This is a genomic window from Clostridium sp. UBA1056 (genome assembly GCA_002316385.1).
Lineage (GTDB): Bacteria > Bacillota > Clostridia > Clostridiales > Clostridiaceae > Clostridium_J.
In genome coordinates this window covers 39,144-91,671 of sequence record DCDL01000022.1, presented here as the reverse complement: position 1 = coordinate 91,671, position 52,528 = coordinate 39,144, and the positions used below count along the sequence as shown (strand labels likewise).

The following is a 52,528-nucleotide window of genomic DNA, read 5'->3' as shown; positions in this document are numbered from 1 at the left end:
ATTTTAACTCCTAGTCTTGTGACAAATATGTTTCAATCTTTGACTTGTTATTTCTTTTCAAGTGCCTATCTCAAAATATACTTCCCATCTTTGACTTATTATTTATTTTCAGATGCCTAAACAAAATATTAATTTTGCACATATTGTGCTTTTGAGGTGGAAAAGCTTATGGAGAATTTAGAAAGTATAATATCAATTAAAGATCTTAGAATGAACTTTGGAGATAAACGTGTCCTAAATGGAATAAATTTAGAGATACAGAGAGGACAAATAATAGGGTATATAGGAACTAATGGTGCTGGTAAAAGTACAACTATAAAAATAATGCTTGGTATAATAGAAGGCTATACAGGACAGGTAAAAATATTAGGACAAGATATAAGTAATGGAAGTGTGGAGTACAAGAAGAAAATTGGATATGTTCCAGAGCTTGCTGATATATATGAAAATTTAACTGCATTTGAATATATAAGCTTTTTAGGTGGAGTATATGGCATAGATCGAAATACCCTTATTGAAAAAGCAGAAAAGCTTATGAAGTTATTTACAATTGAAGGAGCTATGAACTCAAGAATATCTTCATATTCAAAAGGAATGAAGCAAAAGCTACTAATAATATGTAGTTTAATTCATAATCCAGATATATTATTTTTTGATGAGCCTTTAAGTGGACTAGATGCTAATAGTGTAATGATATTTAAAGAAGTTATGAGTAGACTTGCAAAGGAAGGAAAAACTATATTTTATTCTTCACACATAATGGATGTTGTAGAGAAGGTAAGTGATAGAATTGTACTTATTGATAATGGAACAATAGCTGCAGATGGAAGTTTTGAGGAGCTTAGAAATAGTGAAAAGGAAAGCTCTTTAGAAGAAATATTCAATCAATTAACAGGATTTAATGAACATGGACAGATTGCTAAAGAATTTGTTTCTTTAGTTCAAGAGGTATAGCTATGAAGGAATTTGCGATGTTAAGGCTATTAGATAAATTTAAAGGGTTGTATAAAAAAGCAGGTGTTAATTATGATATTATGCGAATGATTTTGCAAATAAAATTAACTATGGATGGACGCAGAGTAAGTACTGTTTTCACAAATAATAAATCCTTTGAAAATAAAGATAAGAATAGTTATACGTACCTACTTCTTTTTAATGGATTTTTAAGCATTTTTATTGGAATGTTAATGTTAATTGATATGCCAGCTTTAAAAAATATAAATATTATTATAGGTGTAAATTTATTTATGATGGTATCACTTATGATATCAGATTTCTCAGCTGTTTTATTAGATGTAAAGGAAAAAAACATACTATTACCAAAGCCTGTAGATAATAAAACCTTTAATGCTGCAAAGCTTACTCATATATGTATGTATCTACTTGGTATATCTTTGTCCCTTAATTTAATGCCTTTAATTTTTGGAACAGTAAAATATGGAGTTATATTTTTCCCAATATTTTTTATAGAAAATATACTAATAGCTTTATTAGTTATAGTAATAACGGCATTTTTATATACTTTAGTTTTAAAGTTCTTTGATGGAGAAAAGCTAAAGGATATTATAAACTATTTTCAAATATTATTAGCATTTGTATTTACTTTTGGGTACCAGTTATTTAATAGATTTTTTAATATTATAGATAGGACAGCTATTTATGTACCTAAGCTTTGGCATAGTTTAGTTCCATCTATGTGGTTTGCAGCCCCTTTTGGAATATTAATAGATGGAAATAGAAATCCTTTTTTAATATTTTTATCTGTAATGGCAATATTAGCTCCAGTAATACTAATTATCCTTTATGTTATGAAGGTAGTACCTTATTTTGAAAAGAACCTTCAAAAACTAAATGATAATGGGGGAACTATAAGAGGTGGAGATAAAATAAGAAAAGATTTTATAGCAGGAATAATTTGCAAAGATAAAACTGAAAAAAGTATGTTTATATTTACTAAGAATATGATATCTACAGAAAGAAACTTTAAGCTTAAGGTATATCCATCTCTTTCAATGGCTGTATTTCTGCCAGTTTTATTTATTTTTACAGATAGAGAGAAATCATTTATTGAAACTGTTCAAACAAGCTATGGTGGAAAAGTACATTTATTAATGTATTTAACTGTATTAATGCTATGCTTCTGCACTGCTTATATAAATAATAGTGATAATTATAAAGGTGCATTTATATATAAGGTATTACCAATAAAAGATCCGGGAGTAATATTAAAAGGAGCAATAAAAGGAACCTTATTTAAATTAGTTATACCAACTTATTTATTTACGGCTATAGTGTTTTTAATATTAAAGGGACCATCAATAATCTTAGACTTAATTGTAATGTTTTTAGTCCTTTTAATATCATCATTAGTTTATTTTAAACTGTCAAATAAGATGATGCCTTTTAGTGTGAAATTTGCTACAATTGATAGTGAGAAGCTTATAGTCCCAGGGGTGATTACATTAATACTTATTGGGATATTTGCTGCAATACACATAATAATTAGAAATGATATTACCTTTATAGGAGCATTTATGGCAATCCTTTTTGTAATTAATATAATTATTTGGAAGATAAGCTTTAAAATAAGCTGGAAAGATATAGGAATATAATATAGTGGAAGTAATACTAAGGAGAAGCACATTATGTTAGATGATGAGAGATTAGAAAAATATAAAAGTGAATTTACTAGAACTTTAATGGAGGTTTTAGGAAAACTAAATACTTTAGAGGGTGAGTATTACGAAAAAAATGAAGAATTTGATAACTCTTATGAGGGAAATACAATTCCTGAGCATTTAGTTGAAACACATAAAATTATATGGAAAGAATACAAGCTAAAATACAGAGATATACTTAGAGAATATTGTACTGAAAAAGTAAGTGAAGATCCATCCAGTACAGGCAGTATGGGGAAACCTTGTAAATATTATTTCATTGAGAAATATCATGAGTTAAATTTCATAATGAAAACTGAGAAAAAAGCAATTATTGAGATCAATTATGAAGAATGGAAGGGTTCATGTTTTGGAAAGCAATTTACTTTTCATCCAACAGAAAATGGATGGAAAATAAGTTGTGTCAAAGGCCGTTTCGCTAAGGAGGATAGTTGGTCAAGAGATTGGATGTAAAACTTTAATTTACAGGTAAAGAAAATAGCAAACTTTATTTTTGAAAGTTGCTATTTTCTTTATTAATTTATAAGGCATCTTCAAAAAATAAATAGGTCAGAATGCCCGTGTATTTACCATGATACGTCGTTGTCAAAACCCTTACAAAGCGGCATTATGAAAGGATTTTAACTTCTAGTCTCGTGACAAATATGCTNNTTTGACTTGTTATTTATTTTCAGATGCCTAACTTAAATCAAATCATCTAAGCCATTAACAGTAGTTTGTTCATTCTCATTAATAGGAATAACTATACATTTTTGACCATCAATTATTTGAGATTTTATTTGAGGTATTTTTTCAGGTTTTACTTGAAGTATAACGTCATAGTTAGGAGTAACCTTATTATCTTCTGAATTTGTATCTTGAACTTCTTCTAAATTAGTTTCTAAAATTTCTTCTAAATCAGCTTCTAAAGATTCTTCTAAGGTAGTTTCTATAGTCTCCTCTAGAACCACATTATCATCATTAACTTCTGTAGACATGTGAGTTTCATTATCTACAGAGGTTTCTTGTTTAATTTGCTCAAGTTTATTTTGAAGTACTTCTACCTGCTTCTGAAGGCTTTCTTCCCTTTTTCTTTGCTCGTTTACTTTAAGTGTCTTTGCATCAATTAAATTTTCTGCTAAAGGAAGATCATCACCAAAGTTTTCTACATAGGATTTTTCAATCTTAGTAGTAATTTCCTCGGGAACTCCACTTTCTATTAAAAGGTTTTGTATATCTTTCTTTGTTAAGCTTATAGGTTCACAATCTGTATCATCGTACATAGCATTGTATTCATCTATCATGTTATTTAGATTTTCTTGTATTTCCATAAAAGTTTTATCAGCCTTATCATCAGTACTAAAGGAATCTTTAATAATTGATTGGAATGTTTCTTTTTGCACAGTAGCGGTCTGCTTTGAGTAACAACCTAAAGCATTTTCCATTAATTCAGGATGGGTATTCTTTGCATTTTTGGTGTAATACATAATAGAGTTAACATCTGAACTACGATCAATAAAAGCAGGAAACACAAATCCATTAGTTGGGGCATCAACTACCCAGTCTCTAATACGTGCTTTTATCTTGTTTTCTTCTTCAAAGTGTCTAAGACCAGGCTCAGAAAGTGAAACAGGGCATATTGCACATAACACATATTCATATACTTCTTCAGATTCATCTAATTTTAAATTATCCTTGGTTTTAGTAATAACATCATAAGCATCATGAAAAACAAGTATTAAAAAATTACCAGTATAATCATAATTGTTTATAATCAATTCATAAAAATCATCAAGAAGAGCATCATCTTTTAAGTGACTGTTTTTAAGCTGCATAAGAGAAACTTGTCTTTCATTTATATAATCTTCATTAGTTGGAAAGTTAAGTTCTAAAATATTATTTCCAATAGTTCCAGACAGCACCTTTTTAGCAATTTCTAAGTATTTAAAGTATTCATCTTCATCTAAATTTAGAAAGGTTTCTCTAAATTTTAAAATAGTATGTTTTTCTCCATTAACATAGCAACCACATATTTTAGTGAAGGTACATTGATCTTTTTTAAAACGTCTTTTTAACTCAAGTATATCTTTTTTTCTCATATATAAACCTCTCAATTATTTAATAAGGAAACTCATTGTTATATTCATTCCAATGAATAAGTTCGTGTAAACCAAATCAAAGATTTGAACACTAACTTAAGTATAGTATTTTTTTTATATTAATTAAAGATTTTATTAGATTTAAAAGAAAAGCTTTAAATAATTGCTCATAATAGTATATAAAATAAGGGCAAGTTAGTGTTTAACTTGTCCTTATTAATAATTATTTCTTACAATACTTAAAGAATTGATAATTGCATATAACGCCATAAAGGTGGTGGTATTTTTTGCCATGCGAGAGTATCTCCATCAAGTAAATATTTGTAGTGAAATTAATTTAAAATTTAGATATTATATTTTTAGAAGGTAAGGAGTTAGAAAAAGTGAAGGAGTAGTTAAAATTGACTGGCTCACTTAACCTAATTGTTCTGATACCAATTCTGCAAGAGTTTTGATTGCATATTCTATTTCCTTAGGAGAGGCATAAGAATATGAAATTCTTATATGGTGATTGGAGTGAAATTCATACAAATATCCAGGAAAAACAAGTATTTTTTTACTTAAGGCTTTTACGAAAAACTCATGCATGGAGATACCTTCATTCAGCTTAAGCCAAATGAAATACCCTCCAGCTGGAATATTCCAGGTGGCCATGCCAATAAAATACTTTTTTAATGCTCCAATAGTAACATCTCTTCGAATCCTTACATTTTTTCTCATTATATCGTTATGCTGATAATACAGACCGCTTGAAAAAAGTTCTGCAGTTACATTTTGAGAAAGCGAGCTAGATCCATAATCCGTTTGCATTTTTATATCCGCTAGTCTTTCAATAACTTTTTCTGGTCCTACAATCCATCCAATCCTAAGACCAGGGCATAGATTCTTTGATATGCCTCCCGTATATAATACAAGCCCGTTTTTATCAAATGCCTTTAGTGGTGGTGGCGGCTGTTCATCAAACCAAAGCTCTCTGTATACGTCATCTTCGATAATAGGCAATCGTTCTATATCACAGGCATTTATAAGCATTTTTCTTCTCTCAAGTGACATTACGTTACCTGTAGGATTTTGAAAGGTAGGTATTGAAAACAGCATAGATCCTTTTCTTCGCTGATGACGGTTAATCAATTCTTTTACATCAATGCCTTCTTCATCAAGTTGTATTCCAGAGAGTTGTAATCCAAAGGATTGAAAAGTTCTCAGAGAATAGAGGTATGATGGCTTCTCTAAATAAACTACTGAGTTTGTGTTCAAAAGTCCAAGGGAAATAAGCTGAAGTGCCTGCAATACTCCGGAAGTAATCAAAACTGAGTCAGGCTCAGCCTCAATGCCCAATGTTTTAAGATATGCACATATCTCTCTTCTTAAATAAAGTGCTCCTTTTGGTTCTTCGTAACCTAAGGGTTTCATAGATTTAGATAGTTTTTCCAATGTTTTCTGAATCATTTCGTTAGGAATTAACTCAGGAGACGGTTCACAAGACCCCATTTTGATAATATCTGGTTGGAATTCAGCCACATTAATCTGTTGTATTATTCTTTGATTGGCCTGATGTACTCCTGAGGAGATATACGGATTCCAGTTGTGGGAATGATGAATAGACATTAATGTCCATGTATTGTTTATTACCCTCGTACCACCTCCTGCATTTCCATTTAAAAGACCCTCAGCAGTTAGTTCTTCTATTGCAGCTACAACGGTACTTCTATTAACGCCAAAGATTTCAGAAAGTGTCCTTTGACTGGGTAATTTAAAATCTACTGGCCATTCTCCACTGGCTATTTTATCCTTCATGTATCTAACGATTTGTATATGCAACTGAGTGGAATCATTTCTGTCAGGTTTCCAATTTATATTAAACATAATTATACCTCCAGATGATATTATTATTAATATATCATTTGGTTGGTTAAAAAACAACCAAGAATGGTTGGAGACTTTTCATTGCTTTTAAAATATAATTACGTTAATAAATTTATAATTTTAGAAGGAAGTGATAAGTGTTGATTCCAATAAGAGTTCTCGGTGACGATGATATTAGAAGGATTCTCGATATTAAGAATACGGTAGCATGCGTAGTAAATGATAAAGATGTTCTTTGAAAATTAAATAATGCGGTATTTACACTATATGTTATAATTTTAGGTAAAATAAATGTTAATTATATTTTTTATATAAGGAGGAATTAAAATGGAATATTTTCATGTTGATGTTTTTAGCAATGAAATTTTATCTGGCAATGGATTAACTGTTGTTTTTTGTAATGAGGAATTAGAAGATAATCTTATGTTGAAATTAACACAAGAGTTTAAGCAATTTGAAACAATTTTTGTGAGAAGAATAGATGATAGTATATTTAATGCAAGAATTTTTACAGTAGATGAAGAATTGGATTTTGCGGGGCATCCTATTTTGGGAGCAGCTGCTACTATTCATAGTCATATTTTTAGAAATGAAGAAGATATAGCAATTACATTTCAATTAAATCGAAAAACAATTGTAGTTAATTCAAAAAAGATAGAAGAGTATTATGAAGTACAAATGAATCAAGGAAAAGCGGAATTCCTCTGTGAAGTTTCAAAAGAGAAGAGAAATAAATATGTACATGCATTGAACTTGTCAGAAGAGAATTTAAGCGAAGAATTTCCTATGGAAGTTGTATCAACAGGATTACCATACTTATTAGTACCATTAACTTCAGGAATAGAGAATTCAAAAATAGTTAGTTCTAAATTTGAAGAAATGTTAAAAGAAGTAGGTGCTAAATTTGCTTATATATTTGATGTGAATTATATAGAAGGACGGACCTGGGATAATCAAGGAAACGTTGAGGATGTTGCAACAGGAAGTGCAGCTGGACCATTAGGTGCATATTTATATAAGCATAATATTTTTAATGTAGGTCATGAGATTATAATAAATCAAGGAAGATTTGTCGGCAGGCCTAGTAAAATTAAGGTTTCTATGAGCATTTCTAAAAAAGAAATATTAGTGTCTGGAGAGGTAGCTATTTTGGCAAAGGGAACTATTTTACTATAATAATAAACGTAAAAAATCGCATTATTTAAGAGATTGAATTTGCGATTTTTTATTGCGCAATCCAAACAAAATACTAAGAAATAACTTGTTAGACAATGGAAATAGTATAAAAAGAAAGGAAGTGAGGGTTTGGTACTTACAATACACTCTCTCACTAAAGATAAAATATGAAAATAAAAGCATTTACATTAAACTCATTTGCAAAATCTAATGAGGGAGGAAATCCAGCAGCAGTTGTTTTTGATGCTGATAATCTCTCAGAAAATGACATGAAAAAGATTGCAGGTATAATTGGTTTTAGTGAGACTGCCTATGTAATGAAGTCGGACTTGGCAGATTTCAAGGTAAGATTTTTTACCCCTGCGGAAGAAGTTGATCTTTGTGGACATGCTACAGTGGGAGTTTATTACTTACTATTGAGTCTAGGGCAAATAAAGCCAGGGATGTATACACAGGAAACTAAGGCAGGAATTTTACATGTAGAGGTAAAAGAAGACATGACAATCATAATGAATCAGGCTCTTCCAATTTTTTACGATACAATTTGTAAAGAAGAAATTGCAGATTCCTTGAATATTTCTGTAGCTCAAATGGATGCAAATTTCCCAGTACAAATTGTATCTACAGGTTTAAAAGACATTATTGTTCCTATTAAAGATTTAAGTATTCTAAGCAGCATTAAACCAGACTTTGAAAAGGTAGCAGAAATCAGCAGGAAATATAATACTGTTGGTTATCATATGTTCACTCTTCAATCACTTAATGGTTCAGATGCTCACTGTAGAAATTTGGCACCTCTTTACGGAATACCTGAAGAGTCTGCAACTGGTACATCCAATGGTGCTCTTGCCTGTTATCTGTTTAAATATGATAAAATCAACCTTGAGAATACTGAATGTATAGTTATTGAACAAGGGTACTCAATGGAAAAACCTTCAGAAATAATTGTTTCCTTAGCGGTTCAAGATAAAGAGGTTGTTGAAGTGATGGTAGGAGGAAAAGCATTAAACTTATCTGAAATTGAAGTTGAAATATAACTGCCACTAAGTGGATCTGTTACTAGCTCAAAATATTTTATACCTTTACTAATAGTACATATCCATCTTTATTTATTCTTATCGTTATTTTAAAAATGAATTAAGACCTATATGTTATCCAATTATAAAAAGGCGATAACATGTAGGTCTTAACTTTTACACAAGTTGCTATCTATGTCTTAATATTATCTATTGTTTTAATTTCAAATTAAAAATTATTTTTGAAAAATTAAATATATATATTTATAAAATATAGTGTTCCTCTAGGAGGTTTAATCATAGTTGTATCAAGGGTTTAAACGGGGTGGAATATTGGAAGTGTGGAAGTCAAGAAGTTAGGAATATGGGAAGGAGTATGGAGAAAAAATGCAAGACAAATAGTTGATAACCACTCATTATATTATAAATTATTAATGGCAATGGTTGCCTTTTACATAAAATTATCCTCTCTATTTTATAAAGGGGTAGTGCTAGCATTTCCGACAAAACCCACCTTAAGACATAAAATGGAAAAATATCTTATAATTCACCCACTTTTTAAAACAGTAATTTATAGCACATAATGGTATAATTTACTTATAAAGTATTGCAAAATAGTAGGAAAGTGTGAGTTAGTTACTTATTGAATTAACATATAAATAGGAATTTGACAATGATATTATTTTGAGTAAAGAACAGTTATATTATTTAACAATTCAGTTATAGAAGCAAAAATAAAAAGGGGGAAGAGATTGTGAAAATTAAAGCAGATATACTACATGACTATATAGAGGGTAAATCTATTAATAGGTATAAAGAAGAGTGGTTTTTTAAATATGATGGTCATATGTTTGTAGAACCATCATATGAAAGTGAGCATAGGGAATCAGTAAGACGAATTTTTGAACAAATTAAAAGAGGGTTAAAAGAATTTACTCCATGCAATGTTGAGATATGGGATAAGTTATTTCCTAACTGGAAAGAAATCATAAATGATGTTTCTATAAACCTTATAGTTGGATATCCAGAACCTTTCGATGCAACAGTCTTAAGAGCACCTGATGGTAAGCGTAATGTTGTTCTAGATTTAGGACAATGGAGTAAATATGAAGGGAAATGTGATATTGTAAGTGTGGTACATAACTTACTAACTCATGAACTATGTCATGTATGTATAGGCGAAGTTATAAAAGATATTGATGACGATACTGAAAGTAGTAATTACTTAACAAACTTAGATGCAAACACTTTTCACGAGGCATTTGCACACCTAATATCATTTGAAGATAAAGATATCAATGAAGTTGAGTGGGATAATGAAGAATGGCTGGAAGCAAAGGATAACTGCAGGAAAAGAATGAATGAAGCTTTGAGAGAAACAGATGTAAGCAAGCAAAGTGAGTTCTTGTATGATGCTATTTGTGGAAAATATAAAGAGAAATATGCAGCTATGGCTGGAATGTTCTATCTTGTAGATTGTTGGATGACAAAAAGTATATCAGGATTAGAAGAAGAATTTAGAAAAGGATATCATGGATTTGCACAAAAAACATTGAAGGGATATAATAGTAAAATCATTTCACAATTTTAAAATTTCACGAGCATGGTAAATTCCAATCTATTTAAGAATGTAATATGAACACATTAGATTATTGTTCATCAACAAGAGCTTAATGCTCTTGTTTTTATCTTGTGTAAAAGTACCAAAAACGGTCGTTTTTCAAATCAAAGATTTGGACACTAACTTAAGTATAGTATTTTTTTATATTAATTAAAGATTTCATTAGATGAACTTAAAGCATATGATATGCAAGTAATAATCATACATATAAAGGAAAAAAGATAATAAAGCTTTATAGAAATACGTTAGGATTATAAACATGAGAAGACGTAAAATATTAATTTTAGTTATTTTGAATTATAGAGATTAATAGTCATAGTAAAAATAATCCCGCCTAATTATTAGACAGGATAAAAGTTTGTTACTGTAGCTTTTAAGGTACTCTTTCCATTATTAGAATATACATGTTGATTAGAGGGAGAGAAGCATATAGAATCATTAGGATTTAATTTATAAATTTTATTGTTTACTTCTAGTGTTAATTCGCCTTCTAACACCATAATATACTCTTGTGATTTTTCAGAATGACCCAATGATGTATATGAGTGACCTTCATCAAGCTCAATTTGGAAAAGTTCAAAATTACGGTATGGTGTACTAGTGTAGTAACAATATACCCTATAATGACCTTCATCATTTAGCTGCACTTCAATATCACTCTTTTTTGTAATATAAGTTTCCTCCTCTTTTTGTTCTAGGAGCGAGGTATAAGGAACCTTTAGTCCATTTGCTATTTTCCATAAAGTATTTATAGTTGGATTAGTACTACCTTTTTCAATTTGAGATAGCATGACTTTACTTATATCAGATAATTCAGCAAGCTGACCTAAACTTAAATTTCGTTCAGTACGAAGCCTCTTTAAGTTTTCTGAAATGATAAGATTTATATTCATTTAAGGGGTAACCTCCTATAAGTGTATTGACAATTATAATTAACAAAAGTAAAATAAGATTAACATTAAATATATTTAACGTTCGTAAATTATTATATCTTAATTATTTAAAGTATACAAGAAGAATGAAAGAATCTTATTATCACATGGAAGGATAGCATGCTAAAGTATTTAGGCATCTTCAAAAAATNNTTATTTATTCTCAGATGCCTTAACTAAAAAATTATTCTAATATTATATGGTTTAATTCTTAAAGGAGGGTATTATTATGATAACAAGACAAGAAGCATTGAATTTGCTTAATGAATATAATAAAGAGGCATTTCATATACAACATGCCTTGACAGTTGAAGGAACGATGAAGTATTTTGCAGAAAAACTTGGATATGAAGACGAGGCTGAGTTTTGGGCTATGGTTGGATTACTTCATGATTTAGATTTTGAAATGTACCCAGAAGAGCACTGTACTAAAACTCAAGAAATTATGAGAGCAAGAGGAATTGATGAAAGATTAATAAGGGCTGCAGCTAGCCATGGATATGGTCTTTGCGTAGGAGATCAACCTAAGCCGGAGCATGACATGGAAAAAGTATTGTTTGCCGTAGATGAACTTACAGGACTGATTGGAGCAGCAGCACGAATGCGTCCATCTAAAAGTGTTATGGATATGGAGCTTTCGAGTCTTAAGAAAAAATTTAAGGATAAGAAGTTTGCAGCGGGATGTTCACGAGATGTAATTAGGCAAGGAGCAGATATGCTCCAATGGGAATTAGCTAAGTTATTTGAAGAAACAATTTTAGCTATGCGTTCATGCGAGGAATATGTTAATAATGAAATGGAGACCTATAATATCTAGAAAAGACTTATAGCTACTATTATATAAATATAAAATAACTTCATTTTAAAATAGTCCATATGTCAAGGACATTTTGAAAAAGACTATGTAGCTAAAAGCTGATTTCTATATTGGATAGGAGTCAGCTTTTTCAAATTCCACTGACATCTGAAATTATTATAGTAATACATATATTTATTTATCATAGGTTGTAATTCTTCAAATGTATCGCAACCTTTATAGTCAATTTAATCTTTCATATGATCAAAGAAAGACTCCTGCGGAACATTATCCCAACAGTTGCTATGTCTTGACATGGATTGACCTAATTTATATTTCTTCAGAAGTTTTTGAAAACGAGGACTAGTATAATGAACCCCTTGATCTGAGCGAATAAATGCTTGTGGATGCAATAAATTACTATTATTCTGCATTAATGTTTCAATTAGCTTGGATATTATATCATCTAACTGTTGAGACAACATATATACATCAAGCCTATAGAGCAGGAAATAAAATACTCTAATAGGCTATAAGCGATTTTTCCCACCCCAAGAACACATCATATCTAAAATAGGTATGAGTGATTTTCCACGCTCTGACAAGCTATATTCAACTTTTGGTGGAATTTGAGGATATTCTTTGCGTATTATTAATTGGTCATCTTCCATTTCTTTAAGTGTTTTACTTAAGGTTTTAAATGAGATTGTGCCAATAGAATGTTGAAGCTCATTAAATCTCATAACTGACTTATATTCAGCAAGCCAATACATGATAATCATTTTATATTTACCATTTATAAGTGATAATGTATATCCAAAATCAGTATCGATTACATTTATACCAGTTTCACTGCAGCTATCTATAGACATTTTACACTTCCCTTCTGGTTAGTATATAACCTAAATGTGCGTACTTTACTGATATTGTATTATAAATTATGCTTAAATTGTTGTCAACAATATCAATTTAAGAAAGGATGAATAAACTATGAAAAAAAATATTTTAGTATTAAATGGTAGCCCGAGAGTTGGAGGCAATAGTGATTTATTAGCTGATGCGTTTATAAAAGGAGCAACTAAAGCAGGACATGAAGTAGTTAAATGTGATGTTGGTAGAAAAAATATCAAGGGATGTATAGCTTGCAATACTTGCTACAGTAAAGGAACACCTTGCTCTTTCGATGATGACTTTAATAATATTGTTCCCCTTATAGAAAAAGCAGATGTGATTGTTTTCGCAACACCGCTGTATTGGTATTCGTTTTCGTCTCAACTTAAGGCAGCAATTGATAAAATGTATTCATTTATAATTGGAGAAAAGAAACTAAATATAAAAGAGAGTATGCTTCTGGTTTGTGGAGAAGAAAATAATGAATCTGCCTTTGAAGGTATTATTACCACATATAAGCTGATTTGCTCTTATCAAAAATGGACAGATAGAGGTCAGTTAGTTGTTCCAGGAGTACTCAATAAAGGAGATATATTATCTACTGACTATCTTGTTCGTGCAGAAAATATAGGCAGAAATATTTGATAAATAATAATAAAGGAAAATCCTCAGATAATGGTGGTTATCCTTCTTCTATTTTGTTTGCTATTAAAATATAGTAGATTAGGGTTATTACAGAAATAAACACAGATTGAAACGTATTAATTGGTGGTATATACTATAAATGTAAATTTAATATTGACTCTCACATGGTGTTAGGCATTATTCTAAAGATGTCATTCGAATGGCAGTAATTTATAGGAGTTGATTTTATGTTCAAGATTGGAGATTTCTCTAAGTTGACTAGGGTATCCGTACGTATGCTTAGATATTATGATGAAGTTGGGCTTTTTAAGCCTGCTAAAATTGATGACTTCACAGGCTATAGATATTATTCAGCAAAACAGATTTCAGATATTAACCTAATAGTATCATTGAGAGATATGAGCTTTAACGTAGCTGATATAGCAATATTTATGAAGGAAAAGTCTGATGAAAAGCTAGAAGATATTTTAAAAGTCAAAAGTGAAGAAATTAAGAATAATATAAGAGCTGAGGAAATAAGACTTGAAAAAATCAACTCCGCCATTAAGGATATGAAAAAGGAGAGGGTTAATATGAGTTACAATGTTACATTAAAATCAATACCTAGTTACAAGGTTATTTCTTTGAGAGATTCTATACCATCCTATAATGCAGAAGGCATGCTTTGGGAAAGGCTTGGCAAATACACTATATCAAAAAACGTTCCTTGCAACACCATTGCCTATGCTACTTATCACGATGAGGGCCATAAAGAAGGTGAAGTTGATGTAGAGGTAGTAATGGGTGTTGACAAACTTATGGAGAATGAAAATGAGTTTATATTTAAGGAAACTGAAGTAGTGGAGCAGGCTGCTAGTATATTAGTTCCAGGAGATTATTCTAATTTAGCGCCAGCATATAATTTTTTAGGAAATTGGATTGAGAAAAATGGATATAGTATAGTTGGAAATCCACGCCAAGTTGCTATAAAAGGACCTTGGAATGAAAGGAATACAGAGGATTATTTGAGTGAAATACAGATACCAGTAAAAAAATAATGGGCTTATAAAAATGGCTGTACATGATGACTTAGCTATCATTATGTGCAGCCATTTTATTTAGATTGGAAAAAACTTAGTAGTCTTTATACTTAGAAAAACACAGATAAATAAACCCAAAAGCTATAATGGTAACAATATACAAATTATGTTATAAATAGCTATCACGTTGGTATTTGTGATATAATTGTATCTATAAATTAGCATGAATGGAGAATTTATTCTATGAATAACTACAATATACTTATCATAGATGACCAACGAGAGACTGTTGAATTGATGGAAATGTATCTAAAGAATGAATGGTATAATGTTTTTAAGGCTCTTAATGGAGCTGATGGAATTAACTTGATTAAAAATCATAGGATTCATTTAATATTACTTGATATTATGATGCTGGAAATTGATGGCATGAAGATTTATAGAAAAATTAGAAATGCCTTAAGTATTCCGATAATTCGGACAAGTACTAAAGTACAGGGCATGGATAAAATACTTGACTTAAGTATTGGTGCTTATGATTACATGACAAAACCTTTTAATCCAATGGAATTAATTACAAGAGTTAAATCTCAATTACGTCGATCTTTCTATTTTAATGAAACCTTAAAGGCCCAGAAAGACGAAAAACATTTTGAGTCTAATAATACAGTAATGGTACATATGTGGAGATTGAGAGAAAAAATCGAAGAAGGCCCTAAAAATCCAAAATTCATTGAAATGGTTTGGGGGGGAGGATATAAAATTGAAAAATAAATTCAATACAACAAGTTTTAAATCTATACTTTCATTCTTCATAAGTATTTTGTTGTCTTGTCTGTGTATTTTCTTTCTAGGTATTTTATTTCTGGGTATTTCATTTTTAGTGGCTTCAAGTAATAAAACCTTTGCAAATTTTTTTCATGAAAATATTATCACTTTTATCATATTACTTTTTACATTATTTATTGCTCTTATTATTATATTCTTCCTTATAATTACAAGAGAAAAAGAGCATTATCTTGAAGATATTACAGACACTATAGAACATGTTTCAAAAGATAATCTTGATATAGATATTACTTGCCAATCCTATTCTCATCATAAGAATGGATGAATAGGAATTTGTAGTTGATTATTATGCTAAAAGCATTTTGATAAATAATTGAAGAAACGGTGATGTATGATGAAAAAAATATATTTAGATGTAACAAATCATAGAAGGGAAAAAATCAAATAATCCTTCGCAAATTATGGAGGTAACAAGTGGAAATTAAAGCGATTACATCACTTGATAGTGAATGGGAAAAGGTTATAAGTTATGCTGAGAATTGTTCTTGGAGTGCTGGAAAAAACTTGTCCCTATTAATGAAAAAAGAAATGTTTACAGAATGGGAAAGAGTGCTTATTGCAATTGAAAATGGTGAAATTGCAGGTTATTGTACTATTTCAAAAACAGATTGTATTCCTAATGTAGAATATACGCCTTATATTGGCTTTATGTTTGTAGGAGAGGCGTATAGAGGTCATAGGCTAAGTCAAAAACTTATCCAAAATGCTATGAAATATCTTAAAGGCTTGGGATTTGAGAAAACATATTTAGTAAGTGACTATATAAATCTATATGAAAAATATGGTTTTTATGTAATTGATAAAAAATTGGCTCCTTGGGGAGACGAAGAAAAAATATATATTCAGAGGTTATAGATAAAATTTGATTTATCTCAACCATAAATTCCATTTATAATAGAAATGTAATATCTGATTAGAATTTATTTAATTCAAGCTTTTAATTATTTTTATAGAAATGAGGAATTTAGTTGAATATACATAAAGATATAACAAGTCAGTTTTCTACACTCGTTGAATACACACAAAAAATAAATGATTTAAACGGTGGATCTGCAACTGCGTTAGTTGTTATACATAAAGATAGAATTATTACAGAATATTATAGCGGATTTCATTCTCATGATAGAACTGCTAGGCCTATTCAAGTAGATTCACAATTTAACATTGCATCTGCACGAAAGAGTTATATTGGATTTGCAGTTGCTCTTGCGGTATATCAAGGAAAAATTTCTTCTATAGATGACTTGGTTATAAATTATATACCTGAACTTGACTCAAAAGTGATGGAAAAAACTACGATACGCCATTTGCTCACTCATACTCATGGAATAGAGCGAAATGAGAAGGGCTATCTTTTTAGAGAATTTTCATGCGGAACAAATTGGGCTTATCGAGGAGAGAATATATTAATGCTTTGTGAAATTGTTAGGAGGACAACTAAGAAAACCGTTTCACAAATTATTAATGAATGTATATGTTGTCCTTTAGGCTTAAAGGAGACAGCGTGGAAAACTGATTGGAGTGAACAGTTAGTTTATTCAATAGTGGACAAGAATAAAGAATCTAAGAGTTATCTTGAACCAACAGCAAATGGCGACTTACATAATATGTTTGTTTCAGCAAGAGAATTTGCTTATTGGGGATATCTTCACTTGAAACAAGGAATGATTGAGGGAAAGCAAGTAGCCCCTAAGGAAGTTTTTAAAATGGCATCATCAGTACAAAGCCCAGAAATGGAAAATAAGGATTTTCCTCAAAATGGATTCCTTTGGTTTACAAAGAGTTTGCCTGCAAAATATACTGAAATAGGTGCTTCAGTACCTGTTGGATCATATCAAATTGTAGGAGTGAGAGGTGCTTTGCTACTTGTAATACCATCTCATGAACTAGTTATAGCACGTATGTATAACAAACAATATAATTTTAGTGGAACTGAAGGTTATTTATATTATTTGAGGGAGTTTGGTGACAAAGTTATGGAATGCCTAAATAAGTAAGTAACTTAAAATAAGAAAGGTGTGGTTTAATGGAAGTCAATAAGATTTTTAGAAGTTTCATAACTTGCTCCTGCAAAGACTACAATGAAACAAAACAGCAATGCTTTGTCAGGAGCCTAATTTAATGAATTGCATATAAATAAATGTTAAACAACTTAGGTTCTTGTAACACATTAAATGAGTTTTAGGGTAGTTTTTGCATCAAATCTATTAAAATAGAGGAGGGCAAGAATTTGAAATATATTAATGCAAATAATGTGTTACCAGAGGATATGATAAAAGTCATACAAGAATATGTTGATGGAGAATTTCTTTATATACCAAGAAAAGATGGTAAGCAGAAAGCTTGGGGAGAAAAAAGTGGTATAAAAGATGTGTTAAAAGATAGAAATAATGAAATTTTTCAAAAGTATAATGAGGGTGTGACTGTCAGAAAGTTATCACTAATTATTACTTATCAGAGCAGAGTATAAGACGTATAATAGGTGAACAGAACAGATTATGTTTATAATTAATACATAACTGTTTATGAAATTGAAGGTTTATTTAAAGTCATGATATGATTTATTTAGAGAGTTTTATAAGTAAACTTTATCTGATTTTAAATAGACATTATAAATTGAATTTTAAATTATATAATGTCCTATTTTGAATCAGCATGCTAGTTAAAGTAATAATTAGCATGCTATTTATTTTACAATTATATTATAAGATAGGGGATGAGGGGTATGGAAGTAAAGGTAGTTTTAGCAAATGAAGAAAATGCAAATATCATAAAAAATATTTATCCATTATATTTGCATGATTTATCAGAGGTTTATGGAAATTTACCTAATGAGTATGGAATCTATGAAGATGAGCCTATAAAAACATTAGCTGAACAATATGATGTTCAGAATGATTGGTTTCAGAAGCCAAATGAGCTTTTCCCATTTATTATAATGGTGGATGGAAAGCCTGCAGGGTTTGATTTAGTGTCAACTGGTAAATATGCACCTAAAGGAATGGATTATTATGTTTTTGAGTTTTTTTTATTAAGGCCATATAGGGGAAAAGATATTGCATCCATTGCAGCCAAGCAGGTATTCGATAAATTTAAAGGTAAATGGGGATTATATGTGGCAGCAAAAGAAATCGGGACAAATCTAAGGGCAGAAAAATTTTGGAGAAAAACTGTTAGTGATTATACAAAAGATAACTTTAAAGAAAAGCATGGATCAACCTTTGATGGATATAAACTAATATTTACATTTAATAATGCTTGATTGTTAAGGTATCCTTTTTGTATAAATAATAATAATAATAAGTGCTTCATAAAAATCTTTACATGCATTAATAAGAATTTTGAAATGGTTATTTAGATTCAGTTGTTAAATTAACTCATTGTGCTAGTTAATTTACTGGCACAACGAGTTAAATTATTAAAAGAATAATTAATTATTTATTCTTTTAATAATTATAGAAAGTTTTTTCAATCCCTCTTCCATATCTTGATTTGATGCATAAGAGTAAGAAAGACGGATACAATTATTTTTCTTAAAACTATATATATCACCAGGATTAATTAATACATTCTCTTTAAGTGCTTGATCAAAAACCTTTTCTATAGATAAAGGTTTATTTAATTTCAACCATATATAGAAACCGCCTTTAGGAATATTCCAAGTTGCAATATCAGAAAAATATAAATCAAGTAAATGAAGCATAAAAGAACATCTTTCTTTTAGTTGTTTTCTAAGTGTTTGAATATGCATATCGTATAGTCCACTATGAAACCATTCATTCATTATCCATTGGGATAATGAACTTGCACCATAGTCAGTTTGCATTTTTATGTCTCCAAGACGCTCTACAATAGATTCAGGACCTACTATCCATCCAATTCTAAAGCCTGGTGCTAGTGATTTAGATACGCTTCCCATGTAAAGAACATTTCCAGTATTATCTATTGCTTTAATTGGAAGGGGAGGAGCCTCATCAAAATATAATTCCCTATAAACATCATCCTCAATAATTGGAAGTTGATTTGATTTACACCATCTAAGCAATTCACTTCGTCTATTCTCACTCATAGTAATTCCTGTTGGATTATGAAATGTAGGAATTGTATATAATATAGATTTTCCCTTTTTCAATATAGTATCGTCTATCATCCAGGGCATTAGACCATCTTTATCCATAGGAACATTTCTCATTGTAATACCTGAAAAGTCAAAAACTCTCAATGATTTAATATATGATGGTTCTTCTACGAGGACAACAGAATTTGGTCCTAGTATACTAAGGGAAATAAGTTGCAGAGCTTGAAGTGATCCTGATACTATTAAAACTTGTGATGGTTCTACCTGTAAATTAAATTTTTTAAGATATTTACATAATTCAACTCTAAGTTCATATAGGCCAAGTGGACCTAAATAATTATAAGAAACATTTCGATCAGATACTCTTTTAAGAACATCAGCCATCATATTATGAGGAAAGTGGGCTGGTGACATTTCTCCTGTTCCAAGACGAATTATTGGTTCAATAAATTCGAATTTATACATAGCTTGTATTATTGGATTATTGGGTCTATGTATTCCATGTTCTATATAATTTTTCCAATCGGGTGTACTGCTGTCAATAAGAAGTGACCATGTATTATTTACTATAGTTGTACCTTTACCAAAGGATGAGTCAATAATGCCAAGTGATGCCAGTTCAGATAGAGCTTCAACTATTGTGCTTCTGTTTACTTCAAATAGCTCGGCCATTTTACGTTGAGAGGGCAGCTTTTGACCAACTAACCAATCACCTTTTGCAATCCGTTCTTTAAGATATCCAATTATTTGCCTTGTTAAAGTAATATCTGAGTTCTTATCGGGTTTCCAATTTATTATTACAGTTTCATTAAATTTGGTACTCATAATTTGCTCCTTTTGCTAACTTGGATGGATATTATATTTTCTTTGGTTGGATATTTTATAGTCATTATATTGTATTATTATAATAAATTCAAGAAAGGAATGATTATAGTATGAAATTAAGAGATTTTAAATTAGAAGTATTTTTTGGAAAGCATGAGTTTTCAGCACCATATTTACTTACGCAATCAGATTGTGCTTCTATGAGTATGAAAGAATTACTTGCTTATGAACCAGGTGCTGAAGAAGAATTTTTAAATGGAGGGCTTGGATATACTGAAGTGGCTGGAAGTCCATATCTTAGAGAGGTTATATCTAGTTTATATTCTACAATTACACCTGAAGAAATAGTTGTACATGCAGGAGCTCAAGAGCCAATATTCAATTTTGCGAACGTGCTATTGGAAAAAGGTGATCATGTAATATGTCAGTTCCCTATTTATCAGTCATCATTTGAAGTTCCAAATTCAATAGGTTGTGAAGTTTCAAAATGGTCATTGGAACAAGGTGAGAATGGTTGGACAATTGATATAGATAAATTAGAAGATATGATAAAACCAAACACTAAACTTATCTGCTTGAATAGCCCAAATAATCCAACTGGTTATACTTTGAAAAAAGAAGAAATAGAAAAGATAGTTGAGATAGCAAGAAGATATGATTTATATGTTTTCTGCGATGAAGTTTATAAAGGTGTAGAATTAGATGGAGAAAAGCGTCCATGGTTTGCAGACTGTTATGAAAAAGGAATTTCTCTTGGTGTTATGTCTAAGGCATATGGTTTAGCAGGATTAAGACTTGGCTGGATTGCCACAAAAGATCATGAAATTATTGAGAAAATGAAAAAAATGAAGCATTATACAAGTATTTGTACAAGTGCACCATCTGAATATCTTTCTATGGTCGCACTTAAACATAGTGATGAAATCCTTAACAAAAATAGAAGTGTAATCGAATCAAACCTTAAAATAGCTGATGAGTTCTTTAGTAAATATTCAGATCTTTTTGAATATAACAGACCAATGGCAGGACCAGTAGCTTTTCATAAGATGAATATAGAAATGCCAATTCATGATTTCTGTGAAACACTTGTTGCAGAAAAAGGTGTACTTTTATTACCATCAAGTATTTATGGATTTAAAGGACAATATTTCAGAATGGGATATGGTAGAGATAATTTTGAAGAAAGCCTTAAGAAGTTCGAAGAATATTTGATTGAAAAAAAATACGTGTAGGTGATTAAATGGAGACATTGCTTTTATCAAAACAAGATGTAGGCATGCTTATCAACATGAAAGATGCAATAGCTTCTGTTGAACAAGCGTATAAAGACTACTGTAGTAATATGGTTATTCAGCCACCTATTGTATCAATAGAAGATGAAGAAAACAATGGAGAACTTGATATAAAGACATGCTATTCGAAATCTAATCAATTCATAAGCATAAAAAGTGCATCTGGATATTGGGACAACCCAAAAGTTTATAATTTGCCAACTATGCTCGCAACAATTATGTTACTTGATGGGAAAACCGGTTATCCGTTATGTATAATGGATGGAAGTTTGATTACTGGATACAGGACAGGTGCTGCTGGTGGATTATCTGCTCGTCTTTTATCAAGAAAGAATTCTAAGAAAGTGGCTATTATTGGAGCTGGAAATCAAGCTCGTCTGCAACTCAAAGCTATATGCGAAGTTTTGAATATTGAATCTGTAAAAGTTTGGGACACTAATACTGAATTGCTAGCAGCATATAAAGAAGAAATCTCTAAATCACTTAATTTATTAGTTGAAACATGTGAAACTGCAAAAGATGCTGTTATTGATGCTGATATCATTGTAACGACGACACCAAGCAAAAATATGATTGTCAAAGATGAATGGATAAAGGAAGGTACTCATATTATTGCCATAGGTGCTGATATGGCTGGTAAACAGGAGTTAGATACAAAGATATTTAGACGTGCTAAAATTTATGTTGATTCAATATCTCAATGTGTAGAACGTGGTGAGACAAGAAATTCGATTATGTCTGGAGACATAAAAACCTCGGATATATACGCTGAGTTAGGAGAAGTTTTGCTTGAACGTAAGCAAGCAAGGGATAATGACACCCAGGTCACAATTTTTGATGCCACAGGAATGGGTATTCAGGATAATACTTTGGCAGATTTGATATATAACAAAGCATTATCTATGGGTATTGGATCTAAAATAGAGCTGTTGTAACAATAGTTATCCCCCACATCAGCTTTCCAATACCCGTATATGATATTTTTTATAAAATTTGTTATTAATAATATTAATATTTAAGAAAGGTAGGTTTGAGGAGAAGATGCTCCATGACATCTTCTCAGAAGAATGAAAATGAAAATTAAAGCTTTTACTTTAAACTCATTTGCAAAATCCATCGAGGGTGGAAATCCGGCAGCAGTTGTTTTTGATGCTGACCAACTATCCGAAGCTGATATGAAAAAAATTGCTGAAAAAATCGGTTTTAGCGAGACTGCCTTTATAATGAATTCAAATTTAGCGGATTTTAAAGTACGCTTTTTTACTCCAGCAGAAGAGGTAGACCTTTGCGGACATGCAACTGTAGGCGCATTTTACATGCTATTAAGTAAAAAACGTATTACGCCAGGACACTATAGACAGGAAACAAAGGCAGGCATTCTTAACGTATATGTTAAGGAAGATATGTCAATTATTATGAATCAGTCACTTCCGACTTTTTTTGAGACATTAGACAGAGAAGAAATTGCAGATTCATTGAATATCTCTGTAGCTCAAATGGATGCAAATTTCCCAGCACAAATCGTATCTACAGGTTTAAAAGACATTATTGTTCCTATTAAAGATTTAAGTATTCTAAGCAGCATTAAACCTGATTTTGAAAAGGTAGCCGCAATCAGCAAAAAATATGATGTTGTAGGGTATCATCTGTTTACACTTGAATCGTTACATAATTCCAATGCTCACACTAGAAATCTTGCACCTCTTTATGGCATACCTGAAGAGTCTGCGACTGGTACTTCAAATGGAGCACTAGCTTGCTATATGCTAAAATATGGTGCATTAAGTCAAGAAAATATGGATAATGTTATAATTGAACAAGGTTATTCTATGGATGAACCTTCAGAGATATTGGTATCACTATCAACTCTAGGAGATAAGATTGAAGAAGTCAGGGTAGGTGGAAAAGCATTAAATATTTCTGAAATAGAAGTTGAAATTTAGTTTCGCAAAAACTGATGGTTGCAACTGTTGTGATAAAACACAGAACCAAATTGATTTAGGCGATATTAAAATTTCAGACATGTAATGCCAAGCTATGAGAAGTGCTTTTAGGTAATAAAGAAGAAATAAGAAATCCTTCTGAAATTATTATCTTTAATTTAACTGGTATTAGCATTCAAGATAATACTTTGGCAGCTTTGATATATAACAAAGCATTATCTATGGGTATTGGATCTAAGATAAAGTTGCTGTAACAATAGCCATCCCCCACATCAGCTTTCCAATACCCGTACATAATATTTTTGATAAAATTTGTTATTAATAATATTAATTTTAAATAACATATTTAAGGGGCTTTCACAAAATAGATAACTATATTTTATGAAAGCTCAATCTAAAAAGCTGAAATCAATTTAAGATTTCAGCTTTTTAGATTGATCATATTTAAGAATATATAGTCTTTTTTAAAATAAAAAAGGGCTTTCACAAAATATATTACNNCTTATATAAAATATTGAAGATGCACTTTAATATTATTGTTAGCGAAGCCTATTTGTTTCTCTAGGAAATTATATCTTGTAATAATAAATATTATATAATTAGACATACACTTAAAATAATGATATAATCCAAAAGAATATTTAAGAGTTAAATAGCATATGGAATGATATGGAAGGAAGTGTAGTATGAAAATATCATTTAAATTATTGAGTTTATCAATTTGTATTGTAATAATGGCGGCATTATTTGTAGGATGTAGTAAAGATTCTTCTAAAGAAATAAGCTTTTTTAATTATGGCGAAAATATAGATGAAGAAACTGTAAAAGAATTTGAGAAGCAATATGGTATAAAAGTTAATATTGAAACTTTTGATGATATGGAAACAATGTATCAAAAGATTAGTAAAGGTGGAGTAAAATATGATGTTATTTTAGTATCTGATGCTTTAATGCCAAGGATGATTAAAAATAATCTTGTTCAAGAACTAAATAAAGATAATATACCTAATATATCTCAAATGGATGAAGATTACTTAAATCTAGAAATAGATCCAGATAATAAGTATTCAGTTCCTTATATGTTTGGAACAGTAGGACTTATTTATAATAAAGATGTAGTAACAGAAGAAGTAGATAGTTGGGATATATTATGGAATGAAAAATATAAAGATAAAATTTTTATGTTTGATACTTATAGAGATACAATAGGAGTAGCTTTAAAGAAGCTTGGATATTCTTTAAATTCAACTAATCCAAAGGAAGTTGAAGAAGCTAAAGAATTACTATTAAATCAAAGAAATTTAGTAAATCCGATATATGGTGTTGATAACGGAACTGTAATGATTCCAGCAGGAGAATCTGATATAAATATGATTTGGTCTGGAGAGGGATTAAATCTTCAAGATGAGTATCCTAATTTAGTTTATGTAGTACCTAAGGAAGGGGCAAACTTCTGGATTGACAGCTTATGCATACCTTATAATGCTGAAAATGTTGAAGGAGCTGAAAAGTTCATAAACTTTGTAAGTGATAAGGAAAGTGCATTAAGAATAGCTGATGAAATAGGATATACAACTCCAAATAGAGAAGCAAGACTCGAACAACCAGAGGAAATTAGAAATAATCCTAATGCATATATGCCTAAAGAAATAATGGACAGATGTGAAATCTATGCAGATTTCCCTAGTGATGTTAAAAAATTATATGATGAAGCTTGGATAAAAATAAAATCAAGTAATTAATATTATTCTATAAATATTATATACGATTATTAAAATTAAATTTTTAAAATAAAAAGGAGTGTCGCAAAATAACTGAATAAGTTATGTAGCGCTGCTCCTTTTTATTTAATAAATAAAGATAACCGAAGGTTTTAGTATTTTTCACATTCAAAACTTTCGGCTGTTTATTCTTAGATGCACTTTAAAAAGCCTGTAACTTTAAGGATTTTTCTAAATTTAAATTCAAAACCCCAAAAAACTTAAAATGCTATATCTCACCAAATATGAAAAGAATTAATATTGGGCACTTTAGTGAAAAAGATACAAAAGAGCAAAATTAATAAAGGAGTTTTAGAGGTAATTAGCTCCTTAATTGATTTAGATGAAGTGAGTTAATTTTCTTGTAAAGTGGTTTTATAAGTCATTAAAGTTGATTTTTTATTTTTAATTTATATACAAATATATAAGGAAAACTTAGGAAAATAGAGGCTAGTAAATCTTGAGTAAAATAATCATATTATATTTAATAAAAAAGTAGTTGAAAATAATTCTCAATTAGGTTATTATAAGAGAGCGATAAAGTTATCAATTGAATTTATATATTAATTGATAATTGAAAACTGTTAGCTAATATAAAGTATAGAAACTTTCGTTAAGAAAATTAAAATTTACATACATAAGGATTCAGCAATACATAAGAAAGTTTTGGAGGAACTATGAAGAAGAGATATCTAATTCCTATATTTATAACACTGGCAATAGCTTCAATATTTATAGGAGTTCAAAATATAACACTTACGGATATACTACAATGGAATCAAGATGAAATGAATATAATAATTTTAGCTAGATTACCACGTCTTATAAGTATAGTCGTAGCAGGAGTTGGAATGAGTGTTGGTGGAGTTATAATGCAACAAATTAGTAATAATAAATTTGTTTCTCCAGGCACAGCAGCTACGGTGGACTCTGCAAAGTTAGGAGTACTAGTATCTATGTTACTATTTTCATCAGCGACTTTAATGCAAAAGATGATAACAGCATTTATATTTGCTCTTCTTGGAACTTTTGTTTTCATGAAAATACTTAAAACTATAAAAATGAAAAATGTTATATTTATTCCTTTAGTAGGAATAATGGTAGGCAATGTTATAGGTTCTATGACTGATTTCTTTGCATATAAAAACAACCTAGTACAAAGTATGGGAACTTTCCTGCAGGGAGATTTCTCTATGATTATAAAAGGGAATTATGAACTATTGTATTTAACAATACCTCTACTAATAATAGCTTTATTATATGCTAATAAGTTTACAATTATAGGAATGGGAGAAGACATTTCTTCTAATTTAGGGCTTAACTATAATAGAGTTTCTAATATTGGAGTTGTAATAGTTGCGTTAATTTCAGCTTTAGTAGTAATAACAGTTGGAAATATACCGTTTATAGGACTTATAGTTCCTAATATAGTATCAATATTCAAAGGGGACAACCTTAGTAAAAATATATGGGATACAGCTTTATTTGGAGCTATATTTGTACTAGCCTGCGACATTATAAGTAGACTTGTTATTTATCCATATGAAGTACCTATAAGTCTTACAGTTGGAGTTATAGGAAGTGTCATATTCCTTTACCTGATATTTAGGAGGAATAGAAATGAAAGATAATAGAGATAAAAAGAAACTGTACATACTTGGAGCAATTGCAATAGCTGTTATCGGATTATTTTTATTCCAAGGATTAAATGCACGAAATTGGGATTATAACTTATCAAAGAGAATTCCTAAAGTTATAGCTATAGCAATTACTGGAGGATCCATTGCATTTTCATCTATGATATTTCAAACTGTAACCAGCAATAGGATTTTAACACCAAGCATATTAGGACTTGATTCACTATATATGTTTGTGCAAACAATATTAGTATTTCTATTTGGTGTATCAAGCATATTTATGACAAATAAAAATGTAAACTTCTTATTATCTGTAGGAGTAATGTTAATTGGAACTCTAATCTTATATAAATTGCTGTTTAAAAAGAATGGAAGAAATAATATCTTCTTTTTATTACTGGTTGGAACAGTTTTAGGGACTTTATTCAAGAGTATGACATCCTTTATGCAGGTTATGATTGATCCTAACGAATTTGAAGCGTTGCAGAGCAAAATGTTTGCTAGCTTTGCTAATGTTAATACAGACATATTATTAATATCTATAATAGCTATACTTATAATTTTTGTATCAGTTTATGATGATATTAAAAAGTTAGATGTGATGCTTCTAGGAAGAGATCAAGCAATAAACTTAGGAATAGATTTTGATAAGTTCTCTAGAAAAATATTATTAATTGTTGCTATATTAGTATCTATTTCTACAGCTTTAGTTGGTCAAATAACTTTCCTTGGACTACTAGTAGTAAATCTATCTTATCAGTTATTTAATACATATAAGCATAGTTATCAAATAATAGGAAGCATATTGATAAGCATAATCGCTTTAGTAGGAGGACAATTTGTAGTAGAGAGAATACTAAACTTTGGAAGTACAGTGAGTATAATAATTAATTTTATTGGTGGAATCTACTTTATATATCTTTTAATGAAGGAGGGCAAATAAATGATAGAAGTTAGAGAGATAGTTAAAAAATACGGAGATAAGGCAGTAGTAGACAAGGTGTCTTTAAATATAGAAAAAGGAAAAATTACTTCTTTCATAGGGCCTAATGGAGCAGGGAAGAGTACCTTATTATCAATGATATCTCGTATTATGAAAAAAGATGAAGGTCAAGTCATAATAGATGGTACAGAATTAGAAAAGTGGGACACTAAGGAACTTGCTAAAAAAATAGCCATACTTAAACAGTCCAACAATATAAATGTAAGACTGACTATAAAGGAAATAGTTAGCTTCGGACGCTATCCTCACTGTGAAGGCAGACTTACAAAGGAAGATATGAAGTATGTAGATGAAGCTATAGAATATATGCAACTTAAAGATATAGAAAATAGATATTTGGATGAGCTTAGTGGTGGTCAAAGACAAAGAGCGTATATAGCCATGGTAATTTCCCAAAATACTGAATATGTATTACTGGATGAACCACTAAACAACCTAGATATGAAACATTCAGTTCAAATGATGAAAGTTCTAAGAGGTCTAGCTGATGATCTTGGGAAAACTGTAGTAATAGTTATGCACGATATAAACTTTGCGTCAGTTTACTCAGATAAAATAGTTATTCTTAAGGATGGAAAGATAGTTAAGGATGATGTCACTGAAGCTATAATTTCAAAGGATGTTTTAGAAGATGTATACGAAATTGACTTTGATATTAAAAATATAAACGGAAACAACATCTGTGTATATTTCTAAGTGACACTCAAAATTTTATATTTTGTTAGTGGAACTTACTCATTCGAATGAATATGAGAAGGAGTTTCCTCAAGAGCGAAGCGAAAAGTTGCTTTAGCAATATAACTCAAAATTTTATATTTTGTTAGTAGAACTTACTCATTTGAACGAAGTGAAGAGGAGTGTCCCTACGAGCAAAGCGAGAAATAAAATCTATGATTTGGTTGGTCGAACTTAAGTGACCATTTAAGTCTATGATTTAATTATGTGAACTTACTCATTTTAAAAATGTAGGGAAAAGGAGTTTTATTTCAAATAGGTATGTGAGAAGGAATATCATTGAGAGGGAAGTGGGAAACCATGACATAGTAAAAATATAATTTCTTCTAATTAAGTAATTAAGGAAATTTATTTATAAATAAAAATAAATATTTAAGATATAAGGAAAAGCAATAATTAGGTATAAGTGAAAGGGATAGGTGAAATAAATGAATAAGAAAAAAGTTGGTATAATAGTTGGTGTTGCAATAGTTGCACTGGTTGGTGTATTTGCAGCTACAAAGCTAGGAAGTAAGGAAACAGGAGAAAAGAAAGGAGAAACTATAACAATAACTCATACAGCAGGAGAAACAGAAGTACCTAAAAATCCAAAGAAGATAGTAGTATTAGATTATGCATCTTTAGATATTATGGATTCAATGGAGATAGAAGGAGTAGTAGGATTACCACAAAAGAGCTTACCAACATATTTATCAGATTATAAAAGTGATAAATATGAGGACTTAGGAGGATTAAAGGAATTTAACTTAGAAAAAATTAATGAGTTAGATCCAGATTTAATAATTATAGAAGGTAGACAAGCTGATTATTACGATGAGCTTTCTGCTATAGCTCCAACAATACAATTGGGAACAGATTCTAAAAACTACTTAAAATCTTTAGAATCAAATGTAAACAAAATAGGAAAAATATTTGATAAAGAAGATGTAGCAACATCTAAATTAAAAGAACTTAATGAAAGAGTTGAAGTTGTCGGAAAAAAAGTAAAGGATAAAGGATCAAATGCTTTAGCGACTATCGTGACAGATGGATCTATGAGTGTATATGGTGCAGGATCAAGATTTTCAATTATATTTAATGAATTTGGATTTGTACCAACAGATGCTAATATAGAGGTGTCAAACCATGGCCAAAATATAACTTATGAATATTTATTAGCTAAGAATCCAGACTATCTTTTAGTAGTTGATAAAGCAGCAGGAACAAGTGGATCAGAAGATTATTCAGCAGCTAAAGAAGTAATAGAAAATGATTTAGTTAAAACTATAGATGCATATAAAAATGAGAATATAGTATATCTAAATTCTCAAGCTTGGTATGTTGGTGGAGCAGGACTAAAAGCAGCGGATTTAATTATAGAAGATATGGAAGCTATTGTGAAATAATAAAATTAAGTTTAAATAATTATTTGGCTTTAAAGGTCAAATAGTTATTTTTATATATGAAAATTTAAGTAGGAATATTTTGATAAAATTTAACCTGAATTATTCACAGATATAATAAAAACTATGCAGGGCATAGGATTATAACTCTGGTTGCTTTGATTTCTTTATATTCAGTTTTCAAAAATAATAATTATATATCTCTATAGCTTAATTTTTATAAATTAGATTAAAAGGTATGTTGACATAGAATATTAGAAGTAGTAAACTTGAACTAAGTTAGCTCTAGCTAACTTATATTTTTAAAGCAAAGTAAGCGATAGCTAACTTTATAAAATTATAAAATTTTAACACTTTAAATATATAACATTTTAACATTTTAGCATTTTAAAATTTTTCAATTCTAACATTTTAAAATTTTAAAATGCTANNACCCGCTCTAATACTCCCATCGTTGACTTATTATTTATTTTGAGATGCCTAAATAATATAAATCTTAGGAGGAAAAGAAATGAGTATAGTAATAATTGGTGGTCATGATAGGATGGTTTGTGAGTATAAAAAGATTTGTGATAAGTATAGCTGCAAGGCAAAGGTATTTACACAAATGCCAGGAAGATTTAAATCTCAAATAGGATGTCCAGATCTATTAATATTGTTTACTAATACAGTGTCCCATAAAATGATTGTTACAGCTATGCAAGAAGCCTCAAAAAAGAATATTAATGTAGCTAAATCTCATAGCAGTAGCTCTAGTTCTTTAAAGAGCATTTTAGACACTCATTGCTTAAACTGCTCAGGAGATTGTAAAAACTGCATAAATCATATCAATTAATAAGATAGTTTAATCTTTTAGCACTTTACACTGATGATAAAAATTACTGAAAGTGTTGTATTAATTTTCTGAATATGATACTTTTTTGTTATGGATATTATTAGGCATCTTCAAAAAATAAATAAGTCAGAATGCTCGTTTATTTTGTGTTATACTACGTCAACAGAACCCTCGTCTATTTTGTGTTATACTACGTCAACAGAACCCTTAGGTAGTGCTACTATCTACGGAACCTGTTTCCTTGTCTAANNTATTTATTTTCAGATGCCTTAGAAGGGTGGGATATAAAGTGAGTAATATTAGTAATCTTCAACAAGTAAAAGAAGTATCTTTAATAAATACTAATGACAAGAAATATTTAGCTTTCTTTAAGCAAATGGGGGAAAAATTATATCATGTATGTAGCTTAGAAGAAAAGTTAAATGATGAGTATTTTAAAGAAAAAGATTTTGATGAACTTTTAAAAGAAAATCATGAAATTTATAGCGATTTAGTAGGAGATAACTATAATACAAGTTATGGCAATCCAGACTATGTAGTGAAAGAATTAGGAAAAGAAATGGGTCAAGTAGCTACATATTTATATAACAGATTGCAAGGGGTTATATCTTTAGTATTTTCTCATAAGACAGAGAAGATAGAAAAACTACTACAATTATTAATAGATTCTTATGCCTATGTAGTTAAGTGTGGGGACAATGCTAATGGGCTAATAGAAATTATAGGAGATTTTGAAGTTAGCATTTTAGATATGGAAGCTGAAGAGAGAGTCCATAGCTTAGCAGTAGATGTTAAGAGTCATTACAAAACTATAGTAGAAGAAGCAAATCCTGAGGATTTAAGATATTTATTTAAATATGGAAAATATATAACTGATAACGAAATAAAAACAGCTAAATTTTTATCTACTTGTAAAGAAGTGAATAGGATAGCATATACCATGGTTAAGGGATATATGGACAGCTTTATAAGAGAAAAGAAGGATTATACTATTAAGTCTACAGTAAGAGTATTATATTTTGTTGGTCAAGAAGCTATTATGAGAGAAGTAATAAACGAATTTGGTAAATATAACTTAACTCCTGTACTTGCTACGGTAGAATCTACTGATGTAAATAAACAGTTTACTTATGATCATAGATTTGATAATGCCTTATTCTTTAATAAAAGCTTTGCAGAAACTAGGGAAGAAAAGTATGTAGCTACCTTTGAAGGATATAAGGAAGCACTGTCAAAATATTCTGGAATAGCAGTTTTTGAGGCTTTTGGAGAGGTTCCTTTTGCACCCGAAAGTAAGAGTACAGCTTTAAAATTAAGTGAAGAACAAAGTAAGATTTATCAAAACTCAGTAGTAAGACTTAGAAATATTCAAAATAATTATATGCCAGCCAGTGAGACTACTTTTACAATTATAGCTTTCCCTACTCCAGAAATAGGAGATAAATTTGAAGAAATTTTTGCTGATACTATGGAGATAAATACTTTGGATTCAGATAAGTGGGAAAGAATACAAAATGAAATTATAAAAGCATTAGATAAGGGTGACTTCATTCATGTCAAAGGCTGCAATGGAAATAGAACAGATATAAAGGTTAAGATGCAGGAAATTAGTAACCCAGAGAAGGAAACAAATTTTGAAAATTGCGTTGCTACTGTTAATATACCAGTAGGTGAGGTATTTACTTCTCCAGTACTAAAAGGAACAAATGGTACTTTACATCTAGAAGAGATATTTTTAGATAGTCTTAAATATATAAACTTAGAACTTGTATTTAAGGATGGATATATAGATGAATATAACTGTTCTAACTTTGAAGAAGAATCTAAGAATAAAAAATATATAGAAGAAAATTTACTATTCCCAAATAAAACTTTACCTCTTGGTGAGTTTGCAATAGGTACAAACACTTTGGCATATGTTATAGCACAAAAACACAATATAGTACCTATACTTCCTATTCTTATAGGAGAAAAGATGGGGCCACACTTTGCAGTAGGTGATACTTGTTATTCTTATAGTGAAGATGAAAAAGTATATAATCCTTTTGATGGAAAAGAAATAATTGCTAAGGATAATGAAAAATCTATTCTTAGAAAAACAGACATAGAGAATGCATATACTCAATGTCATACAGATATAACTATTCCTTATGATAAGTTAGAATTTATAAATGCTATAACAAAGGATGGACAGGTTATTGAAGTGATTAAAGATGGAAGATTTATATTAGATGGTACTGAAGAATTAAATGAACCTTTTAATGCAGAGGCTTAATAAGTTTTTATATAAATAGGGGGACAATCATGATTAATAATATTGATATTAAAAATAAAATGATAATAAAGTTAGATGATGAATTACCAGGAATGCCCAAGTTTCAAGAGGGCATAAGAAGAGCTCCGGATAGAGGTTATAGCTTAACACCTGCACAAACTGAAGTTGCTCTCAAAAATGCTTTAAGATATATTCCAGAGAATCTTCATGAAAAGCTAGCTCCAGAATTTATGGAAGAGCTTATGACAAGAGGAAGAATATACGGGTATAGATTTAGACCAGAAGGAAAATTAAGTGGTAAGTCTATAGATGAATATAAAGGAAACTGCATAGAGGGTAAGGCATTCCAAGTTATGATAGATAATAACTTAGATTTTGATGTGGCATTATACCCATATGAGCTTGTTACCTATGGGGAAACAGGACAGGTATGCCAGAACTGGATGCAATATAGACTTATTAAAAAATATTTAGAAAATATGACTGATGAGCAAACTCTAGTAGTAGAAAGTGGACACCCACTAGGTTTATTTAGAAGTTCCAAAACAGCTCCAAGAGTAATAACTACTAACGGTCTAATGATAGGTATGTTTGATAATCCAGAAGATTTCCACTTAGCAACTCAACTAGGAGTAGCTAACTATGGACAAATGACAGCTGGTGGTTGGATGTATATAGGACCTCAAGGTATAGTTCACGGTACATTTAACACTATAATAAATGCAGGAAGGTTAAAACTTGGAGTAGCTGAAGACGGAGATTTAAGAGGTAAGATATTTGTAACTTCTGGTCTTGGAGGAATGAGTGGTGCTCAACCTAAAGCTATTGAGATAGCTAACGGAGTTGGAATCGTAGCAGAGGTTGACTATTCAAGAATTAAAACAAGACTTGACCAAGGTTGGGTTTCAATGGCATCAAGCGACTTAAAAGAAGTTGTAACTGTTGCTCAGGAGAAGGCTAAAAATGGAGAGACTATTTCTATAGCATATCATGGAAACATCGTAGATTTACTTGAATATATTTTAGAAAATGATATTCATATAGATTTATTATCAGATCAAACTTCCTGTCACGCTGCTTACGAAGGAGGATATGCACCAGTAGGAATTTCTTTTGAAGAAAGAACTAGACTATTAAAAGAAGATAGAGAAAAATTCAAAGGGCTTGTAGACATAACTTTATTAAAGCACTATGACATAATTAAGAAGTTAGTAGCTAAAGGTGTTTATTTCTTTGATTATGGTAACTCCTTCATGAAGGCAATCTATGATGCTGGTGGAAAAGACATAGCTAAAAATGGTGTAGATGAAAAAGATGGATTTATTTATCCTTCTTATGTTGAAGATATTATGGGACCTATGTTATTTGACTATGGTTATGGACCATTTAGATGGGTATGCTTAAGCCATAAACATGAAGATTTAATAAAAACAGACCATGCTGCAATGGAATGTATTGATCCAAATAGAAGAGGACAAGATAGAGATAACTACATTTGGATTAAAGATGCTGAAAAGAACAAATTAGTTGTTGGTACAGAAGCTAGAATATTATATCAAGATGCACAAGGTCGTATGGATATAGCTCTTAAGTTTAATGAATTAGTGAGAAATGGCGAAGTTGGACCAATTATGCTTGGAAGAGATCATCATGATGTAAGTGGTACAGATTCTCCATTTAGAGAAACTTCTAATATAAAAGATGGAAGTAACATGATGGCTGAAATGGCAATCCAATGCTTTGCTGGAAATGCAGCAAGAGGAATGAGTCTAATTGCTCTTCACAATGGTGGAGGAGTTGGAACAAGTAAGTCAATTAATGGAGGCTTTGGATTAGTTCTTGATGGTAGCGAAAGAGTTGATAACATTATAAAATCATCTATGGCGTGGGATGTTATGGGAGGCGTTGCTAGAAGAGCTTGGGCAAGAAATCCACATTCTATAGAAACTAGTATGGAGTACAATGAGAAGAATCAAGGTACAGACCACATAACTCTTCCATATATACCAAAGGATGAATTAATAAAGGATGTTATTAAAAAAGCTTTAAATAAATAGAACTAACATGAACTGTATAAAACAATAAAGTTAGAGATAGAAATAAATAAAAAATAAAAACAATAAGAGAAGAAAATAGAATAGTTCTATTCGAGTGTATAGGTATTAATTAGTTAAACTATGCACTCGATTTTTATTATCTATAAAATTATTAGCTTTTAAAATAAAATTGGTTCTAAGTTAAAATTTATTTCGTATATTTCTATATAAATGGTATTTAAAGTATAAAATTAAAAGAAAAGCCAGAGATTTAAATGAAGTGAAAACAATGTTTGAATATTGTATACACATAGATAGATAATATTGAATATAAAATTTACAAGTAGTATAATAATTAGGGTGTTGAAATTAAAAGTGAGGGGAGTTAATGTTGATTTATAAAAAAGGACATAAAAAAATGAATAAAAAAATGCTACTCAGTATATTAGCAACATTAATTGCTGCCTTTTTTGTTTTGGTTGGATGTAATTCTAAAGACAAAGAAAAAGAAGATGAACAAGATGTTGTAGGTAATTATACAAGTGCATTATTAGAACGAAATAATAATATATATATTTTTGATGAAGATGAAGAATATTTGGAAGGTATTGGAGATTTATCTAGACTAAAGGAGCTTGCAGCTTTAAGTGATGATTCGAGCATGGTAGCTTTTAAATATTTAGATGAGAAAGATAAAATTAATATATATAACATGAGAGATGAAGAATATAAAGTATTAAAAGTAGAAAATATAGATAAAAATCAAATCTCTAATATATCATGGATAAATAACAAGTTAGTAGTTCAGTTAAGTGTAAATCCTACCACTAGCAAATATTTAATTTATGATGGTGATACTTTAGAGCTTTTAAATTCTTGCGAAGGAATTCTAATAGATATTCTTGATAATGGAAGTACTCTAGTTTATGGAAAAACCAGTAACGGAATTACTACAATATACTTTAATGATGTAAAGGTAGTAACCCTAGACAATAAAGGAGAGGTTTTATTAAAGGGAAAGGTATCTCCAAATAGAGATGAATTAGCTTTTATTACCTTTATCTTTGATAAAGAAAAGGGTAAACAATATGAGTATTTATATAGAGGAAAAATTGAAGATGGTAAGGTAAAAGATGTATTAAAGACTATTAAACCTTATGAAATAAATGGAGAAATAGTATATGAAGGTAATGAGCTATTCATATGTGGTGAAAGAGAAAGTTATTTAGTAAAGAACGAAAAGTTTGTTAAGAAAGAAAATGAAGAATTAAATAAAAAGCTAGATGAAAATTCTCGAAAGCTTAAAACTATACTTAAGAATACCTTTGAAAGCGAAAATATTAATGAAAATCTATCATGGAATGAAATAGGAGTTTATAATATTACCTGGTTTGCCAGGTAATATTTTTTTGTCTATATAAAATTCCATTAGGATAGCTCCGGTGATTTTAACCTTTAGTTATTTCGAATTTAATTAAGTGTTGATATATGTAAAGAGTTTATGTAATAAATGCTTAAATTTATATAAAATCTATTATAGCACTTAAACTAAATAGGTAAACAAATTGTATATTTTTTTAAAAGATTATATTAATGATAAATATATTGACACGCTCTTATGGCTTCAATATAATTAACGATGAAAATAGATAATTGACATTAATGAAGGAATATTGGGAGGAATTTTAATGGATAAGAAAATGCTTTCACCTGAAGAAATTACTACCTATGTAGAAGAGGTTGGAGTAAAAAAAGCTAACAATAAATGTGTACAAACTCTTTTATTAGGAATTCTAGCAGGAGTATTCATAGCTTTAGGTGCCTATGCATCGTCAGTTGCATCACACGGAGTAAGTGATCCAGGATTACAAAAGGTTGTAGCAGGTACAGTATTCCCTATCGGACTAATATTAGTATTAATATGTGGATCAGAGTTATTTACAGGAAATGCATTATTAAGTATAGCTTGGGCTGAAAAGAAGATAACAACAGGTCAAATGCTTAGAAACTGGGCTATTGTTTGGGTAGGTAATTTTATAGGAGCTGTACTTGTAGCAATATTAGTTTTTTCAGCGGGGCTTTTAACAACAGGAACTGTTGGAGGATATGCTGTTAAGGTAGCAGCTACAAAGGCTAGTATAGGATTTGGACCTGCTCTTGCAAGCGGAATATTATGTAATATAATTGTTTGTCTAAGTGTATGGGGTACCTATGCATCTAAAGATGTAATGGGAAAGATCTTTATGGGATTTTTCCCAATATTCGCTTTTGTTATAGCGGGGTTTGAGCACTGTGTAGCTAATATGTATTACTTCTCAATAGGATTGCTTGCAAAAATGAATCCAGCCTTCGTTGAGGCATCTCATGTATCTGCTGAAAAGCTAGATAACTTAACTGTAGGTGGAATTTTAAATAATCTAATACCTGTAACTATTGGTAATGTCATTGGTGGGGCAGTTTGTGTTGGATTAGTTTATTGGTTTATATATAGAAAATGTAATAAAAAGAACATTGAAGTAAAAGAAAAGAGAAAATTGTCAGCATAAAAATACTTTAAAAGGGGCTTTCGCAAAAAAAGCTAATCTAAATAAATATTGAATAAGCACTTATATTATTAACGCTCAGCCACTTCGGAATATTGATTTACTAGAGCATTTATTCAAAATCTACAACACAACAACTCNNTTAGAAGAACTAAGTTCGAATAACTAAATCAAAGATTTAGATTCTTACTTATGCAAATGGCATTCGCTAGCAATAATATTAAAGTAAATTTTCAATATTTTATATAAGATTAGTAATATATTTTGTGAAAGCCAATTTTTATAATAAAATCGCATATATTAAGTATAGCTTATACTGTTCCGTATTAATAAATTTACTATATAAATATTATGAAACTGAAATATTTTTATACTAAGAAAATTAATGATATTAAGAATATGAATAAAAGGATATTAGGCTGTAAAAAAATATATTAATTTGTAAAAATCTATTTAATATTTAAAATACATAATATAGAATAGATATATAAATAAAAATATTGCTTAAATATGGGAGGGTTATATGATAAATAAAAGAAAAATTATAAGTGGAATTGTAGCTTTAAGTATATTAGGTACAGTAGCTTTTGGATTTAATAATAGAGTAGATGCAGATGCAGTAAAAATAAGATTAGGTGGAAGTACAAGATATGAAACGGCGGTTGAAACATCTAAAAATGGGTGGTCTAGTGGAAGTAATACCATTGTATTAGTTAGTGGAGCAGACTACCCTGATGCATTAAGTGCAGCACCTTTGGCAAAAAAGTATGATGCACCTATACTATTAACAGAAAATAACTCGTTACCAGTAGTGGTATCAAAAGAAATAAGTAGATTGAAACCATCAAAAGCATACATAGTTGGTGGAGATGCAGTTGTATCTAAAAATGTGGAGTCACAATTAAATGGAATGGGAATTAGTGTTCAAAGATTAGGAGGAAGTACAAGATTTGAAACTGCAGTTAATGTGGCCAAGCAAGTTGGTACGTCTAATGGGATTGTTTTAGCCTCTGGAAGAAATTTTGCAGATGCACTATCTGTAGCTCCGGTAGCAGCTCAATTAGGAATGCCTATATTATTAACAGATAAAGATGAATATGATAGTTTAAATAAAAGCTTTGTACAAAGCAACAATATACCAGTAACCTATGTAGTAGGTGGTGATGGAGTAATATCAAATGCAAATATGAAAAACTATAAAAATCCTATTAGAGTAAGTGGAAATGATAGATATGAAACTAATGTAGCAGTTTTAAATACATTTCAGGATAGCATTGATTTCAGCAAAATATATGTAGCATCAGGAAGTGATTTTCCGGATGGATTAGTTGGAGCGCCTATAGCTGCGTTAACATCTTCCCCGATAATTCTTATGGAGGAATCAGGAACTTATTATCCTAAGGTTTTAGAAAGAATAAAGGGAGTAAAATCTGATCAAGTATTAGTTTTAGGGGGAACTGGAGTAGTTAGTGAGAGTATTGTAGATAAAATTTTAGAAGCAGTAAATTATGAGGAAAAATTTAAGGTTTTAAGTATAGAATAGTTCAAAAGTGGAGGATTTTAAAGTGAGAGCTATAGATGATGTACTTAAGGGCCTACCTTTAGGGGTGTCTGCTTTGGCAGAACAACAGGTTGATAATAGACGATTGACTTATATAATAATTAAAGATAATTTTAAGCATTTTTTATATTCGCCTAATGCTATGAAGTTTCATTTTAAAAGTGCTTATATAAAGAGTAATAAAGTAATTTCTGGACATTTAATTATAAAATTGAAAGATGACATAAGTGAAAAGCATTATCCTTTTCACTTTAATTATTATGATGAAAAAACATTAAGTCTAATTATAAATTTAAGCCATCAAAGAAAAGTATGCATTATAATTGCTAATAAGTATAATGAGTATAAAGTAGTTTGCTTTGAAAATAATTTAAAAAGATTTTTCAAAAGATATATATTTAATTGTATAAGATGTGGTTATCGTTGGAATGATGAAGAATATAAAATATCAATTAATAAACTTGTATCATCATTCTCTGATATAAATGAGTTATGGGACAAATTGGGTGGAGAGATAACAATGAATATCCTAAAAAAACAGTAAATTAGATATATTATATACGACAAAATTCGAAACTTATAAAAAACTTATACTGATTTTAAAAAAAATTCAAAAAAAGCATTGCATTTCTAAATTATTAGATTTATAATAATTACATAATAAATAATTTAATGAATTGTTTAAAAACTTAAAATAGAAGCATAAGTAGAGGCGCTTATGAATTGGTAGCTGATAAATGGCAAAGAGAATACCCTCTGATGTTACAGTGAATTATTTATAAGCCGAAAGGGTACATTGGTATTGTGTGCTGCTTGGGGGTAAAATACAAATTTTTACCACTGCCATATTTCATGGAGAGCTATTTATGGAATGAAAGATATTCATTACATGAGTAGGTCAGATAGATTAGTTATCTAAATGGTATTGAATATTTTCGATGCCATTTTTTATTTTATATACTTTAATACTATAAAGTTATACATAAAAAACAAAATTAAGTAAACGATTTGTTATAGGGGGAAAAGAAAATGAAATCAGTAATCAGATTAAGAATGAGTTCTCACGATGCACACTACGGTGGAAATCTAGTTGACGGAGCAAGAATGCTACAATTATTTGGAGACGTAGCTACAGAATTATTAATTCAAAACGATGGAGATGAAGGGCTATTTAAAGCTTATGAAAACGTAGAATTCATGGCGCCTGTATATGCTGGAGATTATATCGAAGCTGTTGGTGAAATCGTACACGTTGGAAACACATCAAGAAAAATGACTTTTGAAGCTAGAAAAGTAATAGTTCCAAGACCTGACATAAACGATTCAGCTTGTGATGTTTTAGAAGAGCCAATAGTTGTTTGTAAAGCAACAGGAATATGCGTAGTACCAAAAGATAAGAAAAGAAAGTAATTAAGTAATTAAGTAATTAAATGCAAGATTTCTTGCAACGATATTGTTAAAAATTTAACTAAACAAGGGGGATTTAAAATGGAAAAGTTAATAATTGCTGCAGCTATTTGTGGTGCAGAGGTTACTAAAGAACAAAATCCAAATGTTCCTTACACAGTAGAAGAGATTGGACAAGAAGCAGAAAAATGTTATAAAGCTGGAGCTAGTATAATTCATCTTCACGTTAGAAAAGACGATGGTACTCCAACTCAAGACAAAGATAGATTTGCAGCTTGCATAGCTGAAATTAAAAGAAGATGTCCAGACGTTATCGTTCAACCATCTACTGGTGGTGCTGTAGGAATGAGCAACGCAGAAAGACTTCAACCAGTTGATTTAAGTCCAGAAATGGCAACATTAGACTGTGGAACTTGTAACTTTGGTGGAGACGAAATATTTGTTAATACAGAGAACACAATCAAAGAATTCGGGGAGAAAATGATCGAGTTAAACGTTAAGCCTGAGATCGAAGTATTCGATAAAGGTATGATTGACATGGCGATCAGACTTCATAAAAAAGGATTTATAAAAGCACCAATGCACTTCAACTTCGTTATGGGAGTTAATGGTGGTATAAGCGCTGAAATAAGAGACTTTGTATTTATGAAAGATAGCATTCCAGCAGGAAGTACTTACACAGTATCAGGAATAGGTAGAAATGAATTCCCATTAGCTACAATGTCAATGATGGCAGGTGGACACGTAAGAGTTGGATTCGAAGATAACGTATACCTATCAAAAGGTGTTATGGCTGAAAGCAATGCTGACCTAGTTGAAAAAGCTGTAAGAATAGCTAAAGAATTAGGAAGAGAAATTGCAACTCCAGCAGAAGCAAGAGAAATATTAGGACTTAAAGCTTTATAATTTAGAGCATAATATAGAAGTTATTTTTAACATATAAGATTAAAAATATAATAAACAATATAAGTAGAAAAATTTTTAAGACTAAAGTAAAAGGAGTGTTTTTAATGAAAAAAGGATGTAAATATGGAACTCACAGAGTAATAACACCAGCAGGAGTATTACCACAACCAGCTTTAAAAATAGACAATACTATGGAAATATACGATAACGAAATACTTATCGATGTTCAAGCATTAAACGTTGACTCAGCAAGCTTTACACAAATCGAAGAAGAAGCTGGACATGATGTAGAAAAAATAAAAGCAAAAATCCTTGAAATCGTTGGAGAAAGAGGAAAAATGCAAAACCCTGTAACTGGTTCAGGCGGAATGCTTATCGGAAAAATCGCTAAAATAGGAGCTGCATTAGAAGGAAAAACTGATCTTAAAGTTGGAGACAAAATCTCTACATTAGTATCTCTTTCATTAACTCCACTTAAAATAGAAGAAATTATCGATATTAAACCTGACATCGATAGAGTAGAAATTAAAGGTCAAGCTATATTATTCGAAAGCGGATTATATGCTAAACTTCCAGAAGATATGGAAGAAACTTTAGCACTAGCTGCATTAGACGTTGCAGGAGCTCCAGCTCAAGTTGCTAAATTAGTTAGACCAGGACAATCAGTTCTTTTATTAGGAGCAGCAGGAAAATCAGGAATGTTATGTTGCTATGAAGCAGTTAAAAGAGTTGGACCAACAGGAAATGTTATTGGTTTAGTTAGAAACGAAGAAGAAGCTGCAAGATTAAGAAGATTAAACTTAAACATGAAAATAGTTATCGGAGATGCTACTAAAGCTATCGACGTAATGAACTTAGCTTTAGCTAACAACAACGGCGAAGAAGTTGATGTATCTATCAACATAGTTAACGTTCAAAACACAGAAATGTCAACTATATTACCAGTAAAAGATGATGGTATAGTTTACTTCTTCTCAATGGCTACAGCATTCACTAAAGCTGCTTTAGGAGCTGAGGGTGTAGGTAAAGACGTAACTATGATAGTAGGAAACGGATATACTAAAGGACATGCTGAAATAACTTTACAAGAGTTAAGAGAGAATGAAACTCTAAGAGCTATATTCCAAGAGTTATACGTTTAATACCATATTTAATACTAGATTTTAATAATATATTTTAATCAATTTATAAATTTATATATAAATGTATATATAAATGTATATATAAATATGAAATTATAGGGGGTACTAATAATGAATCCAACACGTAGAAAAGAATTATTTCCTAATGTTACTGACGAGCAATGGTTTGACTGGAAATGGCAAACAAAAAACAGAATCGAAACTTTAGAGGAATTAAAGAAATATATTCCACTAACTGCTGAAGAAGAAGAAGGAGCTAAAAAATGTCTTGAAACTTTAAGAATGGCTATAACTCCTTACTACTTATCATTAATCGATCCAAACAATGCTAATGACCCAGTAAGATTACAAGCTATCCCAACAGGATTAGAAGCTCATAAATCTGCTGCAGATTTAGAAGACCCACTACACGAAGATACAGATTCTCCAGTACCAGGATTAACTCACAGATACCCAGATAGAGTATTACTTCTTATAACTGACCAATGCTCTATGTACTGCAGACACTGTACAAGAAGAAGATTTGCAGGACAAAGCGATGACTGCATGCCAATGGAAAGAATAGATAAAGCTATAGAATATATCAGTAAAACACCAGTAATCAGAGACGTTCTATTATCAGGTGGAGATGCTTTATTAGTTGATGATTCAGTTCTTGAGTACATAATCAGCAAATTAAGAGCAATACCACACGTAGAAATAATCAGAATTGGTTCAAGAACACCAGTAGTTATGCCACAAAGAATTACTGATGGACTTGTAAATATGTTAAAGAAATACCACCCAATCTGGTTAAACACTCACTTTAACCATCCAAACGAAATCACAGAAGAGTCTAAAGCTGCATGTGAAAGAATGGCTAATGCTGGTATACCACTAGGAAACCAATCAGTACTTCTAAGAGGAGTAAATGACTGTGTTCACACAATGAAGCAATTAGTTAACGATTTAGTTAAAATGAGAGTTAGACCTTACTACATCTATCAATGTGACTTATCATTAGGACTAGAGCACTTCAGAACTCCAGTTTCTAAAGGTATCGAAATAATTGAAGGATTAAGAGGACATACTTCTGGATACTGCGTACCAACATTCGTTGTTGACGCTCCAGGCGGCGGTGGAAAAACTCCAGTTATGCCAAACTATGTAATTTCTCAAAGCCATGATAAAGTAATACTTAGAAACTTTGAAGGAGTTATAACTACTTACTCTGAGCCAACAAACTACACTCCAGGATGTACTTGTGATGTTTGCACAGGTAAGAAAACAGTTCATAAAGTTGGAGTTGCTGGATTATTAAACGGCGAGAAACTTGCTTTAGAGCCAACAGGACTAGAAAGAAACGAAAGACACGCTCACTAGAATCTAGTTAGAAGTGATCTTATGAATGAAATTTTAAAGTTATTAAAACCATACAAAAGTGTATCTATTATAGGTATGAATAAAAATGTTGGGAAAACTACGACTTTAAACCATATATTGAAGGAGGCTAGGGGCAACATGTCCCTTGGCCTAACTTCTATAGGAAGAGATGGTGAAGAGCTAGACAGAGTTACGGCTACAGAGAAACCCAAGATATATATTGAAAAGGGAACTGCAATTGCTACAGCCAAACAATGTCTTTTAAATAGTGATTTCACAAGAGAGATTGTAAGAACTACAGGAATAAATACTCCTATGGGAGAAGTTGTTATTTGTAAAGCCTTAAGCGATGGCTATGTGGATTTAGGAGGACCTTCCGTGAATTCATATATGACCAATATAAAAGATCAATTATTAAGTCTTCAGTGTGACCTTGTAATAGTAGATGGAGCTTTAAGTAGAAAAACCTTTGCTTCACCCGCCATAACAGAAGCGACAGTGTTATCTACAGGAGCCGCTCTATCAAGAAGTATGAAGACCGTCATAAGTGAGACAAAACATACTATGGATCTATTAAGTTTACCCCATGAGCAAGATAGGTCTATTTTAAATGTCGCAACAAAAATATGTGATTCAGGAACTATAGGCATCATATATAAAGATGGTACCTATAAAGTACTAGAGGTTTTAACTGCCTTAGAAGCTTCAAAAGAAATTGTAGAAGCTTTAAGTGAACAAGTATCCCATGTAGTTATTAAAGGTGCAGTATCTGACAAGCTTATTAAAAACATAATGACTTCTACTAACTTATATAAAAATATAACCTTTCTTGTGGAAGACGGTACGAAGCTATTTATAAGTAGTGAGAGCCTTTATAGATTTCATAGGCAAGGTGGAGTCATAAAGGTCCTAGATAAGATAACTGTGGTTTGTATAACTTCAAATCCAAAATCACCATATGGATATGAGTTTCCAAAAGAGGAATTCTTAAAGGGGCTTAGAGAAGCTGTGAATATTCCAGTATTTGATGTAGTAGGAGGGAAATAATATGAAGTTTTTAGACAATGAACAAAGAGCTCAAATAGGGTTTTCCTTTATTATGGATGAGCTGGGTATCATAACTCCTTATGGTACTGAGGAAAAGAAGCTAATAAAGCCTTTTAAAATTAATGAATATGATAAATTAGTAGAAGAACTTACTAATGTGGAACTAATGATGAACCATTTAAAGGAACATCAGAGTGAGTTTAACGCTATAGTAAGACTTCTACATAAGATTAAAGATATTAGAAACACATTAAGAAGAGCTGAAAAAGTAGAAGTTTTAGATGAAGTTGAGCTTTACGAAGTAAAATATGTATCCATGCTTTTAGAGGAGCTTAAAGAAGTTTTAGAAGAGATTAATCTATCTATAAGTAAAATTAGGCTTAATTCCTTAGAAGAAGTAATAGATATATTAGACCCAAGTAAGAAACGCTTATCTACATTCTATATTTATGAAGAATATAGCGAAAAACTTTCTCAGCTAAGAAAGCTAAAAGGTGAAAAGGAAAAGGCAATTTGTTGTTGCAATGATGAATCTCTCATTGAAACGTTGAAACAAGAGAGATTAGATATTGTTATTCAAGAGGAAGAAGAAGAGTTACATATAAGAAAAGAGCTTACTTCTAAATTGTCCTCCTTTAGTAAATATATATCTGAAAACTTAAAAGTTGTAGGCATACTAGATTTATTAATGGCAAAGGCAAGCATTGCTATGAAGTACAATTGTGTTAAACCTACTATAGTTAAAGATATGAATATTAATATAGAGGATGGAATCAATCCTGAAATTGAAGCAATCCTTAAGAAAAAAGGAAAATCATTCTCTCCTGTGAACATAGAGCTTTGTGGAGGAACTACGGTGATAACTGGAGCTAATATGGGAGGAAAGAGTGTAGCATTAAAGACTATTGTTTTAAACCTATTCCTTGGACAATTGGGCTTCTTTGTATTTGCTAAAAAGGCCACTTATCCAATATTAGATTTTATTCACTTTGTATCAGATGATATGCAGTCTATATCTAAGGGATTAAGTACCTTTGGAGCTGAGATAATTAAATTAAAAGAAGTAGTAGAGTGCGTAAAACGTGGAGATGGATTTGTAGCTCTTGATGAGTTTGCTAGGGGAACAAACCCTAAAGAAGGATTTTACCTTGTAAAATCTCTTGCAAATTATCTACAAAAATTTAACACTGCTAGCATAATATCTACTCACTATGATGGTGTAGTAGAGGAACATATGGTTCATTATCAAGTTGTAGGATTAAAAAACATAGACTTTGAGAAACTAAAATATAAGATTGATCTTAATAAAACTCATTCAGTTGAAATTATTCAAGAACATATGGAATATAAACTTGAAAGAGTATCTAAGATAAGTCAAGTACCTAAGGATGCGTTAAATATAGCGATGCTATTAGGATTAGAAAAAGACATAGTAAATATAGCAAAAACATATTATGAGGAGGAGCACAATGGAAAGTAAATTAAATTTAGATTTAAATCTAGTTGCTAAAGCTAGAGAATCAGCAAAGAACATAGCTAATGATACTCAACATTTTATAGACAGACATACTACAGTAGCTGTAGAAAGAACAGTATGTAGATTATTAGGGATAGACGGTGTAGATGAGTTTGGAGTACCACTACCTAACGTAGTTGTAGAAAACATCAAAGCTGGAAATGGATTATCTCTTGGAGTTGCTGCTTTAGTAGGAAATGCTATGGTTAACACTGGATTAGCTCCACAAGAAATAGCAGAAAAAGTAGCTAAAAATGAATTAGATTTAACAAAACTACCTATGAAAGATATGTTTGAAATAAAAATGGCAATTGAAAAAGTTGCTAAAGACATGGTAGCAACAATTAAAGCTAACAGAGGCGAGAGAGAAGCTTATCTTGAAAGATTTGGTGATAAAACAGGCCCATATCTATATGTTATCGTTGCTACAGGAAATATCTATGAAGATATAATCCAAGCTAAAGCTGCTGCAAAACAAGGTGCAGACGTTATAGCTGTTATCAGAACAACAGGACAAAGCTTACTTGACTACGTTCCATACGGAATAACAACTGAAGGATTCGGAGGAACTTTTGCTACTCAAGAAAACTTCAGACTTATGAGATCAGCTTTAGACGAAATTGGAGAAGAATTAGGAAGATACATCAGATTATGTAACTACTGTTCTGGATTATGTATGCCAGAAATTGCTGCTATGGGAGCTATAGAAAGACTTGACGTAATGCTTAACGATGCATTATACGGAATTCTTTTCAGAGATATCAACATGCAAAGAACTCTAGTTGACCAATACTTCTCAAGAATAATCAATGGTTTTGCTGGAGTAATAATCAACACTGGTGAAGATAACTACTTAACAACTGCTGATGCTGTTGAAGAAGCTCACACAGTTCTTGCATCTCAATTCATCAACGAGCAATTTGCTTTAACTGCAGGACTTCCAGAAGAGCAAATGGGTCTAGGTCACGCATTTGAAATAAATCCAAATGTTGAAAATGGATTCCTTTATGAGCTTGCTCAAGCACAAATGGCTAGAGAAATATTCCCTAAAGCACCACTTAAATATATGCCTCCAACTAAGTTCATGACAGGAGATATATTCAAGGGTCAAGTACAAGATGCATTATTTAACATGGTTACAATAATGACTAGTCAAAAATTACACTTATTAGGAATGTTAACAGAAGCTATACACACTCCATTTATGAGTGATAGAGCACTATCTATTGATAATGCACAATATATATTCCACACAATGAAAGATCTTGGTTCTGAAATTACGTTTAAAAAAGGCGGAATAATGGAAACAAGAGTTGACGAAGTTCTAGGAAAAGCTGCAGATCTATTATCTGTAATAGAAAAAGAAGGTTTATTCAGTACTTTAGAGCAAGGTAAATTTGCAGGTATTAAGAGACCTCTAAACGGTGGAAAAGGATTAGATGGAGTTGTTGAGAAGGAAGCTAACTACTTCAACCCATTTGTAGATTTAATGTTAGGAGGAAACAGATAATGAGTGGTGGATTATATTCAACAGAAGTTAGAGATTACGATACTAATTTAGATCTTACTAAGCTTAAACCTTACGGAGATACTATGAACGATGGAAAGGTTCAAGTGAGTCTTACTTTACCAGTTCAAGATGATGAAAGAGGAGTAGAAGCTGCTATTCAACTTGCAAAATCAATGGGACTTAAAGATCCAAACGTTGCTCATCATGGAGCATTAGATAAAGAATTCACATTCTATGTAGTATATGGTTCATTAACTCACACAGTTAACTATGAAGAAATTCATGTTCAAACTGTAGAAGTAGATACTATGTCTATGGCAGAAGTTGGAGAATATGTACAAGAAAACATCGGAAGAGATGTAGTTATTATAGGAGCTTCAACAGGAACAGATGCTCACACAGTTGGAATAGATGCTATCATGAACATGAAAGGTTTCGCTGGTCACTATGGTCTTGAAAGATACAAAGGTATCGAAGCATACAACCTAGGAAGCCAAGTAGAAAACGAAGAATTCATTAAGAAAGCTATCGAATTAAAAGCTGATGTTCTTCTAGTATCTCAAACAGTTACTCAAAAGGATGTACACATCCAAAACCTTACTAACCTTGTAGAGCTTTTAGAAGCAGAAGGTATAAGAGATAAAGTTGTATTAATCTGTGGTGGTCCAAGAATAACTCACGAACTTGCTAAAGAATTAGGATACGATGCAGGATTCGGACCAGGAAAATATGCAGATGACGTTGCTAGCTTTGCTGTAACTGAAATAGTTGAAAGAAAATTAGTTTAATCTTAAAATTTAATGTCTAAAGTCAAGTTTAATGTTTATATGTTTATTAGTTTAGGGATAAAAGAAACTAAAGGGTTACGTGAAACAAAATTATAGGGTTATAAGTAGAATGAAGAAATTCATTCTACTTTTAATTTTTACTCCAAATCTATGATTTGGTTAAGTAAAAATTACTCATTCGAACGCATGTGAGAAGGAGTTTCCTCGAGAGCGAAGCGAAAGGTCACCTTTGGTGACATACTCCAAATCATAGATTTGGCTAAGTGAAAATTAAGTAAGAATCTAAATCTTGATTTAGTTATTCGAACTTACTCCTTAGAATGCATGTGAAAAGGAGTTACCTACTAAAATATGAATATGAGAAGGAGTTTCCTTAAGAGTGAAGCGACAAAGTCACTTTTGGTGACATTACTCCAAATCACTCCACGCTTTAACACATATATAATCACATTACTAAAAGAGACTATTTCCCCAAAATCCCCATGAATATATCAACTACTTAAAAAGCTAACTATTTAAAAAGTTTAATATATAACTATTTTAAATCTTGGCTCTGTTTTAAACCAGTATTGATAATAGAACGTATAAAAGTGAACAAATTAATTTGTCCACTTTACTTCTAATCTTAATAATTTAAGATTGTTCATAAATTCTAATTGATAAATTGGAATTTATATATTTAGGTTATCTTCAAACTGAGTACAATAAAAATCAAAACTAATCAAAAAACTTCCCCTTATAAAAATTCTCATTGTCAAGTTTCTTTGCTGTCAGCCTGAACATGACGCAGCCATCTGGGCATACAATCTCCTTGCTATATTTACCATTGCCACCAATGTTCTCTAAATCTCCGCCACTTCTGACCGACTCCATGATTGGGAACATAATCATCATAACCTTGGAACAGATACCCTGTCCATCCGAATTTATGGGACAGCCATAGGTGCAGGTATACTTATCCCCCACTTCCTCGCCGTTTCGGCAGTACCGCTCTGTATGGTCACTGCGAAGAAACCCAGCGACCTCAATTTCAAATTTGTACTCCTCATCATACCATTTTTTCATGATTAACCTCCAAATTCTAATTTATCGAGCAGTTTAATAAACAACTCACTCGCATAATAATACGATTGTTCAATACTTTATATTCTTATTATACATAATTTATGGATTATAATTTCAGAAATTATGTTAATAAAATCAAGCTTATACAAATATTGGTTGTATTCTCTTAAAATCCTTTACCATAGTATAGCTATGAGGTATATTACTGTGAACTATAAAGTTTTTAGTTTTTACAGTTTCTTTATCTGTGCTAAATGTATTTATCCACTTATTCCATTTAAGGTAGTTATTTAGATATTTTGTTGCAACTCCATTAAACCTACTCATCCTAAAATTGATTATATTTATATTACAACCCATTTTAATAAAAGTATCACAAATCAACATTCATTTAAAATAGAGCCTAAATTTTAAAATGTTTCTTATTTAGATATTTAAAAAGTTCTCTAGTTCCCCTATATAAATAGTCACATGACAACAGATATATGAACTATATAGTAAATTATAGGTATTTGATTAAAGAAATAAAGATTCATTTATTCTAAAAGATAAAATTATATATTTATAATCCTAATTCAATAATATTGTATGCATACAGAAAAGATAAAAAATACTATTTTAAATAATTGTATTGATTAATTATGAATATTATGGAATAATTGTATTGTAAATATGAAAAATATAGATACAAAATATGCATACAATTTTATTTTGTATTGAAATATGAGGGGGAATATAAATGAATAAAAGATTAGAACTAAACAAAAACCTTGCAGAAATGCTAAAGGACGGAGTAATAATGGATGTAGTTAATGCTGAGGAAGCTATAATTGCAGAAAGAGCAGGAGCAGTTGCTGTAATGGCTTTAGAGCGTGTACCTTCTGATATTAGAAAGCAAGGTGGAGTTGCTAGAATGTCAGATCCTAAGATGATAAAGGAAATTCAAGAGGCTGTATCCATTCCAGTAATGGCAAAGGTAAGAATAGGTCATTTTGTAGAAGCGCAAATATTAGAGGCTATTAAAATTGATTATATAGATGAGAGTGAAGTATTAACTCCAGCTGATGACTTATTCCACATAGATAAAGAAAGTTTTAAAGTACCTTTTGTATGTGGAGCTAGAAACTTAGGAGAAGCTTTAAGAAGAATAGGTGAAGGAGCTTCCATGATAAGAACTAAGGGCGAGGCTGGTACTGGAGATGTTGTAGAAGCAGTAAGACATATGAGAACTATGATGAGTGAAATAAGAAAGGTACAAAATACTCCAAAGGAAGAGCTTATGACTATAGCTAAAGAGATGGGTGCACCTTATGATTTAATAGCTTATGTTCACGAAAATGGAAAGCTTCCAGTAGTTAACTTTGCTGCTGGTGGAGTAGCTACACCAGCCGATGCAGCTTTAATGATGCAACTTGGAAGTGATGGAGTTTTTGTTGGCTCTGGTATATTTAAATCAGCAGATCCAGAAAGGAGAGCCAAGGCTATAGTACATGCTGTAGCAAACTATAATAATCCAGAAGTTTTAGCTCAAGTTTCTGAGGATTTAGGAGAGGCTATGGATAGTATAAACACTAAAGATCTACCAGACGGTAAACTATATGCATCAAGAGGATGGTAATACAATGATAACCATAGGTGTATTGGATTTACAAGGAGCTGTAAAGGAGCATGTAGAAAGAATTAATGAACTAGGTGGAGCTAAAGCTTTAAAAGTGAAGAATGTAGCTGACTTAGAATCTATAGATGGACTTATAATTCCTGGTGGTGAGAGTACAACCATAGGAAAGCTACTAAGAGATTTCGGTATGCTTAATCCATTAAAAAAGAAGATTGAAAGTGGTCTACCTGTATGGGGAACTTGTGCAGGCATGATAATTCTCGCTAAATCCATTATAGGAAGCGATTATAACCATTTAGGAGTCATGGATATAGAAGTGAGAAGAAATGGATATGGATCGCAATTAGATAGTTTTATAATTAATGAAATTGTTGAAGGTGTAAGTAATGAGGAAATTCCTCTAGTATTTATTAGAGCGCCTTATGTTGAAAAGGTACATGAAGATGTACAGGTGTTATGTAAATTGAAGGATAAAATTGTAGCCTGTAGACAAGGAAATATGCTAGCAACCTCATTTCATCCAGAGCTAACTAAGGATTTAACTATGCATAAATATTTCTATAATATGTGTATGGAGAATTTAAATTTAAAAGAAGCTTTAAAATAAGATAGTTTCTATAAAATATTGAGGCTTTCGTAAAATATATTACTAATCTTATATAAGATATTGAGCATGCACTTTAATATTATTGTTA

47 protein-coding genes, 3 pseudogenes and 1 riboswitch are annotated in these 52,528 nt (G+C 30.7%); of the genes and pseudogenes, 42 read left to right on the top strand and 8 right to left on the bottom strand.

The window, feature by feature from the left end; genetic code table 11:
• The first annotated feature begins 168 nt into the window (after positions 1-168).
• From B3W71_RS06445 to B3W71_RS06435, 3 genes are read left to right on the top strand one after another with little or no spacing between them, the layout of a single operon-like run.
• The gene (locus B3W71_RS06445) at positions 169-954 is read left to right on the top strand and encodes an ABC transporter ATP-binding protein (RefSeq protein WP_346888119.1); all 786 of its coding nucleotides are present in this window, start codon (positions 169-171) and stop codon (positions 952-954) included.
• 2 nt (positions 955-956) lie between these two features.
• Positions 957-2,612, top strand: coding sequence for a hypothetical protein (locus tag B3W71_RS06440; RefSeq protein WP_346888118.1), 1,656 nt, complete (start codon positions 957-959; stop codon positions 2,610-2,612).
• 33 nt (positions 2,613-2,645) lie between these two features.
• Positions 2,646-3,131, top strand: coding sequence for a hypothetical protein (locus B3W71_RS06435; protein WP_346888117.1), 486 nt, complete (start codon positions 2,646-2,648; stop codon positions 3,129-3,131).
• A 230-nt stretch (positions 3,132-3,361) separates the two neighbouring features.
• Here B3W71_RS06435 and B3W71_RS06430 read toward each other — a convergent pair whose 3' ends face one another.
• Together B3W71_RS06430 and B3W71_RS06425 are read right to left on the bottom strand one after the other, a co-directional pair.
• On the bottom strand, positions 3,362-4,756 hold the full coding sequence (locus tag B3W71_RS06430) for a DUF4317 domain-containing protein (protein ID WP_346888116.1): 1,395 nt from the start codon (positions 4,754-4,756) through the stop codon (positions 3,362-3,364).
• Between the two features lie 414 nt (positions 4,757-5,170).
• Positions 5,171-6,577 carry a PLP-dependent aminotransferase family protein gene (locus B3W71_RS06425; RefSeq protein WP_346888115.1) on the bottom strand — a complete coding sequence of 469 codons (1,407 nt, stop codon included), beginning with the start codon at positions 6,575-6,577 and terminating at the stop codon, positions 5,171-5,173.
• Positions 6,578-6,949: 372 nt separating this feature from the next.
• Here B3W71_RS06425 and B3W71_RS06420 point away from each other — a divergent pair, with 372 nt between their 5' ends.
• From B3W71_RS06420 to B3W71_RS06405, 4 genes are all read left to right on the top strand, one after another.
• Positions 6,950-7,798 carry a PhzF family phenazine biosynthesis protein gene (locus B3W71_RS06420; RefSeq protein WP_346888114.1) on the top strand — a complete coding sequence of 283 codons (849 nt, stop codon included), beginning with the start codon at positions 6,950-6,952 and terminating at the stop codon, positions 7,796-7,798.
• 167 nt (positions 7,799-7,965) lie between these two features.
• A complete protein-coding gene (locus tag B3W71_RS06415; RefSeq protein WP_346888113.1) occupies positions 7,966-8,835 on the top strand; it encodes a PhzF family phenazine biosynthesis protein in 870 nt (289 codons plus the stop codon).
• A 320-nt stretch (positions 8,836-9,155) separates the two neighbouring features.
• Entirely contained in the window at positions 9,156-9,398 is a 243-nt protein-coding gene (locus B3W71_RS06410; protein ID WP_346888112.1) for a hypothetical protein, read from the top strand.
• A 170-nt stretch (positions 9,399-9,568) separates the two neighbouring features.
• Entirely contained in the window at positions 9,569-10,405 is an 837-nt protein-coding gene (locus B3W71_RS06405) for a DUF5700 domain-containing putative Zn-dependent protease (protein WP_346888111.1), read from the top strand.
• A gap of 371 nt (positions 10,406-10,776) precedes the next feature.
• On the opposite strand, the gene B3W71_RS06400 is transcribed toward B3W71_RS06405, so the two are convergent.
• Positions 10,777-11,328 (bottom strand): XRE family transcriptional regulator, encoded by a 552-nt coding sequence (locus B3W71_RS06400; protein WP_346888110.1) that lies wholly within the window; start codon positions 11,326-11,328, stop codon positions 10,777-10,779.
• A 268-nt stretch (positions 11,329-11,596) separates the two neighbouring features.
• Between B3W71_RS06400 and B3W71_RS06395 the strand changes: the two genes are divergently transcribed.
• The gene (locus B3W71_RS06395; protein ID WP_346888109.1) at positions 11,597-12,184 is read left to right on the top strand and encodes a hydrolase; all 588 of its coding nucleotides are present in this window, start codon (positions 11,597-11,599) and stop codon (positions 12,182-12,184) included.
• 83 nt (positions 12,185-12,267) lie between these two features.
• Here the strand turns inward: B3W71_RS06395 and B3W71_RS06390 are convergent.
• Together B3W71_RS06390 and B3W71_RS06385 are read right to left on the bottom strand one after the other, a co-directional pair.
• Positions 12,268-12,651: pseudogene (locus B3W71_RS06390) on the bottom strand (IS3 family transposase); the annotation flags it as partial.
• Positions 12,652-12,693: 42 nt separating this feature from the next.
• Positions 12,694-13,035 (bottom strand): helix-turn-helix domain-containing protein, encoded by a 342-nt coding sequence (locus B3W71_RS06385; protein ID WP_346888108.1) that lies wholly within the window; start codon positions 13,033-13,035, stop codon positions 12,694-12,696.
• A 118-nt stretch (positions 13,036-13,153) separates the two neighbouring features.
• Here B3W71_RS06385 and B3W71_RS06380 point away from each other — a divergent pair, with 118 nt between their 5' ends.
• The 8 genes and pseudogenes from B3W71_RS06380 (at position 13,154) to B3W71_RS06345 (ending at position 18,829) form a co-directional block, all read left to right on the top strand.
• Positions 13,154-13,699, top strand: coding sequence for a flavodoxin family protein (locus tag B3W71_RS06380; RefSeq protein WP_346888107.1), 546 nt, complete (start codon positions 13,154-13,156; stop codon positions 13,697-13,699).
• A gap of 227 nt (positions 13,700-13,926) precedes the next feature.
• On the top strand, positions 13,927-14,736 hold the full coding sequence (locus tag B3W71_RS06375; RefSeq protein ID WP_346888106.1) for a MerR family transcriptional regulator: 810 nt from the start codon (positions 13,927-13,929) through the stop codon (positions 14,734-14,736).
• 225 nt (positions 14,737-14,961) lie between these two features.
• Positions 14,962-15,492 (top strand): response regulator transcription factor, encoded by a 531-nt coding sequence (locus B3W71_RS06370; RefSeq protein ID WP_346888105.1) that lies wholly within the window; start codon positions 14,962-14,964, stop codon positions 15,490-15,492.
• The gene (locus B3W71_RS06365; protein ID WP_346888104.1) at positions 15,482-15,832 is read left to right on the top strand and encodes a hypothetical protein; all 351 of its coding nucleotides are present in this window, start codon (positions 15,482-15,484) and stop codon (positions 15,830-15,832) included. The genes B3W71_RS06370 and B3W71_RS06365 overlap by 11 nt, the downstream gene beginning before the upstream one ends.
• Before the next feature lie 149 nt (positions 15,833-15,981).
• A complete protein-coding gene (locus B3W71_RS06360) occupies positions 15,982-16,422 on the top strand; it encodes a GNAT family N-acetyltransferase (RefSeq protein WP_346888103.1) in 441 nt (146 codons plus the stop codon).
• A 113-nt stretch (positions 16,423-16,535) separates the two neighbouring features.
• Positions 16,536-17,564, top strand: a complete 1,029-nt coding sequence (locus B3W71_RS06355; RefSeq protein WP_346888102.1) for a serine hydrolase domain-containing protein — start codon at positions 16,536-16,538, stop codon at positions 17,562-17,564.
• Between the two features lie 233 nt (positions 17,565-17,797).
• Positions 17,798-18,075, top strand: a pseudogene (locus B3W71_RS06350) (CD3324 family protein).
• A gap of 217 nt (positions 18,076-18,292) precedes the next feature.
• Positions 18,293-18,829, top strand: a complete 537-nt coding sequence (locus tag B3W71_RS06345) for a GNAT family N-acetyltransferase (RefSeq protein ID WP_346888101.1) — start codon at positions 18,293-18,295, stop codon at positions 18,827-18,829.
• 168 nt (positions 18,830-18,997) lie between these two features.
• Here the strand turns inward: B3W71_RS06345 and B3W71_RS06340 are convergent, their stop codons facing one another.
• Positions 18,998-20,470, bottom strand: a complete 1,473-nt coding sequence (locus tag B3W71_RS06340; protein WP_346888100.1) for a PLP-dependent aminotransferase family protein — start codon at positions 20,468-20,470, stop codon at positions 18,998-19,000.
• A gap of 110 nt (positions 20,471-20,580) precedes the next feature.
• Between B3W71_RS06340 and B3W71_RS06335 the strand changes: the two genes are divergently transcribed.
• The 24 genes from B3W71_RS06335 to B3W71_RS06225 all read left to right on the top strand — a co-directional run bounded on the left by B3W71_RS06335 (position 20,581) and on the right by B3W71_RS06225 (position 49,150).
• Positions 20,581-21,702, top strand: a complete 1,122-nt coding sequence (locus B3W71_RS06335; protein WP_346888099.1) for an aminotransferase class I/II-fold pyridoxal phosphate-dependent enzyme — start codon at positions 20,581-20,583, stop codon at positions 21,700-21,702.
• Positions 21,703-21,710: 8 nt separating this feature from the next.
• Entirely contained in the window at positions 21,711-22,697 is a 987-nt protein-coding gene (locus B3W71_RS06330; protein ID WP_346888098.1) for an ornithine cyclodeaminase family protein, read from the top strand.
• A gap of 138 nt (positions 22,698-22,835) precedes the next feature.
• Entirely contained in the window at positions 22,836-23,705 is an 870-nt protein-coding gene (locus tag B3W71_RS06325) for a PhzF family phenazine biosynthesis protein (RefSeq protein ID WP_346888097.1), read from the top strand.
• Positions 23,706-23,806: 101 nt separating this feature from the next.
• Positions 23,807-23,959, top strand: a complete 153-nt coding sequence (locus B3W71_RS19260; protein WP_414631991.1) for a hypothetical protein — start codon at positions 23,807-23,809, stop codon at positions 23,957-23,959.
• Between the two features lie 432 nt (positions 23,960-24,391).
• Complete coding sequence (locus B3W71_RS06320; RefSeq protein WP_346888096.1) at positions 24,392-25,447, top strand: spermidine/putrescine ABC transporter substrate-binding protein; 1,056 nt, start codon at positions 24,392-24,394, stop codon at positions 25,445-25,447.
• A gap of 695 nt (positions 25,448-26,142) precedes the next feature.
• Positions 26,143-27,096, top strand: coding sequence for an ABC transporter permease (locus tag B3W71_RS06315; RefSeq protein ID WP_346888095.1), 954 nt, complete (start codon positions 26,143-26,145; stop codon positions 27,094-27,096).
• Entirely contained in the window at positions 27,086-28,045 is a 960-nt protein-coding gene (locus B3W71_RS06310; RefSeq protein ID WP_346888094.1) for an iron chelate uptake ABC transporter family permease subunit, read from the top strand. Before B3W71_RS06315 ends, B3W71_RS06310 begins: the two co-directional genes overlap by 11 nt.
• A complete protein-coding gene (locus B3W71_RS06305) occupies positions 28,046-28,801 on the top strand; it encodes an ABC transporter ATP-binding protein (protein WP_346888093.1) in 756 nt (251 codons plus the stop codon).
• Positions 28,802-29,268: 467 nt separating this feature from the next.
• Positions 29,269-30,225 (top strand): siderophore ABC transporter substrate-binding protein, encoded by a 957-nt coding sequence (locus B3W71_RS06300; RefSeq protein WP_346888092.1) that lies wholly within the window; start codon positions 29,269-29,271, stop codon positions 30,223-30,225.
• A gap of 508 nt (positions 30,226-30,733) precedes the next feature.
• A complete protein-coding gene (locus B3W71_RS06295) occupies positions 30,734-31,057 on the top strand; it encodes a DUF2325 domain-containing protein (RefSeq protein WP_346888091.1) in 324 nt (107 codons plus the stop codon).
• A gap of 289 nt (positions 31,058-31,346) precedes the next feature.
• Positions 31,347-33,332, top strand: coding sequence for an aminopeptidase (locus B3W71_RS06290; protein WP_346888090.1), 1,986 nt, complete (start codon positions 31,347-31,349; stop codon positions 33,330-33,332).
• A gap of 29 nt (positions 33,333-33,361) precedes the next feature.
• Positions 33,362-35,389 carry a urocanate hydratase gene (locus B3W71_RS06285; protein ID WP_346888089.1) on the top strand — a complete coding sequence of 676 codons (2,028 nt, stop codon included), beginning with the start codon at positions 33,362-33,364 and terminating at the stop codon, positions 35,387-35,389.
• Positions 35,390-35,759: 370 nt separating this feature from the next.
• Positions 35,760-36,770, top strand: coding sequence for a hypothetical protein (locus B3W71_RS06280; RefSeq protein ID WP_346888088.1), 1,011 nt, complete (start codon positions 35,760-35,762; stop codon positions 36,768-36,770).
• A gap of 286 nt (positions 36,771-37,056) precedes the next feature.
• Positions 37,057-37,914: a formate/nitrite transporter family protein gene (locus tag B3W71_RS06275; RefSeq protein ID WP_346888087.1), complete on the top strand. Its 858-nt coding sequence runs from the start codon at positions 37,057-37,059 to the stop codon at positions 37,912-37,914.
• A gap of 520 nt (positions 37,915-38,434) precedes the next feature.
• The gene (locus tag B3W71_RS06270; RefSeq protein WP_346888086.1) at positions 38,435-39,454 is read left to right on the top strand and encodes a cell wall-binding repeat-containing protein; all 1,020 of its coding nucleotides are present in this window, start codon (positions 38,435-38,437) and stop codon (positions 39,452-39,454) included.
• A gap of 22 nt (positions 39,455-39,476) precedes the next feature.
• Positions 39,477-40,016 (top strand): hypothetical protein, encoded by a 540-nt coding sequence (locus tag B3W71_RS06265; RefSeq protein WP_346888085.1) that lies wholly within the window; start codon positions 39,477-39,479, stop codon positions 40,014-40,016.
• Between the two features lie 155 nt (positions 40,017-40,171).
• A riboswitch (Lysine riboswitch) is annotated at positions 40,172-40,343 on the top strand.
• 158 nt (positions 40,344-40,501) lie between these two features.
• Positions 40,502-40,882 carry a hotdog domain-containing protein gene (locus tag B3W71_RS06260; protein WP_346888084.1) on the top strand — a complete coding sequence of 127 codons (381 nt, stop codon included), beginning with the start codon at positions 40,502-40,504 and terminating at the stop codon, positions 40,880-40,882.
• Positions 40,883-40,960: 78 nt separating this feature from the next.
• Positions 40,961-41,785, top strand: coding sequence for a 3-keto-5-aminohexanoate cleavage protein (locus B3W71_RS06255; RefSeq protein WP_346888083.1), 825 nt, complete (start codon positions 40,961-40,963; stop codon positions 41,783-41,785).
• Positions 41,786-41,889: 104 nt separating this feature from the next.
• Positions 41,890-42,927, top strand: a complete 1,038-nt coding sequence (locus B3W71_RS06250; RefSeq protein ID WP_035130522.1) for an L-erythro-3,5-diaminohexanoate dehydrogenase — start codon at positions 41,890-41,892, stop codon at positions 42,925-42,927.
• A gap of 111 nt (positions 42,928-43,038) precedes the next feature.
• On the top strand, positions 43,039-44,289 hold the full coding sequence (ablA, locus tag B3W71_RS06245; RefSeq protein ID WP_346888082.1) for a lysine 2,3-aminomutase: 1,251 nt from the start codon (positions 43,039-43,041) through the stop codon (positions 44,287-44,289).
• 21 nt (positions 44,290-44,310) lie between these two features.
• Positions 44,311-45,336, top strand: coding sequence for a hypothetical protein (locus B3W71_RS06240; RefSeq protein ID WP_346888081.1), 1,026 nt, complete (start codon positions 44,311-44,313; stop codon positions 45,334-45,336).
• A 1-nt stretch (position 45,337) separates the two neighbouring features.
• On the top strand, positions 45,338-46,816 hold the full coding sequence (locus B3W71_RS06235) for a MutS-related protein (RefSeq protein ID WP_346888080.1): 1,479 nt from the start codon (positions 45,338-45,340) through the stop codon (positions 46,814-46,816).
• Positions 46,806-48,362 (top strand): lysine 5,6-aminomutase subunit alpha, encoded by a 1,557-nt coding sequence (locus B3W71_RS06230; RefSeq protein ID WP_346888079.1) that lies wholly within the window; start codon positions 46,806-46,808, stop codon positions 48,360-48,362. The genes B3W71_RS06235 and B3W71_RS06230 overlap by 11 nt, the downstream gene beginning before the upstream one ends.
• Positions 48,362-49,150, top strand: a complete 789-nt coding sequence (locus B3W71_RS06225; protein WP_346888078.1) for an OAM dimerization domain-containing protein — start codon at positions 48,362-48,364, stop codon at positions 49,148-49,150. The genes B3W71_RS06230 and B3W71_RS06225 overlap by 1 nt, the downstream gene beginning before the upstream one ends.
• Before the next feature lie 717 nt (positions 49,151-49,867).
• Here the strand turns inward: B3W71_RS06225 and B3W71_RS06220 are convergent.
• Both B3W71_RS06220 and B3W71_RS06215 read right to left on the bottom strand, forming a co-directional pair.
• Entirely contained in the window at positions 49,868-50,215 is a 348-nt protein-coding gene (locus B3W71_RS06220) for a TIGR04076 family protein (RefSeq protein ID WP_346888077.1), read from the bottom strand.
• 141 nt (positions 50,216-50,356) lie between these two features.
• Positions 50,357-50,542 (bottom strand): annotated as a pseudogene (locus tag B3W71_RS06215) (IS1595 family transposase); the annotation flags it as partial.
• A gap of 412 nt (positions 50,543-50,954) precedes the next feature.
• On the opposite strand from B3W71_RS06215, the gene pdxS reads away from it, so the two are divergent.
• Positions 50,955-51,833: a pyridoxal 5'-phosphate synthase lyase subunit PdxS gene (gene pdxS, locus B3W71_RS06210; protein ID WP_346888076.1), complete on the top strand. Its 879-nt coding sequence runs from the start codon at positions 50,955-50,957 to the stop codon at positions 51,831-51,833.
• A gap of 4 nt (positions 51,834-51,837) precedes the next feature.
• The gene (gene pdxT / locus B3W71_RS06205) at positions 51,838-52,440 is read left to right on the top strand and encodes a pyridoxal 5'-phosphate synthase glutaminase subunit PdxT (RefSeq protein ID WP_346888075.1); all 603 of its coding nucleotides are present in this window, start codon (positions 51,838-51,840) and stop codon (positions 52,438-52,440) included.
• The last annotated feature ends 88 nt before the right edge of the window (positions 52,441-52,528 follow it).

Bases quoted from the DNA above. Each gene is read 5' to 3' on its own strand.
- B3W71_RS06445 (WP_346888119.1), top strand. From the start codon at position 169: ATGGAGAATTTAGAAAGTATAATATCAATTAAAGATCTTAGAATGAAC.
- B3W71_RS06440 (WP_346888118.1), top strand. From the start codon at position 957: ATGAAGGAATTTGCGATGTTAAGGCTATTAGATAAATTTAAAGGGTTG.
- B3W71_RS06435 (WP_346888117.1), top strand. From the start codon at position 2,646: ATGTTAGATGATGAGAGATTAGAAAAATATAAAAGTGAATTTACTAGA.
- B3W71_RS06430 (WP_346888116.1), bottom strand. From the start codon at position 4,756: ATGAGAAAAAAAGATATACTTGAGTTAAAAAGACGTTTTAAAAAAGAT.
- B3W71_RS06420 (WP_346888114.1), top strand. From the start codon at position 6,950: ATGGAATATTTTCATGTTGATGTTTTTAGCAATGAAATTTTATCTGGC.
- B3W71_RS06415 (WP_346888113.1), top strand. From the start codon at position 7,966: ATGAAAATAAAAGCATTTACATTAAACTCATTTGCAAAATCTAATGAG.
- B3W71_RS06400 (WP_346888110.1), bottom strand. From the start codon at position 11,328: ATGAATATAAATCTTATCATTTCAGAAAACTTAAAGAGGCTTCGTACT.
- B3W71_RS06395 (WP_346888109.1), top strand. From the start codon at position 11,597: ATGATAACAAGACAAGAAGCATTGAATTTGCTTAATGAATATAATAAA.
- B3W71_RS06385 (WP_346888108.1), bottom strand. From the start codon at position 13,035: ATGTCTATAGATAGCTGCAGTGAAACTGGTATAAATGTAATCGATACT.
- B3W71_RS06380 (WP_346888107.1), top strand. From the start codon at position 13,154: ATGAAAAAAAATATTTTAGTATTAAATGGTAGCCCGAGAGTTGGAGGC.
- B3W71_RS06375 (WP_346888106.1), top strand. From the start codon at position 13,927: ATGTTCAAGATTGGAGATTTCTCTAAGTTGACTAGGGTATCCGTACGT.
- B3W71_RS06370 (WP_346888105.1), top strand. From the start codon at position 14,962: ATGAATAACTACAATATACTTATCATAGATGACCAACGAGAGACTGTT.
- B3W71_RS06345 (WP_346888101.1), top strand. From the start codon at position 18,293: ATGGAAGTAAAGGTAGTTTTAGCAAATGAAGAAAATGCAAATATCATA.
- B3W71_RS06340 (WP_346888100.1), bottom strand. From the start codon at position 20,470: ATGAGTACCAAATTTAATGAAACTGTAATAATAAATTGGAAACCCGAT.
- B3W71_RS06335 (WP_346888099.1), top strand. From the start codon at position 20,581: ATGAAATTAAGAGATTTTAAATTAGAAGTATTTTTTGGAAAGCATGAG.
- B3W71_RS06330 (WP_346888098.1), top strand. From the start codon at position 21,711: ATGGAGACATTGCTTTTATCAAAACAAGATGTAGGCATGCTTATCAAC.
- B3W71_RS06325 (WP_346888097.1), top strand. From the start codon at position 22,836: ATGAAAATTAAAGCTTTTACTTTAAACTCATTTGCAAAATCCATCGAG.
- B3W71_RS06320 (WP_346888096.1), top strand. From the start codon at position 24,392: ATGAAAATATCATTTAAATTATTGAGTTTATCAATTTGTATTGTAATA.
- B3W71_RS06315 (WP_346888095.1), top strand. From the start codon at position 26,143: ATGAAGAAGAGATATCTAATTCCTATATTTATAACACTGGCAATAGCT.
- B3W71_RS06310 (WP_346888094.1), top strand. From the start codon at position 27,086: ATGAAAGATAATAGAGATAAAAAGAAACTGTACATACTTGGAGCAATT.
- B3W71_RS06305 (WP_346888093.1), top strand. From the start codon at position 28,046: ATGATAGAAGTTAGAGAGATAGTTAAAAAATACGGAGATAAGGCAGTA.
- B3W71_RS06300 (WP_346888092.1), top strand. From the start codon at position 29,269: ATGAATAAGAAAAAAGTTGGTATAATAGTTGGTGTTGCAATAGTTGCA.
- B3W71_RS06295 (WP_346888091.1), top strand. From the start codon at position 30,734: ATGAGTATAGTAATAATTGGTGGTCATGATAGGATGGTTTGTGAGTAT.
- B3W71_RS06285 (WP_346888089.1), top strand. From the start codon at position 33,362: ATGATTAATAATATTGATATTAAAAATAAAATGATAATAAAGTTAGAT.
- B3W71_RS06275 (WP_346888087.1), top strand. From the start codon at position 37,057: ATGGATAAGAAAATGCTTTCACCTGAAGAAATTACTACCTATGTAGAA.
- B3W71_RS06270 (WP_346888086.1), top strand. From the start codon at position 38,435: ATGATAAATAAAAGAAAAATTATAAGTGGAATTGTAGCTTTAAGTATA.
- B3W71_RS06260 (WP_346888084.1), top strand. From the start codon at position 40,502: ATGAAATCAGTAATCAGATTAAGAATGAGTTCTCACGATGCACACTAC.
- B3W71_RS06255 (WP_346888083.1), top strand. From the start codon at position 40,961: ATGGAAAAGTTAATAATTGCTGCAGCTATTTGTGGTGCAGAGGTTACT.
- B3W71_RS06250 (WP_035130522.1), top strand. From the start codon at position 41,890: ATGAAAAAAGGATGTAAATATGGAACTCACAGAGTAATAACACCAGCA.
- ablA (WP_346888082.1), top strand. From the start codon at position 43,039: ATGAATCCAACACGTAGAAAAGAATTATTTCCTAATGTTACTGACGAG.
- B3W71_RS06240 (WP_346888081.1), top strand. From the start codon at position 44,311: ATGAATGAAATTTTAAAGTTATTAAAACCATACAAAAGTGTATCTATT.
- B3W71_RS06235 (WP_346888080.1), top strand. From the start codon at position 45,338: ATGAAGTTTTTAGACAATGAACAAAGAGCTCAAATAGGGTTTTCCTTT.
- B3W71_RS06230 (WP_346888079.1), top strand. From the start codon at position 46,806: ATGGAAAGTAAATTAAATTTAGATTTAAATCTAGTTGCTAAAGCTAGA.
- B3W71_RS06225 (WP_346888078.1), top strand. From the start codon at position 48,362: ATGAGTGGTGGATTATATTCAACAGAAGTTAGAGATTACGATACTAAT.
- B3W71_RS06220 (WP_346888077.1), bottom strand. From the start codon at position 50,215: ATGAAAAAATGGTATGATGAGGAGTACAAATTTGAAATTGAGGTCGCT.
- pdxS (WP_346888076.1), top strand. From the start codon at position 50,955: ATGAATAAAAGATTAGAACTAAACAAAAACCTTGCAGAAATGCTAAAG.
- pdxT (WP_346888075.1), top strand. From the start codon at position 51,838: ATGATAACCATAGGTGTATTGGATTTACAAGGAGCTGTAAAGGAGCAT.